Origin of the sequence: Streptomyces sp. NPDC088730, from assembly GCF_044751215.1 — a bacterium.
In the GTDB taxonomy this organism is placed as follows: Bacteria; Actinomycetota; Actinomycetes; order Streptomycetales; family Streptomycetaceae; genus Streptomyces.
This window is the reverse complement of record NZ_JBIVLK010000012.1, coordinates 164770-222101: the sequence shown is the minus strand read 5'-3', so window position 1 is coordinate 222101 and position 57332 is coordinate 164770. Positions and strand designations below refer to the sequence as shown.

Annotated in this window: 51 protein-coding genes (2 of these 51 only partly in view); 20 read left to right on the top strand and 31 right to left on the bottom strand. The window is 70.4% G+C overall.

Annotated features, from left to right (window positions below):
* The 8 genes from ACIP89_RS29495 to ACIP89_RS29460 all read right to left on the bottom strand — a co-directional run.
* A protein-coding gene (locus ACIP89_RS29495; RefSeq protein WP_402117585.1) for a type IV secretory system conjugative DNA transfer family protein crosses the window boundary here: on the bottom strand, positions 1-728 show its 5' end (the start). Its footprint begins 820 nt before the window's first position; 728 of the gene's 1548 nt are visible here — the first part of the coding sequence; the start codon lies at positions 726-728; its stop codon lies beyond the left edge, outside the window.
* A gap of 1 nt (position 729) precedes the next feature.
* On the bottom strand, positions 730-2148 hold the full coding sequence (locus ACIP89_RS29490) for an ATP-binding protein (protein WP_327338147.1): 1419 nt from the start codon (positions 2146-2148) through the stop codon (positions 730-732).
* A 98-nt stretch (positions 2149-2246) separates the two neighbouring features.
* Positions 2247-3797, bottom strand: coding sequence for an SCO6880 family protein (locus tag ACIP89_RS29485; RefSeq protein ID WP_401922393.1), 1551 nt, complete (start codon positions 3795-3797; stop codon positions 2247-2249).
* Positions 3794-5155 (bottom strand): hypothetical protein, encoded by a 1362-nt coding sequence (locus tag ACIP89_RS29480; RefSeq protein ID WP_402117600.1) that lies wholly within the window; start codon positions 5153-5155, stop codon positions 3794-3796. Before ACIP89_RS29480 ends, ACIP89_RS29485 begins: the two co-directional genes overlap by 4 nt.
* Positions 5145-6017, bottom strand: a complete 873-nt coding sequence (locus tag ACIP89_RS29475; protein WP_402117584.1) for a hypothetical protein — start codon at positions 6015-6017, stop codon at positions 5145-5147. Before ACIP89_RS29475 ends, ACIP89_RS29480 begins: the two co-directional genes overlap by 11 nt.
* Positions 6018-6199: 182 nt before the next feature.
* Entirely contained in the window at positions 6200-6508 is a 309-nt protein-coding gene (locus ACIP89_RS29470) for a hypothetical protein (RefSeq protein ID WP_024493027.1), read from the bottom strand.
* A 315-nt stretch (positions 6509-6823) separates the two neighbouring features.
* Complete coding sequence (locus ACIP89_RS29465) at positions 6824-7429, bottom strand: DUF402 domain-containing protein (protein ID WP_401923761.1); 606 nt, start codon at positions 7427-7429, stop codon at positions 6824-6826.
* A 289-nt stretch (positions 7430-7718) separates the two neighbouring features.
* Positions 7719-8114, bottom strand: a complete 396-nt coding sequence (locus tag ACIP89_RS29460; protein ID WP_402117583.1) for a hypothetical protein — start codon at positions 8112-8114, stop codon at positions 7719-7721.
* Positions 8115-8664: 550 nt separating this feature from the next.
* Between ACIP89_RS29460 and ACIP89_RS29455 the strand changes: the two genes are divergently transcribed.
* Positions 8665-11829 (top strand): glycoside hydrolase family 2 TIM barrel-domain containing protein, encoded by a 3165-nt coding sequence (locus tag ACIP89_RS29455; protein WP_402117581.1) that lies wholly within the window; start codon positions 8665-8667, stop codon positions 11827-11829.
* A 204-nt stretch (positions 11830-12033) separates the two neighbouring features.
* On the top strand, positions 12034-13206 hold the full coding sequence (locus ACIP89_RS29450) for a hypothetical protein (RefSeq protein ID WP_402117579.1): 1173 nt from the start codon (positions 12034-12036) through the stop codon (positions 13204-13206).
* Between the two features lie 57 nt (positions 13207-13263).
* Here ACIP89_RS29450 and ACIP89_RS29445 read toward each other — a convergent pair whose 3' ends face one another.
* Entirely contained in the window at positions 13264-14451 is a 1188-nt protein-coding gene (locus ACIP89_RS29445; protein WP_402117577.1) for a low temperature requirement protein A, read from the bottom strand.
* A 545-nt stretch (positions 14452-14996) separates the two neighbouring features.
* Here ACIP89_RS29445 and ACIP89_RS29440 point away from each other — a divergent pair.
* From ACIP89_RS29440 to ACIP89_RS29425, 4 genes are all read left to right on the top strand, one after another.
* The gene (locus ACIP89_RS29440; protein WP_401934252.1) at positions 14997-15260 is read left to right on the top strand and encodes a hypothetical protein; all 264 of its coding nucleotides are present in this window, start codon (positions 14997-14999) and stop codon (positions 15258-15260) included.
* On the top strand, positions 15257-17146 hold the full coding sequence (locus tag ACIP89_RS29435; protein WP_402117575.1) for an alpha/beta hydrolase: 1890 nt from the start codon (positions 15257-15259) through the stop codon (positions 17144-17146). Before ACIP89_RS29440 ends, ACIP89_RS29435 begins: the two co-directional genes overlap by 4 nt.
* 626 nt (positions 17147-17772) lie before the next feature.
* On the top strand, positions 17773-18780 hold the full coding sequence (locus ACIP89_RS29430; protein ID WP_401934256.1) for an NlpC/P60 family protein: 1008 nt from the start codon (positions 17773-17775) through the stop codon (positions 18778-18780).
* 269 nt (positions 18781-19049) lie between these two features.
* On the top strand, positions 19050-19781 hold the full coding sequence (locus tag ACIP89_RS29425) for a phosphatase PAP2 family protein (protein ID WP_402117573.1): 732 nt from the start codon (positions 19050-19052) through the stop codon (positions 19779-19781).
* A 295-nt stretch (positions 19782-20076) separates the two neighbouring features.
* Here ACIP89_RS29425 and ACIP89_RS29420 read toward each other — a convergent pair whose 3' ends face one another.
* Both ACIP89_RS29420 and ACIP89_RS29415 read right to left on the bottom strand, forming a co-directional pair.
* A complete protein-coding gene (locus ACIP89_RS29420) occupies positions 20077-21681 on the bottom strand; it encodes an FAD-binding protein (protein WP_402117571.1) in 1605 nt (534 codons plus the stop codon).
* A 55-nt stretch (positions 21682-21736) separates the two neighbouring features.
* Complete coding sequence (locus ACIP89_RS29415; protein WP_401922419.1) at positions 21737-21922, bottom strand: hypothetical protein; 186 nt, start codon at positions 21920-21922, stop codon at positions 21737-21739.
* A gap of 133 nt (positions 21923-22055) precedes the next feature.
* On the opposite strand from ACIP89_RS29415, the gene ACIP89_RS29410 reads away from it, so the two are divergent.
* Together ACIP89_RS29410 and ACIP89_RS29405 are read left to right on the top strand one after the other, a co-directional pair.
* A complete protein-coding gene (locus ACIP89_RS29410) occupies positions 22056-23036 on the top strand; it encodes a hypothetical protein (protein ID WP_402117569.1) in 981 nt (326 codons plus the stop codon).
* A 183-nt stretch (positions 23037-23219) separates the two neighbouring features.
* Positions 23220-23414: a hypothetical protein gene (locus ACIP89_RS29405; protein WP_401922424.1), complete on the top strand. Its 195-nt coding sequence runs from the start codon at positions 23220-23222 to the stop codon at positions 23412-23414.
* Positions 23415-23500: 86 nt separating this feature from the next.
* Here the strand turns inward: ACIP89_RS29405 and ACIP89_RS29400 are convergent, their stop codons facing one another.
* Positions 23501-23896: a metal-sensitive transcriptional regulator gene (locus ACIP89_RS29400; protein WP_123524638.1), complete on the bottom strand. Its 396-nt coding sequence runs from the start codon at positions 23894-23896 to the stop codon at positions 23501-23503.
* 200 nt (positions 23897-24096) lie between these two features.
* Here ACIP89_RS29400 and ACIP89_RS29395 point away from each other — a divergent pair, with 200 nt between their 5' ends.
* Together ACIP89_RS29395 and ACIP89_RS29390 are read left to right on the top strand one after the other, a co-directional pair.
* Entirely contained in the window at positions 24097-24717 is a 621-nt protein-coding gene (locus tag ACIP89_RS29395; protein WP_024493297.1) for a DUF47 domain-containing protein, read from the top strand.
* 5 nt (positions 24718-24722) lie between these two features.
* Entirely contained in the window at positions 24723-25721 is a 999-nt protein-coding gene (locus ACIP89_RS29390; RefSeq protein WP_389208149.1) for an anion permease, read from the top strand.
* A gap of 189 nt (positions 25722-25910) precedes the next feature.
* Here ACIP89_RS29390 and pstB read toward each other — a convergent pair whose 3' ends face one another.
* From pstB to mshD, 11 genes are all read right to left on the bottom strand, one after another.
* Positions 25911-26687 carry a phosphate ABC transporter ATP-binding protein PstB gene (gene pstB / locus ACIP89_RS29385; RefSeq protein ID WP_401922427.1) on the bottom strand — a complete coding sequence of 259 codons (777 nt, stop codon included), beginning with the start codon at positions 26685-26687 and terminating at the stop codon, positions 25911-25913.
* A 24-nt stretch (positions 26688-26711) separates the two neighbouring features.
* Entirely contained in the window at positions 26712-27794 is a 1083-nt protein-coding gene (gene pstA, locus ACIP89_RS29380; RefSeq protein ID WP_401922430.1) for a phosphate ABC transporter permease PstA, read from the bottom strand.
* Positions 27791-28783 carry a phosphate ABC transporter permease subunit PstC gene (gene pstC / locus ACIP89_RS29375; protein ID WP_401922431.1) on the bottom strand — a complete coding sequence of 331 codons (993 nt, stop codon included), beginning with the start codon at positions 28781-28783 and terminating at the stop codon, positions 27791-27793. The genes pstA and pstC overlap by 4 nt, the downstream gene beginning before the upstream one ends.
* Before the next feature lie 148 nt (positions 28784-28931).
* A complete protein-coding gene (pstS, locus tag ACIP89_RS29370) occupies positions 28932-30068 on the bottom strand; it encodes a phosphate ABC transporter substrate-binding protein PstS (protein WP_401922433.1) in 1137 nt (378 codons plus the stop codon).
* Between the two features lie 291 nt (positions 30069-30359).
* On the bottom strand, positions 30360-30794 hold the full coding sequence (locus ACIP89_RS29365; RefSeq protein WP_401922436.1) for an NUDIX hydrolase: 435 nt from the start codon (positions 30792-30794) through the stop codon (positions 30360-30362).
* The gene (locus ACIP89_RS29360; RefSeq protein WP_401922438.1) at positions 30791-31777 is read right to left on the bottom strand and encodes a CHAD domain-containing protein; all 987 of its coding nucleotides are present in this window, start codon (positions 31775-31777) and stop codon (positions 30791-30793) included. The genes ACIP89_RS29365 and ACIP89_RS29360 overlap by 4 nt, the downstream gene beginning before the upstream one ends.
* A complete protein-coding gene (locus ACIP89_RS29355; RefSeq protein ID WP_401922440.1) occupies positions 31764-34007 on the bottom strand; it encodes an RNA degradosome polyphosphate kinase in 2244 nt (747 codons plus the stop codon). The genes ACIP89_RS29360 and ACIP89_RS29355 overlap by 14 nt, the downstream gene beginning before the upstream one ends.
* Before the next feature lie 247 nt (positions 34008-34254).
* Positions 34255-35226 carry a hypothetical protein gene (locus tag ACIP89_RS29350; RefSeq protein ID WP_402117567.1) on the bottom strand — a complete coding sequence of 324 codons (972 nt, stop codon included), beginning with the start codon at positions 35224-35226 and terminating at the stop codon, positions 34255-34257.
* Positions 35223-36125, bottom strand: coding sequence for an ABC transporter ATP-binding protein (locus ACIP89_RS29345; RefSeq protein ID WP_402117565.1), 903 nt, complete (start codon positions 36123-36125; stop codon positions 35223-35225). Before ACIP89_RS29345 ends, ACIP89_RS29350 begins: the two co-directional genes overlap by 4 nt.
* Complete coding sequence (locus ACIP89_RS29340) at positions 36122-36532, bottom strand: GntR family transcriptional regulator (protein WP_401922447.1); 411 nt, start codon at positions 36530-36532, stop codon at positions 36122-36124. The genes ACIP89_RS29345 and ACIP89_RS29340 overlap by 4 nt, the downstream gene beginning before the upstream one ends.
* A gap of 90 nt (positions 36533-36622) precedes the next feature.
* Positions 36623-37561 (bottom strand): mycothiol synthase, encoded by a 939-nt coding sequence (gene mshD / locus ACIP89_RS29335; RefSeq protein WP_402117563.1) that lies wholly within the window; start codon positions 37559-37561, stop codon positions 36623-36625.
* A gap of 246 nt (positions 37562-37807) precedes the next feature.
* Between mshD and ACIP89_RS29330 the strand changes: the two genes are divergently transcribed.
* From ACIP89_RS29330 to ACIP89_RS29310, 5 genes are all read left to right on the top strand, one after another.
* A complete protein-coding gene (locus ACIP89_RS29330; RefSeq protein ID WP_401922452.1) occupies positions 37808-38182 on the top strand; it encodes a hypothetical protein in 375 nt (124 codons plus the stop codon).
* Positions 38183-38275: 93 nt separating this feature from the next.
* Positions 38276-39022 carry an ATP-binding cassette domain-containing protein gene (locus tag ACIP89_RS29325; RefSeq protein ID WP_402117562.1) on the top strand — a complete coding sequence of 249 codons (747 nt, stop codon included), beginning with the start codon at positions 38276-38278 and terminating at the stop codon, positions 39020-39022.
* The gene (locus ACIP89_RS29320) at positions 39019-40275 is read left to right on the top strand and encodes a hypothetical protein (RefSeq protein ID WP_402117560.1); all 1257 of its coding nucleotides are present in this window, start codon (positions 39019-39021) and stop codon (positions 40273-40275) included. Before ACIP89_RS29325 ends, ACIP89_RS29320 begins: the two co-directional genes overlap by 4 nt.
* The gene (locus tag ACIP89_RS29315) at positions 40272-40841 is read left to right on the top strand and encodes a hypothetical protein (RefSeq protein WP_401922458.1); all 570 of its coding nucleotides are present in this window, start codon (positions 40272-40274) and stop codon (positions 40839-40841) included. The genes ACIP89_RS29320 and ACIP89_RS29315 overlap by 4 nt, the downstream gene beginning before the upstream one ends.
* A 212-nt stretch (positions 40842-41053) precedes the next feature.
* Positions 41054-42928 (top strand): bifunctional metallophosphatase/5'-nucleotidase, encoded by a 1875-nt coding sequence (locus tag ACIP89_RS29310; protein ID WP_401934277.1) that lies wholly within the window; start codon positions 41054-41056, stop codon positions 42926-42928.
* 438 nt (positions 42929-43366) lie between these two features.
* Here ACIP89_RS29310 and ACIP89_RS29305 read toward each other — a convergent pair whose 3' ends face one another.
* Positions 43367-44227, bottom strand: coding sequence for a TIGR03620 family F420-dependent LLM class oxidoreductase (locus ACIP89_RS29305; RefSeq protein WP_401922468.1), 861 nt, complete (start codon positions 44225-44227; stop codon positions 43367-43369).
* Positions 44228-44439: 212 nt separating this feature from the next.
* On the opposite strand from ACIP89_RS29305, the gene ACIP89_RS29300 reads away from it, so the two are divergent.
* Positions 44440-45333, top strand: coding sequence for a phosphatidylinositol-specific phospholipase C (locus ACIP89_RS29300; protein WP_402117558.1), 894 nt, complete (start codon positions 44440-44442; stop codon positions 45331-45333).
* 247 nt (positions 45334-45580) lie between these two features.
* On the opposite strand, the gene ACIP89_RS29295 is transcribed toward ACIP89_RS29300, so the two are convergent.
* The 7 genes from ACIP89_RS29295 to ACIP89_RS29265 all read right to left on the bottom strand — a co-directional run bounded on the left by ACIP89_RS29295 (position 45581) and on the right by ACIP89_RS29265 (position 53417).
* A complete protein-coding gene (locus ACIP89_RS29295) occupies positions 45581-46894 on the bottom strand; it encodes a peptidase (protein ID WP_402117557.1) in 1314 nt (437 codons plus the stop codon).
* 285 nt (positions 46895-47179) lie between these two features.
* Positions 47180-48622, bottom strand: a complete 1443-nt coding sequence (locus ACIP89_RS29290) for a sensor histidine kinase (protein WP_401922473.1) — start codon at positions 48620-48622, stop codon at positions 47180-47182.
* On the bottom strand, positions 48619-49350 hold the full coding sequence (locus ACIP89_RS29285) for a response regulator transcription factor (RefSeq protein WP_073733078.1): 732 nt from the start codon (positions 49348-49350) through the stop codon (positions 48619-48621). The genes ACIP89_RS29290 and ACIP89_RS29285 overlap by 4 nt, the downstream gene beginning before the upstream one ends.
* A gap of 89 nt (positions 49351-49439) precedes the next feature.
* Positions 49440-50519 carry a S1C family serine protease gene (locus ACIP89_RS29280; protein ID WP_401922477.1) on the bottom strand — a complete coding sequence of 360 codons (1080 nt, stop codon included), beginning with the start codon at positions 50517-50519 and terminating at the stop codon, positions 49440-49442.
* A 97-nt stretch (positions 50520-50616) separates the two neighbouring features.
* On the bottom strand, positions 50617-51351 hold the full coding sequence (locus tag ACIP89_RS29275; RefSeq protein WP_402117555.1) for a DUF4232 domain-containing protein: 735 nt from the start codon (positions 51349-51351) through the stop codon (positions 50617-50619).
* Positions 51352-51545: 194 nt separating this feature from the next.
* Positions 51546-52592, bottom strand: coding sequence for a LacI family DNA-binding transcriptional regulator (locus ACIP89_RS29270; protein WP_393335772.1), 1047 nt, complete (start codon positions 52590-52592; stop codon positions 51546-51548).
* 24 nt (positions 52593-52616) lie between these two features.
* Positions 52617-53417 carry a response regulator transcription factor gene (locus ACIP89_RS29265; protein WP_401922481.1) on the bottom strand — a complete coding sequence of 267 codons (801 nt, stop codon included), beginning with the start codon at positions 53415-53417 and terminating at the stop codon, positions 52617-52619.
* Between the two features lie 302 nt (positions 53418-53719).
* Between ACIP89_RS29265 and ACIP89_RS29260 the strand changes: the two genes are divergently transcribed.
* From ACIP89_RS29260 to ACIP89_RS29245, 4 genes are all read left to right on the top strand, one after another.
* Positions 53720-54616 carry an alpha/beta hydrolase family protein gene (locus tag ACIP89_RS29260; RefSeq protein ID WP_401934287.1) on the top strand — a complete coding sequence of 299 codons (897 nt, stop codon included), beginning with the start codon at positions 53720-53722 and terminating at the stop codon, positions 54614-54616.
* Positions 54617-54677: 61 nt separating this feature from the next.
* Positions 54678-54932 (top strand): MoaD/ThiS family protein, encoded by a 255-nt coding sequence (locus tag ACIP89_RS29255; protein WP_401922486.1) that lies wholly within the window; start codon positions 54678-54680, stop codon positions 54930-54932.
* A gap of 10 nt (positions 54933-54942) precedes the next feature.
* The gene (locus ACIP89_RS29250; protein WP_402117553.1) at positions 54943-56457 is read left to right on the top strand and encodes a hypothetical protein; all 1515 of its coding nucleotides are present in this window, start codon (positions 54943-54945) and stop codon (positions 56455-56457) included.
* Between the two features lie 184 nt (positions 56458-56641).
* Positions 56642-57332 carry the 5' portion of a DUF2993 domain-containing protein gene (locus ACIP89_RS29245; RefSeq protein ID WP_401922492.1) on the top strand. The gene runs 5 nt beyond the window's last position, so only the first 691 of its 696 coding nucleotides appear in the window; the start codon lies at positions 56642-56644; the stop codon falls past the right edge of the window.

The following is a 57332-nucleotide window of genomic DNA, read 5'->3' as shown; positions in this document are numbered from 1 at the left end:
GCCCAGACGCTGGGGTCCGAGGTGACGACGAGTACGGGCCCGTCGGCTTCGCTGATGGCCTGGACGACGGTGGGCCGGCGGGTGGCGGCGGGGCCGTAGACGACGAGGGGGGCGCGGGGGGAGGGCACGGTGAGCGGGGCGGCGGTTTCGAGGAGCTCGGTGGTGGTGGTCGTGGTGGCCGTGGCCTGTTGCTGTGTTTCGGGGAGGCGTTCCGTGGCGGCCGGTGCCGGGGATGGAGAGGGGGACTGATGTCCGTACTCCTGGCCCTTCTCCAGGTCGGTGACCTGCCGGGCGGCTCGTTCCGGCTGGTGCTCCTCCAGCCGTTCCAGTCGGTCCAGGCGCTGGGTGCGCTGCCGGGACCGTACGCCGCGCCAGCGTGCGACCACGCCCATGGCGAAGATGGTCAGGACGACGAGCACCATCAGCTCACCGATGAACAGGCCCCAGAACAGCCCGTATCCGGAGAGCGCCGCTGCCGGGGTGGCCGGCCAGGCGGCCGGCAGGTCGTGCGGGGCCTCCACCAGGCGCCGCATGGCCAGCGGGGTCTCGGCGAGGGTGACGCCGTGCGGCCAGGCACCGTGCGCGAGGAGCCCGGACAGGCCGGTGGCCGTCCAGGCCAGCAGCGTCAGCCCGAGCAGGAAGGCCAGCAGGCCGATCAGCAGTCCGTCGGGAATGCCGCCGCTGCCGTCCCCGTTGCCGCCGGACCGTGCCCCGCCGCGCCCTGCCATGTCATGCCACCGTTGACTCGGACGACTCGTTGAGCCGCTGTTGGTTCTCGATCCGGGCCGCGCGCTGTTCCGCCTCCAGTTCGGCGGCGCGTACGTCCTCCGGGAGCAGGTCGATGGCGGAGGACTCGGTCATCGCGCGGTCGGTGAAGACGAGGGGGCGTTCGGCCTCGGTGATCAGGTGTTTGACGACCTGTACGTTCCCGTTGACGTCCCAGACGGCGATGCCCGGGGTGAGCGTGGGGATGATCTCGACCGCCCATCGGGGCAGCCCGAGCACCCGGCCGGTGGCTCTGGCCTCGTCGGCCTTCTGGGCGTAGATCGTGCGGGTCGAGGCCATCTTGAGGATGGCCGCCGCTTCCCGCGCCGCGGCTCCGTCGACGACATCGCTGAGGTGGTGGACGACGGCGACGAAGGACAGCCCGAGTCGCCGGCCGAACTTCAGCAGGCGCTGGAAGAGCTGCGCGACGAAGGGGGAGTTGATGATGTGCCAGGCCTCCTCGACCAGGAAGATGCGTTTCTTCCGGTCGGGCCTGATCCAGGTGTGCTCCAGCCAGACGCCGACGATCGCCATCAGGATCGGCATGGCGATCGAGTTGCGGTCGATGTGGGAGAGGTCGAAGACGATCAGTGGGGCGTCCAGGTCGATGTCGGCGGACGTCGGCCCGTCGAACATGCCGCGCAGGTCGCCGTCGACGAGCCGGTCCAGGACGAGGGCGACGTCCAGGCCCCAGGCCCGTACGTCGTCTATGTCGACGTTCATCGCCTGGGCAGACTCGGGTTCCGGGTGGCGCAGTTGGTCGACGATGTCCATCAGGACGGGCTGGCGGTCGTTCTTCGTCTCGTTCACGAAGGCGTGCGCGACCTTGAGCGCGAAGCCGGACCGTTCGTCGAGGCCGTGGCCCATGGCGACTTCGATGATCGTGCGGAGCAGGGCGAGCTGCCCGGTCGTGGTGATTGCGGGGTCGAGCGGGTTGAGCCGGATGCCGCCGTTGAGCGCGGAGGTGGGGTCGAGGCGGATGGGGGTCAGGCCCAGTTCCTGGGCGATGAGGTTCCATTCGCCGACCCCGTCCTCGCCCTGGGCGTCCAGGACGACGACCTGGCGGTCGCGGAAGCGGAGCTGGCGGAGCACGTACGTCTTCTCCAGCGCGGACTTGCCGTTGCCGGACTCACCGAGCACCAGCCAGTGCGGGGCGGGGAGCTGCTGCCCGTACAGCTGGAAGGGGTCGTAGATGTAGCCCTTGCCGGAGTACACCTCGCGGCCGATGATCACGCCGGAGTCGCCGAGACCGGGGGCGGCGGTGGGCAGGTAGACCGCCTGCGCCTGTCCGGTCGAGGTGCGGACGGGCAGCCGGGTCGTCTCCACCTTCCCGAAGAGGAAGGCGGTAAAGGCGTCCGACAACGCGGACAGCGGATCTCGCATGGCGTGACCGACCTCCCTCTCGTCTCTCTCGGTGCTCTCGGCGATGCGGTGGTGAAGCGGTGCTCTCGGGTAGTGCGGTGCGATCGTGAGGTCGGCGGTCAGCGGCGGATGCCGGTGGCGAACGGCAGGGTGTTCACGAACGCGCGGTGGTGCTCGCGGTCGCACCACTCCAGCTTCAGGTACGACTTGCCGGCCGAGGCCCGGATCGTCCGCTTGTCGCGGGCGAGGGACTCGGGCGAACGCGACGACACGGTGATGTACCCCACCAGGTTCACCCCGGCCGCGCCGCTCGCGAGATCTTCACCCCGCTGGTCGAGCCGGCCGTGGGCGGCGATGTCGCGGGGGTCGACGGTGCGGTTCATCTTGGCCTGGCGGCTGGCCTCGGCGTCGTCGTTGGTCTTCTCGGTGAGCATCCGCTCGATGGCGATCTCGGTGGGTTCGAGGTCCATGCAGACCGCGACCGTACGGATCACATCGGGCGTGTGGACGAGGAGCGGGGCCAGGAAGTTGACGCCGACGGGTGTCATCGGCCACTCCTTCACCCAGGCCGTGGAGTGGCACCAGGGGGCGCGGGTGGACGATTCGCGGGTCTTGGCCTGGAGGAACGTCGGCTCGACCGCGTCCAGTTCGGCCGGCCAGGCGTTGCGCTTCGTCATCGCCTGGATGTGGTCGATGGGGTGGTCGGGGTCGTACATCGAGTGGACGAGGGAGGCCAGGCGGCTCTGGCCGAGCGGCTGGCGTACCCGGATGTCGGCCTCGGCGAGGCGGGCGCAGATGTCGGTGAGCTCGCGCGCCATGACGACCGCGAGTCCGGCGTCCCGGTCGAGCTTGCGGCCGCCGTGGGGGCGGGCGGCGCGGGCCATGGCGTTGGCCTCTGCGGCGAGTTCGCGGTCGAACTCCATGCAGGCGACGAGGTAGGCGCGGTGCTGCTCGCTGGAGGTGGAGACCATCGACTGGAGCTGCTCGTAGGACTCCTGGAGCCAGCCGGGGGAGGCCTTGTCGCCGCGCTGGGCGACGTCCTTCGCGTGGGCGTCGGGGTCGGCGGGCAGGGTGCGGGCGAGCATCTGGATGCGGGTCACGAAGCCGTCGCCGTTGGCGACGTGCTTGAGCAGGGTGCCGAACCGGTCGACGAGTGCTTCCTGGTCCTCGCTGTCGCGCAGCCCGACGCCGGGCCCCTCGATCTCGATCGCGGCGGTGACGGTGCGGCGGTCGGCGTGCAGGAGTACGGCGATCTCGTCGGGGCCGAAGGGTGCGGCCAGCCAGTTGATCCGGCCGATGCCGGGGGGCGGCCCGATCTCCACCTCGCGGCCGTCGGCGCTGGTGCCCGCTTCCATGGCAGCGGACTGGTAGGTGGCGCCTCGGCGCAGGGAGCGCTTGTAGCTGCGGTTGATCTCGAACCACTTGTAGAACGTCCGGTGCCTGTACGGGACGTAGACGATCGCCAGGGCGAGCAGCGGGAAGCCGGTGAGCAGCACGATCCGCATGGACAGGACCGGTACGAGCAGCCCGCTCATCATGCCGAGGAACGCCCCGCCGATGATCAGGGCGATCTCGCCGGTCTCGCGGTTCTTGCCGACCATGGCGTTGGGCCTGGCCCGGCCGATGAGATACGTACGGCGGGGCGCGATCGGATGGGACTGCGTGCTCAACGCCCGCCACCTCCTGTGCTGCTGTTACCTGGACTTCCTGATCCGCGGCGCGGGCCGCGGCTGCTGTGCGGGGTACCGGAGGTGGGGCCGGAGCCGCTGCGGGGCGGAGGTGCGGCGGAGGGGGCGGATCCGCCGCCGGCCCCGCCCCCGGAGTTGCGGGAGCTGTGGGCGGCGACTCCGCCGCTGACCGGATTGGCGGGGCGTCCGCCGCCGCTGTTGCCGCCGCCGTTGTCCTGGCCGCCGCCGCGGCTGCTGTGGGTCTTGATGCCCTGGGAGACGAGAGCGGCGGGCGAGCTGATCATCGCGGCGGCCTGGGAGCCGTCGGTGGCCTGCTTGCGGTTGGTACGGGCGCCCTGGATCTCGTCGCCGAAGCCGGGGACGAAGCGGTAGATCATGCCGGAGGCGAAGATCGCGAGCAGGATGATCGCCAGTCCGGAGACGACGGCGGAGAACGCGTTCGGGCCACCGTCGGAGGACAGTGCGCCGGCCAGACCGAGCACGACGACGATGACGGGTTTCACCATGATCACGGCGATCATGATGCCTGCCCAGCGGCGTACGTGCCCCCACATGTTCTTGTCGACGAGCCCCGCGTACACGGCGGTTCCGAGCAGGGCGCCGACGTAGAGGAGGGCGGCCCGGATCACGAGTTCCAGCCAGAGGATGCCTGCGGCGAGGATCGACACCAGGGACACGACGATCAGCATGATCGGTCCGCCGCCGATGTCGGAGTCCTTCTTGAGCGCCTCCGCGAACGACCCGAAGAAGACGTCGGTCTGCCCGCCGGAGGACGAGGCGATGACCTCGGTGACGGCGTCGGTGGCGGAGACGATCGTGTACAGGATCAGCGGGGTGAACGCGGAAGCCAGGACCGTCAGCCACAGGAACCCGATGGCCTCCGAGATGGCGGTGGTGAGCGGCACTCCGCGGATGGCGCGCTTGGCGACGGCGAGCAGCCACAGGACGAGCGTCAGCACGGTGGAGGCGGCGAAGACGATCGCGTACTGCTGGAGGAAGCGGGTGTTCGTGAAGTCGACGTTGGCGGTGCTCTTGACGGCGTCGCTGAGCTTGCCGACGATCCACGCGGCGGCGTCGGCGCAGCCGCGGCCCAGGGACGTCAGGGGGTCCAGGGCGGGGTCGACGCTTTTGGGGGCGTTGGACTTGGAGGAGCCTGCGTTGCCTTCGCAGTAGTCCTTGGCGGGGCCGCGGATCAGATCACAGGCATTGCTGCCCCTGCTGGGCGCTGGGCTCGGCGAGGGTGCCGCGAACGCCCGAGTGGGCAACAGGACGAGAAAAACCTGCACAATGCCCAAAAGGGCTGACAACGATAGAACACGATTCTGTCGTTTACCGGGCATACGTGAAACCTCCGAACTGTTCCACGGCATCGGCCATCTCTCCTGCAGGGGAGGCGGCCTGGTCACGACCGACCGGGGCGGGGCCGTCCTTCTGCGTGAAGTCGGTGACCTTCCAGTCGCCGTTGATCCACGTAAGGTCGAAGGTATTGGTGAACCAGCTCTCGGAGACCGGGTTCTTCGAGCCTTCACCGGCCAAGCCGAACAACGCTGAGTACCAGACAGAGACAGTCGCTGTGTCGCCGTTGAACTTCTCCACCTTGGTTCCCACAGGGTTGGAACGTGAGATGAAGATCTGACCGGCAGGGGCTGTGCCGTCCGCGCTCAGACCGATGTTCGCCAGGAAGGCTTCACCGGAGTACACCTTGTCGAGGTCGCCCTGGCGTGCGGACGCCACCGCCGGCGCGTATACCGCAGTGGCGATCGCACGTCTGCGGCCCTTGTCGAACATGTCCGCCGACCCGAGTGCCACGGAATAGTTTGCCGCCGCGCTCTGCGCCCCCTGCTCGTCATGCGCGTACCCCGAGGGAATCGAGCCGTTCTTCCCCGTCACCGGCTTCGTCCCCGTGGCCGCGGTCGGTGCCGAGCCGGCCTTCTTGGCGTCGCTTCCCCGCGCACCGTCGCCGCCGTTGTCCCCGTCGCCTCCGCCCATGTTCGCGAAGGCGATGGCGGCCAGGAGCAGGACCACCACGCCGAGGACGGTGAAGAGCGAGCGGGAGCCGCGGGCCGGGCGGCGGGGGCCGTAGCCGTCGCCGCCCTGGGCGTCGGGGAGGCGGGTACGGGTCTGGCGCGTGCCGCCGAGGGTGCTGTAGCCGTCGTTCGGACGGCCGGAGTCGTTGCCGTAGCCGTCGTCGTCGGGACTCATGCCGCGTACGCCCCCTCAACCGTTGCCTGGACCGCGTCGTAGTACGACGGTAGCCGTGCTGGTTCCCGCGCGGGCGCGGTGTGGTGACTCGACATCAGGGAGACGCAACCTCTGCCGGTGGGCACGACGGGCGGATGGTGGGGACGGGGCGGGAGTGCCCCCGGACGCGGGCTGACGGTCGGTTAGACAGCCATCCCGTAGACGATGGTGAACAGGGTTCCCAGCGATCCGATGATGAACACACCGGTGAGACCGGCGACGATCAGCCCCTTGCCCTGCTCCGCGCTGAACGTGTCACGCAGAGCCGTCGCGCCGATCCGCTGTTTCGCCGCTCCCCAGATCGCGATGCCGAGGCAGAGCAGGATGGCGATCGCCATCACCACTTCGATCATGACGCGGGCCTCGTTGCCCAAGGTCCCGAACGGCCCCCAGTTCGGGGCGATTCCGCCGATGATGGTGGTGATGTCGCCCTTCTCAGCTGCCAGGATCATTTAAGTCACCGCCCTTGCTGGGTAGTTCGGTGCCCGCACCGCACGGCACGAGTCACCCTCTATCTTCGCTGATGAAACTGCGTTCGCACGACGACTTCACGGCTCTCTTTACCCGGGTCTCGCACATTTGACCGGTCTGACCGCCCTGACCTGCGGATCGAATCGGTGTGTGAGCGAATTACATATCGTTACTCTGTGTATCACGGAGCGTGACGCCGGGCAATGATCCCCATCGCGCCACCCTGGCCGAGACGGGCATCCATGCCCGAACCGCACCTATCGGCGCACGTGTGGCGAGGTGGCGGTGGGCGTCGTTCACAGGAGCGAGCGGCGGGGGTTCGGTGGGCGGGGTGGTGTCGTCCATGCCGAGGGTGGCCTGAAATCGCACCAGGAGCCGTCGAAGGGAAACGTTCCGGCCTCGGCGAGCCGTGCCACCGCGTCCCCCTCGGAGCGGATGGCGACCGCTTCCTCGGCGGTCCAGTACGCGGGATGGCCGGTCTTCTCCGCGAAGGACTGCTCGTCCTTCCATCGCCACGTGCGGTCCGGTGCCACGTTGAGGTCCAGCTCGTGGTCCGCGATGTCGATGTCGTCACCGTGGTGGAGCCGGCGTTCCAGATTGACGTACCAGCCGCGGAACTTCTGTCTGCGCCCGAACAGCCACAGGACGGAGTGGGCCGCGCCGGTCGGCTGGTAGAAGAGGGCGTTGCCCATCGGCCACCGGTCGGGGACCACGGGGTACCCCTCGGCGGGGCGTTCGTGCGGGGCTATGTCCCGCAGATGTGTGGTGCCACGCGGTAGGGCGGTCCGCCACATCGGCGTGCCGGTCTCCATCCACAGGAGCTGACCTGCGGTCGTACGCTCGACGAGGCGCACGGGAACGGAGGCGCTCAGGTGCCCGCCTATGAAGAAGTTCCATTGCAGGACCTGCCCCGGCTGCCCCGGCCTAGTGCTTGCGCAGTTGTGTGTGCCGGTGCCGGTGCCGGTGCCGGTGCCGGTGCCGGTACCAGTGCTAGTGCTAGTGCTAGTGCCGGTCCGAACCCCCGCACCGGTGTTCGTGTCGAGCCTCTTGCCGTTGGTCGCGACGTCCCTCTTGCCCGCTTTCATGCGATTGATCATGCCCGCGCCGAGGTCTTCGGACACGTGTCCGGACCTGTCAGGCGCTCGCACCCGCGGAGGAGGCCCGAATCCACAGGGCGCTCGCGGACGGCGGTCACTTGGTGAGGTGCCCGCGGACGAACGGTGCTGTTCCCAGTACGAGCACGGCGAACGCGGTGAGCCGTTGCAGACCGGGCTGCTCCGTGAAGTGGCTGTGCTGGATGCCGTAAATCGCGTACCAGTTGGCGACGAGGTCGGTCGCCGTGACGGCGCAGGCGAGGTCTACCCCCGCACGCTTTCCCCGGAGCAGGAGAAGAGCCGCGAGCGTGTCCAGAGGTGCCAGCGAGGTCCAGTACAGGTTCAGCCAGCCCGGGGCCCAGGCGTAGGGGTGAAGGCCGTGTTGAAGGAGGCCGGTGATGTGCGCGACGGACCCCACGAGGAGGAGGCCGGTCACGTACGCGCAGACCAGCGCTACCGCGTGGCGCGGGGTCCGGGACATCCATCCGGTCATGACGTGGATCGTCGCATCCGAGGGCGGTGTCCGGGTGGCCCGGCCCGGTCGGGGTTCCGCCCCGGTCAGGCCGACCCGGCGCGGGCCCCGAGCCGTCGGCGGGTTCGGCGATGTGGTCGAACTCCCCGGCCCGAACGCCCTTGGCGGCACTCCTCGGGGTCGTACTCCCCGTGTGTGCGCGACGCAGGGCGCGGGGCGCAGCCGGGTCCGGCTGGGGGTGGACGCCGACCCGCGCGTCCCGGCGCCGTCCCGAGCGTCCCGGCACCGATCCGCGCATCCCGGCACCGTCCCCGTGGAGTGAGCAGGCGCCTGCGGAGCTCGCCGAGCGAGGGCGGGGGCCGTGTCTGCGAGCGGTCCGGGCGGTTCCCGGTCGGGCCGGGCCGACTTCCGGCCACCTTGGGCCGTGCCGTTACGCCCTTTGAGGTGGTCGGGCCCCTGATGTGGGGGCGGCGTCGGCCGCGACACGCGGCGATCCCGCGCGGAGTCTTGCGTGTTGAGTGATTCCGTCTGATGGTGGTGGTTCTTGTTGCCTTCCGTTCGGAGCCGCTTCATGAGCGCACACCGTCCGAGCCGTCGTTCCGTCCTCTCGACCGGGGCAGCCCTCGCGGGCTGGGCCGTCTTCTCCGCGCAGAGACAGGCCTTCGCCGCGGAGGGCCCCGAGTGGGACGCGGAGCCGAGAGTGTTCCAGGTGGGCCGAGAGGCTGCGCGGGCCCAGCTCGTGCCGTACGCGAACGGCTCCGAGGCGCTGCGCGGGGACAGGGAGAAGTCGCCGTACTTCCGTTCCCTGAACGGGACCTGGCGCTTCAAGTGGTCCAAGAACCCCGACGCCCGGCCCACCGGCTTCGAGGCGCCCGGCTACGACGACGGCGGCTGGGACCGGATCCCCGTACCGTCGAACTGGGAGATCGAGGGCTACCCGGAGCCGATCTACCTCAACATCCGCTACCCGTGGATCGGCTACGAGACCCCGGACCCGCCCGCCGTTCCGCACGACTTCAACCCGGTCGGCTCCTACCGCCGCACCTTCACCGTGCCGCGCGACTGGTCGGGCCGGCGCACCCTGATCTCGTTCCAGGGCGTGAAGTCGGCGTTCTTCCTCTGGGTCAACGGCAAGCGGGTCGGCTACAGCGAGGACAGCTACACCCCCGCCGAGTTCGACATCACAGACCATGTCCGGCCGGGCGGCAACACCCTGGCCGTCGAGGTCTACCGCTGGTCCGACGGCAGCTGGCTTGAGGACCAGGACATGATCGACCTGTCCGGGATCTTCCGGGACGTCTATCTGTACGCGGTCGCGCCGGTCCATGTGCAGGACCTCTTCGTGCGGACCGCGCTGGACGACGCGTACCGCGACGCGGTCCTCACGGTCACCGCGACGGTGCGCGACCGGGGCGGCGCCGGCGCGGCCGGCCACCGCATCGAGGCGGTGCTGTACGACGGCCGGGGGCGCCGGGTCGGCCGTCCGCTCACCGGCGACGTCGACCCGAAGGGTTCGGGCGGGGACGCCGAGGTGACGCTGAAGGCGGACGTCTCCGCGCCCGCGCTCTGGTCGGCCGAGGACCCGAACCTGTACACCGTCGTCGTCACGCTCACCGACGGCTCCGGCCGGACGGTCGACGTCCAGCGCACCCGTACCGGCTTCCGCGAGGTCGAGTACGGGCCCGGGAAGTTCACCGTGAACGGCAAGCCCGTGATGTTCCGCGGCACCAACCGTCACGAGTCCGACCCCGACGACGGTCAGGCGATCCGCGAGCCGCGGATGCTCCAGGACATCCTGCTGATGAAGCAGCACAACATCAACGCGGTGCGCACCTCGCACTACCCCAACAGCCCGCACTGGCTGGAGCTGTGCGACGAGTACGGCCTGTACGTCATCGGCGAGACGAACCTGGAGACCCACGGCGTCCGCGACACCGTGCCGGCGTCCCTGCCGGAGTGGACCGACGCCTGTGTCGACCGGATCCGCTCCATGGTCGAGCGCGACAAGAACCATCCGAGTATCGTCGTCTGGTCGCTGGGCAACGAGGCCGGCGGAGGCTCCAACTTCCGGGCCATGGCCGACTGGGTGCACGCCAGGGACGCCTCCAGGCCCGTGCACTACGAAGGCATGAACGAGGTCGCCGACCTGCACAGCGAGATGTACACCAAGCCGGCGGACGTGGAGGCGTACGGCAGATCGGGCAAGGAGACGCCCTTCATGCTGTGCGAGTACGCGCACGCCATGGGCAACAGCAGCGGCAACCTCAAGGAGTACTGGGACATCTTCGAGCGCTACCCGAATCTGCACGGTGCCTTCGTGTGGGACTGGGTGGACCAGGCGATCCGGCTCCCGGTGCCGGGCGACCCCAAGCACACCTACCTGTCGTACGGCGGGGACTGGCACGACGGCTATCCCACCGACGCCAACTTCTGCTGCAACGGGCTGGTCGCGGCCGACCGTACGCCGCACCCCGGTCTGCTGGAGCTCAAGAAGGTCTACCAGCCGGTCGCCGTCGCCGCGGCGGACCTCGCGGCCGGGACGGTCACCGTACGGAACAAGCACCTGTTCAGCGGCCTGGACGCGTACGAGCTGCGCTGGGACGTCACCTGCGACGGCCGGAGCGTGCAGCACGGCAGGCTCGCGGCGCCGAAGGTGGCGCCCGGTGACGAGGGCTCCGTACGCATCCCGTACCGGAAGCCGGCGAAGCCCGAGCCGGGCGCCGAGTACTGGCTGAACGTCTCCTTCGTCCTGAAGGCCGAGGCCGCGTGGGCGGAGGCCGGGCACACCGTGGCCGCCGAACAGCTCGCGCTCGGCTGGCACACCCCGGCCCCCGCGGACCGGGCCCCGGACACGCTGCCCGCCCTCACCCTCGACGAGACCGGCGCACGGGTACGGATCAGCGGGCGCGACACGGAGGTGGTCCTGGACAAGTCCACCGGAACGCTGGCCTCGTACCGGGTGAAGGGCCGGCTGCTGCTGGCCGGCGGCCCGGTGCCGAACTTCTGGCGCGGGCCCACCGACAACGACATCGGCCGGGGCGCCCAGAACTCCCTGCGGACGTGGCGGGACGCCGGTACCGACCGCGAGGTGACCTCCGTCAAGACCGGGCAGCCGTCGCCCGGCGTCGTCACTGTCGAGGTGGCGTGCACCCTGCCCACCGCCCCGGCCACGTCCACCTGGACCACCGTGTTCACCGTCCGCGGGGACGGCGAGATCCGGGTCAGGCACACCCTGGAGGCCGCCGCCGGGCTGCCCGATCTGCCCATGGTGGGCGCGCTGCTGACGGTTCCGAAGGGCTTCGAGCAGATCGACTGGTACGGGCGCGGCCCGCAGGAGAACTACTGGGACCGGCACACCGGCGCGTTCGTGGGCCGCTACCGCTCCACCGTCGACGACCAGGTCGCGCCCTACGTCCGGCCCGAGCAGACCGGCAACATGACCGACGTGCGCACGCTGTCGGTGACCGACCGCTCCGGCACCGGACTGCTGGTACGGGCCGACCCCGGCGAGGGCGAACCCATGCTGGAGACGAGCGTCCTGCACTACTCGCCGTTCGACCTGGAGGGGCCGAAGCACCCCTACGAGCTGAAGCGGCGCGACGAGACGGTCCTGGGCGTCAACCACCGGCAGATGGGGGTCGGCGGCAACGACTCCTGGGGCGCCCCGCCGCTCGCGGAGTACCTGCTGCACGCCGGGCGGACGTACACCTACGCCTACCGCTTGCGGTCCGCGTAGCAGAGCCGGACAGCCGCCGGCCCGGGGACTTGGCGATGCCCCGGGCCGGCGGCTGTCCGGCCGCCGCCTTCGCGGCAGCCCGCGGGCGGATACCGTTCTCTCCTGGTCCCGGATGCCGGTGGTGCGGCGCGGCCGGCGTGATGTGTCGCGACGTCGCGAGGCCGGTGCCCGTGTCCTGGACGGCTGCCCCGCGTTAGGAGAGATGTGCCCAAGACTGTCATCTCGCAAGAGATCGCCGCCGCGTCGTCCGTCGAACCCGCGCTGCCGCCCTTTCTGCTGACGAACCGGCAGGGAGAGGCCGCACGCGCGCTCCTGTCGTACGTGGCCGAGCTGCCGCTCGCGTCCGTCGACGCGCAGTTCCTCGCCGTCGTGGTGGCCATCCGGGCGGCACGGGGTGGTGTCGGCAACGTCACCGGGACCGACGTGCGCTCGTTGCGGCTGGAGGACCCGCGCCGGGCCGTGGCCGATCTGGAGGCCGCCGGATGGGAGGTGCCCGGTCCGCTGGTCGACGGGGACCAGGACGTTCCGGTGGGGATCAGGGTGCCGGACATGAGCCGGGAGGCGGACCACCCGCTGCCCCTGGGCAAGGGCACACGGTCGAGGGTTTCGGGATGGGCCCTGCGCGTGCGGATCGCGAAGCCGGTCAAGAAGGCGTCGCCGGCGATCCGGCTGGCGGCCCTGTTCCTGGCGGCCCACAGCACCTCCGAGCTGCACGGCCGGATCCCCGGCCACCTGCCGGAGGCCTGCCGCGCCGCCGTGCCGGAACTCGCCGTCAAGGGGTTCCTCGGTGACCTCTCCGGCGACGCGTACCGCCTCGACCCGGTGGTACGCCACCTCGCGGGCAGGTTCCGTACCCCTCAGGAGATCGAGGAGGAGGCGCGCGTCGAGGCGAGCCGCCCGCCTGCCGTCCCGGAGCCGGAGCAGATCACCCCGGCCGCGTGGGACGCCTGGAAGTCCGGTACGAGTCCGGCTCTGCGGCGGCACGTGGAGGCGGTCGAGCACTGCTCCCTGTGCCGGTTCTCCAGGGGCCGGGTGGCCAAGGCGTTCATGTACCCGCCGGCCGACGTCCCCGCCCCCCGGTCCGTACTCACCGCCTACGACGCCTGGGAGGACGGCCACCCCGACCGTGGCCCGCAGGCAGCCGGATTCGCCGCCGCCTTCCGCGCGGAACACGGACACGGCCCCTCGTACGGCCAGCTGTGCAAGGGCCTCGGCTGGAAGCTGTCGCGCTCGCTGCGGGGCTTCGTCGTGCACCGGATCGTCGCGGAGGACTGGCTGACCGACACCTCACCGGTGCCGTGGACGCTGCGTCCGGGGCGGGTCGCCCAGGCCCACGGGATCGCCCTGCCGGGGCAGGCGGCCCGCACCACTCGCTGAACGTGGTGCGGGCGCGGGCACCGTTGTTGTTGCTGTTGTTGCTGCTGCTAGTGCTGTTCAGGGTGACGCCTTCGTGGCGCCGCGTGGGGAGAGGGCCAGCTTCGCCGCGATGAGGAGTGCGGCGATGATGCCCGTGACGAGGACGGGCGAGGGAGCGAACGTCGCGGCGAGAACGGCGGCGACCGCGACCGGATGTACGAGGTCGGCGGCGTCGAACCGCACCGGAGTGGGGTGGTGCAGCAGCCACACGAGGGTGACGAAGAGCGCGACCGGAACGGTGTAGACCGAGGCCGCCGCGTGGTCGGAGAGGTGGCCGTGGCCCGTGGCGTGGGTGACGTTGAGCGCGAGGGCGGCGCCGACGGCGGCGGCCGAGGCGAAGACGAAGTAGTGCCCGTAGCCCCAGAGGAGCGCGACGCGGAGGGTGGTGAGCCGCTGGGGCGCGCTCTGTGCGAAGTACAGCCACCACAGGGCGAACACGGTCAGGATCCCGCCGACGACGAGTGCGGCGAGGTCGCCGAGCGCCGCGTGGGTGTCGAGGGACACGCGCACGGCACCGGTGGCGGCGGTGATCGACTCACCGAGCACGATCAGCGTGAACAGTCCGTACCGTTCCGCGATGTGGTGCGGGTGCCACGTGGTGGTGGCCGCCCGCTCGGCCCACACGGGGACGGCGATCTCCGCGACCACGAGGACCGCGAACGTCGCGAGTCCGCTGCCTTCGGGCAGGGCGAGGCGTACGATCCAGCCGGCCTGCACCACGAGGATCCCCACGGCGTAGCGCAGGCAGCTGCGGCGCCGTTCGGGATCGGCGTGGGCGGCGCGCAGCCACTGGGCCACCATGGCCAGCCGCATGATGACGTAACCCCAGGTGATGACGGTGAAGTCCTCGCGCTGGACCGCCTCGGTCGCGCCGGCGGCCAGGACGAGTGCGCCGGTGATCTGCAGGAGGGTGAGCAGCCGGTACGGCACGTCGTCGGTGTCGTACGCGGAGGCGAACCACGTGAAGTTCATCCAGGCCCACCAGATCGCGAAGAACACCATCGCGTAGCCGAGCACGCCGTGGCCGATGCGCCCCTCCGCCAGTTCGTGCTCGAACGCCGTCGCCGCCTGGGCGACGGCGGTGACGAAGCAGAGGTCGAAGAAGAGCTCCAGCATGGTCGCGGTGCGGTGCTGCTCGTCGGCCGGGCGGGCGACCATCGGGCGGAGCCACGCGAACTGGCGGTGGGCGGGGTGCGATTGGCTCATGGGGGCGCATTCTTCCCGCTGGGGGTGGCCGGGACGTACCGCCACGCCCCGGCCGCGGGACGCGCGCCCGGCTGGAGGCGCAGCGATGGTGAGGGGCCGTCAACGACCCTGGCGTGTGGTCGAACTGCCGCGACGTCTCCCCGGCCGGCCCCACGAGCGGCCCCGTGCAGGCACCGCGTGGGGTGTGAACCGGTCCACCGTTCGGGTGATCCCCGCGTGGCGGGACCGGCCGGAGAGGCCCCGGGGGAGCAGGGGATTTCCTGCTCCCCCGGGGCCTCCGTGCACAGGCCGGTCCGGCGTGTCGCGGTCGCCCGTTTTGGCACAGTGCCGCTCCACGATCAAGGAACGGGGTGAGCGGGGTGAGCGGCATGGCCGTGGTGGGGCAGCCCGGTGGGCGGCAGAGGCTGAGCGACCTGGTGGGCGAGTCTGGTGGGGCAGGTGGGGCTGGCAGGTCTGGCGGGCCTGGTGCGGCGGGTGGGTCTGCTGGGGATCAGCTGCGGCACAGCGGAGGGGTGTGGGTCCGGGCCGCCGGGGGCGCGGAGGGGATGGCCGCGCACCTCGGGCCGGTGAAGGCGGAGCTCGCGGCGGCGCACGAGGGCCTGCTCGCCGGTACGGCCGGGCTGAGCGCCCTCGCGGAGCTGGGGAGCGTACGGGAGTCGTGGGAGCGGCGCTTCGAGTCGGCGCGCCGGGAGTGCGGGTCCCTGGCGGGGAACCTGCGGGGCGTCGCACGGGCCCAGGGCGAGACGAACGAGACCGTGAGGTCGTCCTTCACACCCGTGGCGAGGCCGGAGTGGGGAGTCGTACGTTGACGCCGCCGCCGACTTCCACGCTGACCTGGGCACAGTTACGGGACCTGAGGTGCGCCGAGCTGGAGAGTGCGGCCGACGGATGGGGAAAGGCGAGCAACCGCGCCGACGCCGGACGGGACCGGATCGAGAAGCAACTGCTGAACGGCCTGCGCGAGACCCAGCGGGGCGCGGCGGCGGACGCGGCGGTCGGCAGGCTGCGGCAGCTGGGCCGGAACCTGCAGTACGTGTACACGGAGTGCGGCCTGGTCCGTACGGCGCTGAACAGCCTCGCCCACGAGATGAGGGCCCAGCAACGGGCGTTGCGGGACGCGCTGGACGATGCGGAGGCGCTGAGGTTCACCGTCCACGCGGACGGCTCGGTGACGTACCCGGAGGCGGGCGAGGGCCTGATCGACGGTAAGCCGTTGCCGGGCGGCACGGCCTCGGTGACGGCGGCGCCGGGACTGCTGCCGCCGTCGGGGCTGGTGGCGCCGAACCCGAACGCGGCCAAGGCGCAGGACATCGCGGACCGGGTGACCAAAGCCGTACGGACGGCGGCCGAGATCGACTGGCGGTTCGCCCGAATCCTGCGGGACCTGAAGGCCGAGGAGGGCCTGAAGGTCCCGGACCGGACATGGACGGACGCGGCGGGCGACGCAGCAGCGGTACGGGACGCGGCGCGCGGCTACCTGAAGTCGGGCATCCCCCTCGATGCGAGCCCGGCGGCGCGCAAGACGTGGTGGGCGGGCCTGACGGACGAACAGCGCGAGGAGTACCTCGCGGTGTACCCGGACCAGATCGGCAACCTGGACGGCATCCCGGCCCTGGTCCGCGACACGGCCAACCGCGACAACCTCCAACTGCTGATCGGCAAGCTGGAGGGCCAGGACGACGCGGACGCGGAGACGAAGCTGGCGGGGCTGCGGGAGATCGACCGGCAATTGAAGGAGGGCCGGCAACCGCCGATGTACCTGCTCGGCATCGGGGACGAGGGGAACGGCCGCGCGATTGTCTCGTACGGGAACCCGGATACGGCGCGAAATGTTTCGGCATACGTGCCCGGGTTGAATACGTCGTTGGACGAGGATTTCGCGCGGAATGACCTCAAGCGGGCTCGGGATACTGCTATTGGAGCGAAAGAGATGGATCCCAGCTCCCCGACGGCTTCAATCGTATGGCTTGGTTATGATGCGCCACAGACATCGACTGATGATCTCATGGGAAACCTAGATGTCATGGGTGAGTCGAATGCCAGGGATGGGGCTGCTGCCTATAACCGTTTCATGGATGGGATTTCTGCAACGAATCAGGAGGGGGATCCGCATGTGACGGCGATTGGGCATTCTTACGGATCGTTGACCGTTGGTCTTGCTGCTCAGCAGGGCGGCGGAATCCCGGGAGCGGACGATGTGGTCTTGGTGGGAAGCCCTGGTACAGGTGCACACTCCGCAGAAGAGTTAGGTGTCGGGAAGGAGCACGTATTCGTTGGAGCGGCAGAGAATGATCCCGTGACCAAGTTGCCCAACAGCTACGAGGCGAGCGGACTTGGAACTGGGGTGGCAGGTGGTGCATCTACGGGATTCGCACTGGGGATGGGTGCAGGCCCTCTGGGGGCCATGATCGGAGGAGCTGCTGGGGGAATTGCTGGCGGCGCTGCAGGCTATGCAGCTCAGGATGCCCAAACCGAGGAGAGTGACGTCTGGTTTGGCACAGACCCCGCGCATCGGGATTTCGGAGCCAACCGTTTTGCAGTCAGCGATGGCCCTCGGCTACTGGAGCGAGGCCATAGTCCAACTGAGGCACACTCGAACTATTTCGATCCAGCCAAGGATCAGAGGTCTGCAGATAACATCGCAAGAATTGTGGCAGGAAAGTCGGGGCAGATCGAAAGGGACCGTCTCAGGTGAGGGCTCGTACTGCTGTTGTATTGGTCGCCCTACTCCTGCTTTCAGCGTGCGCTGAGACGATCAGGCCACAGAGTCGAGGGGATCGAGGAAAGATGAATATGCAGGAAGCTGCGGATCGAGCGGATGAAATCCTTGACGATACTTTCTCCCGTATCAAGCCACCAGTTCGGTGGGTGCACGGTGAGTCGACAGAGGGGAGCTGTGATGTTTCTCGACGGCGTGCGGTAGTCACCGTTATTTCCGAGGAGCGGAAAGGTAGCTTCCTGGGGGTTGTGGAACGCGAGTGGATGGATGCTGGCTATCACCAGATCGGCGTTAATGCAAATTCGGTAAGTCCGGCAACTTATTTTGAGACGTCGGACGGATTTCGGGTAAGGCTCCTTATCGGAGGGGGTGGGCAGGCATTCTTCGAAGTTGCCACGCCGTGTGTGGAAAGGTCCGAGGTGTCGATGCCTGCACCGCCACCCGGTGGATCGGAGCACGTGGGTGAGCCCGTTCCAGCCCCCCACGTCCGCTCCGACTTCTGGTCCGCCGGAGCACCCTGATGCTCCGTCAGTGACCCCGATGACTCGCACACACCGTCGAAAACACCCATGAACCCGTCCCCGATGGGGGAAGGTTGAGGGGTGCGGAAATTCTGGTTGGTGGGTGGGATCGGCGTCGGGGCCGCCATGTGCTTCGTGGCGTTGCTCGTCGTCGGTACGTACTCCGCCGCAGCCGGCCTCGGAGGCGGCGGTGGCGGGGCTGTCGGGCTGGCCAAGGGGGCGGTGCCGGCCAAGTACCAGCCTCTCGTCGAGAAGTGGGGCAACCTCTGTCCCGCCATCAACCCCGCCCTCCTCGCCGCCCAGCTGTACCAGGAGAGCGGCTGGGACCCGGGCGCCGAGAGTCCGGCCGCCGCGCAGGGCATCGCGCAGTTCATCCCCGGGACCTGGGCCGGACACGGCATCGACGGGGACAAGGACGGTGACCGCGACGTCTGGGATCCCGCCGACGCTATTCCGTCCGCCGCGTCGTACGACTGCGAGCTTGCCGGGTACGTGAAGAAGGTTCCGGGGGACGCGACCGACAACATGCTGGCCGCCTACAACGCGGGCGCGTACCGGGTGATCAAGGCGGGCGGGGTCCCGGGCATCTCGGAGACCGAGAACTACGTCAAGATCATCCGGTCCCTGGAGAAGAGCTTCGCCAAGCCCGTGGGCCGGGTGCAGCCATCCCAGCAGGCCGCGGGCGCCATCTACTTCGCGCAGAAGAAGCTCGGGACGAAATACCTGTGGGGCGGCAACGGCACGGCGGAGCAGGGCGGGCGGTTCGACTGTTCGGGGCTGACACAGGCCGCGTACCGGACGGTGGACATCGAGCTGCCGCGGGTGGCGAACGACCAGTACAACGCCGGACCGCACCCCTCGCGCGACGAGTTGCTCCCCGGTGACCTGGTGTTCTTCTCCGACGACCTGGCCAACTCGCGCGCCATCCACCACGTGGGCCTGTACGTTGGCGGCGGGTACATGATCAACGCGCCGTACACCGGTGCCGTGATCCGGTTCGACAAGATCGACTCGCCCGACTACTTCGGTGCGACACGCGTCACCAAGGACGGTGCCGCAGCCCTTCCGACCGCGCGGCCGGCCGCCTGACCGGGGGGCGGCGGTGGCCGGAACTCTCTGTGAAGCCTGGGCCCTGAGCTGCGACGATGAGTCACTCTTCGATAACGTCATGGTGATCATTCGGTGGAGAGTGGAACGTACGCACGGAACGCGTCGTTCTCTGGTTGGACCGGGGCAGCGGCCACTGACCGAGCGTCGTCCCACGTACGTGATCGAAGCGAACACGGGGGTTCGTCAAAGCGGTGCACATGGGCGTGCACCGCGGTATCAGCAGCAGACAAGGCAAGGGGCCGCGGCAGATGGCTGGACTCGCACTGGATGGGTCAAACCCCGACGTCAGCCTGCTCTACGACATCAACGGGCTCGCCAAGTCCGCTCCCACCTGGTTCGACAAGGTCATGGAGTTCATCGGCGAGTACGGGATCATGCTCGGCATGGTCCTGGTGGTCCTGTGGTGCTGGTGGAGCGCCCGTCGGCGCGGGACCCCCGAGGATTCGGTGACGGCTGTCTCCGGAATCGTGTGGGCGCCGCTCGCCGCGGGCATCGCCCTGCTGATCAACATCCCGATCCGCGGATTCGTCGAACGTCCGAGGCCGTTCAAGGACCACCAGGGGCTCGAAGTCCTGGTGGACGGGAAGAACGACTTCTCCTTCGTGAGCGACCACGCCACGATGGCGATGGCCCTCGGGGTCGGGCTCTTCGTGGCGAACCGCAGGTTCGGCATCGCGGCGATCGGGCTCGCGTTGCTGGAGGGTTTCTGCCGGATCTACATGGGCGTTCACTACCCGACCGACGTCATCGGCGGATTCGCTCTCGGCACGGCTGCGGCCCTGCTGCTCGCCCCGCTCGCGATGATGCTGCTGGCCCCCCTGGTGGGTGCCGTCTCCCGGTCTCCCCGGGCAGGCAGGCTCGTACGGTCGCGCCGGGCGCTGTCCGCGGCGGGAACCGGGAGCCGGGACGACGCGCTCGGGATTCCCGAGCCGAGGCCGGGCTCCGGCGGCGGTGACGGCGAGAAAGGGCTCGCGGCGTAGAAACGCGCAGTCGTGTCGCGCAGTCGGGAACGGGAGTTGTGAGGCCCAGTCGTGACGCGCAGTCGGGGACGGGAGTTGTGAGCCCCCGTCGTGACGCGCAGTCGGGGACGGGAGTCGCGAGCCCCCGTCGCGACGCACCGCCGTGACTGAAGTCGTGCGGCCCAGTCGTGACCGAAGTCGTGACGCCCAATTGGGACGTGCAGTCGTGACGCGCAGTCCTGACGGGCCGCCCGGTGGGGCCTTCCGCCCGGGCCCGCGGGGGAGGGACCCGGCCGCCGCTCCCCCCGCAGGCCCCTCAGAGCGCCTGCGGGAACGTGAAGGCGCCGTCCGGGTCGTACCGCTTCTTCACCTCGGCCAGACGGGCGGCGGCCGTGCCGTAGTAGGCGTCCCGCCAGTCCGTCAGCGCCGGGTCCGCGTAGTTCTGGTAGGCCGCTCCGGATGCGTGCCGGCGCAGCGCGGAATGGGTGTCTTTCAGCCAGTTCTGTTGTGGGCGGCCCGAGGTGCCGGGGCGCCAGGCGCCGATGTACTGGGCGAGCATCCGTGAGTGCCGGTGGACGAACGCCGTGGCCTTCGGGTCCACCCGGTTGATGGCCCCGCCCAGCGCGGTGAGCGCGATCGATCCGCCGCCGCCCTCGGCCGTGTCGAGCCGGGTGAAGGCCTCCGTCCGGTCGAGGAGGGCCTGGATACCGGCCGGGGGCAGCGCGTGGTCGTAGAAGTCGGACGCGGCCGCGTACGTCTCGCGCTGGAGCGTGCCCTGCGAGGTGCGGCCGGGCGTGGTGCCCGGCAGATGGCACTGGGCGTCGGTGATGCCCGAGCAGCCCGCGTACACGAGCATCGCCTCCTGGTAGCTGCGGCGGCGCAGCGAGACGGAGGAGGCCGGGGAGCCGATCCGGTCGGCGAGGCGGTCGACGGCGTTCTGCAGATCGCTGTACGTGCCGAGGCTGAAGGCCGAGACCGTCACCGTCGGGTTTCCGCCGCCGGGGCCCGCCGCGAGGTGTGCGGAGGACCAGATCTCGTCCGGCTGGTCCGGCCCCCACTTCTGCCAGGCGGTGATGACGGAGCGGGCGCGTGACCAGGGCCAGGACATGTACGCGGTGACGGTCTGCGGGGCCGGGCGGGTGCGGAAGCGGAGTTCGGTGACGACGCCGAAGTTGCCGTTGCCCGCGCCGCGCAGCGCCCAGAAGAGGTCCGGGTGGTGTTTGGCGTCGGCGGTGAGGGTCTTGCCGTCGGCGGTGACGATGGTCGCGGCGGTGAGGCTGTCGCAGGTCAGGCCGTATGCGCGGGCCGCGACCCCGTGGCCGCCGCCGAGGGTGAGGCCGGAGATCGCGACCGTGGGGCAGGAGCCGCCGGGGATGGTCACGCCGTGCGCGGCGAGGCCCTGGTAGACGCCGAGGAGCCGGGCGCCCGCGCCGATCGTGCCGTCCCCGCCCACGCGGGAGAGTGACGAGACGTCAATGACGAGCCTGCCGTCGCCGCTCGACCAGCCGCCGTAGGAGTGGCCGCCGCTGCGGATGGCGACGGGGGTGGAGCTGCGCCGGGCGAAGGCCAGGCACTCGCGGATGTCGTCCTCGTGCCGCACGTAGGCGACCGCGGCCGGTTTCTGCTTGTCGTAGCGGGTGTTGTAGAGCTGACGGGCTGTTGGATAGGCCGCGTCGTCGGGGCGTACGAGGGAGCCGTCGAGGCTCTTGGCCAGCGCGGGCCAGTCGGCCGGGCCGGTGGGCGCGGTCGTCGACGGGGACGCGGAGGCGCCGGTGGGCGTGGGCCCGCCCGTCCTCGTGGCCGGGGTCGAGCCGCCGGTGGGTGTGGAGGAGCCGGTGTCGTCGCAGGCGGTGGCGGTGACGCCGGTGAGTACGGCCGCGGCGCCCGCGGTCAGGACGGTGCGCCGGTTCGGCAGGGTCATCGGACCTCCGGGGTGGGGGGAAACGGGTCCTCGTGGGGTGCGGCCGGTGGTCCGGTCAGGGGGCGGTGCGGTGCGCGTCGGCGTCGGCGCGGGCCCGGTCGCGGGATCTGCGGGCCGGTCCGGACCAGCCGCAGCCGCATCGTGCGGTGCAGAACGAGCCGCGTTCGACGGTGGTGGGTTCGTGGGCGGACCGGGCCGGTGGCACGGCCGGTGGAACCTCTGCGGTGTGTTGGTCATACACGCGTCCACGGTACTGGGCGGGGCCGTCCGGCGGTGAGGGGTGGGCGGTCGGCGTTACGGGGGACAGGGGCAGTCGTTATCCGGAACGGGTGGGGGGCTCGGGCAAGCGGTACGGCGTTGGGGGTTGGCAGGCGATGGTGGTGCAGCAGCACAGATCCGGAGGCGGGGCGCGCGCTGTGTGCGCCCTCGCCGCGATGGGCGTGATGGCGGCGGCCGCCGGTTGCTCCGGCGGTGGCGGCGATCCGGCCGCGGCCGACGACCGGACCGGGCCCCGAGCCGTCGAGGCGGTGCGGCAGGCGGCCGCGGTGCTCACCGGCGCGGCGGACGCGTCCGCCGCCCGTACAGCGGGGAGACCCGGCGGCGGGGCCGAGGACACGACAGCCGGTGCGGGCACGTCCGGTGACGCGGGCACCTCCGCCCACGCGGACACGAAGGCCGGCGCGGGCACCACCGCCAAGGTGAACACGTCGATGGAGACGGCGGCGGGCGGTACCCGGGTGACCATCAGGGGCCGGGGGACGTACGACTTCCGCAGCCGGTCCGGGCGGCTCAAGGTGGTGCTGCCGCAGGACGCCGTGGGCAAGGAGGAGCACCTGCCCATCACGGAACTGCTGGCCCCGGGCGCGCTCTACATGATGAACCGCGGCGCCGGGGTGCCCGAGGACAAGTGGGTCCGGATCGACACGACGGCCCTGGCCGACGGCAACCTGGTGACCGGCGGGGCGACCGATCCGATGGCCGCGGCCGAGCTGCTGCTCGGGGCGCGTGCGGTGACGTACCTGGGCGAGAGCGATCTGGCCGGGGTGACGGTGCGGCACTACCGGGGGACCACCGACATCGGGCGGGCCGCGCGGCAGGCGCCGGCCGCCTCCCGGGGCGCGCTGACGGCGGCGGCGAAGGGGTTCCGTACGGACACCGTGCCGTTCGACGCGTATCTGGACGAGCAGGGGCGGCTGCGCAAGGTGCGGCACCGGTTCAGCTTCGCCAACGAGGGGCCCGCGGTGGAGGTGGTGTCGACGACGCTGCTGTACGGGTTCGGGGTTCCGGTGTCCGTGAGGATCCCGGCCGGGCGGGACATCTACACCGGTGAGATCCGGCAGGGGCAGCAGCCGTGACCGCCACGGACGGGATCACCGGGGGCGGGACCGCGCCCGATGCGCCGGAGCCGCCGGACGGGGGTGGCCAGGAGCTGTGCCGTAGGCATCTCGCTGAGGCGAAATGGTCCGTCCGTGCCATGCGCGGTGTGTGGTGCGCTCCCTACCCTAGGAAGTCGGAGACGGCAGTGAGAGGTGAGTGACGTGGTGACGCTCGGCGCACGGACCGTATCGGACCATGTGGCACTCGCCGAGATCGAGCTGTGCGGGGAGCTGATGATCGCGGCGTCGGCGGCGATCGGGGAACGCCTCAGTGCGGACCGTATCGACGAGGTGCTCGATGTGAAGGTGATCACTGAACGCACCACCGTCCCCCGGCAGGGAGAGCACCGGGGCTGACGGCGGGCGGGCAGGGCGGGGGCACGGGGGAGGGGCCCCGCGCGGGGCAAGCAGCAGGTGCTCAGGTACTCAGAATGTGCAGCGGCTCAGGTGCGCAGCAGCCGGGCGATGGCCTTGGTGGCCTCCTCGACCTTCGCGTCGATCTCCTCGCCGCCCTTGACGGCCGCGTCCGCGACGCAGTGCCGCAGGTGCTCCTCCAGCAGCTGGAGCGCGAAGGACTGGAGCGCCTTCGTGGACGCGGAGACCTGGGTGAGTATGTCGATGCAGTAGACGTCCTCGTCGACCATGCGTTGCAGGCCGCGGATCTGGCCCTCGATGCGGCGCAGGCGCTTGAGGTGCTCCGCCTTCTGGTGGTGGTAGCCGTGTATGCCCCGGTCGTGATCGGTGACGATCTCGACCGCCGGAACGGCGGTGTCCGCCGGGGTCGTGGCGTCCGCGGTGTCCGGTGACCGGTCCGCCCCGGTGGCCTCGGTGGTGGTCATTGCTGCCTCCCGTTTTCCCTTTACCCTGCCGTTTATATACCCCTGGTGGGTATATCCTAACGAATTCAGCTGAAACGTGACCGGGGTCCCGTGCTGATCACTGTGCCTGATGCGCGACACTGAAGAATGCCGGTTAGCCGTGGCCGGATGATGCGCCTAGCATCAGCCTGACCGAATCCAAAGCATCCCGAGGACCCCACGTGCGCTTTCGTCTGACCCCCAGGGAGACGAGCTTCTACGACATGTTCTCCGCATCCGCGGACAACATCGTCACGGGCTCGAAACTCCTGATGGAACTGCTCGGGGCGGATTCTGCCTCCCGAGTCGAGATCGCGGAGCGTATGCGGGCAGCGGAGCACGCGGGGGATGACGCCACCCACGCGATCTTCCACCAGCTGAACTCCTCCTTCATTACGCCCTTCGACCGCGAGGACATTTACAACCTCGCGTCGTCGCTCGACGACATCATGGACTTCATGGAGGAGGCAGTCGACCTGGTCGTGCTGTACCAGGTCGATGAGCTCCCCAAGGGTGTCGAGCAGCAGGTCGAGGTGCTGGCACGGGCGGCGGAACTGACCGCCGCGGCCATGCCGAACCTGCGGACCATGGACAACCTCACCGAGTACTGGATCGAGGTCAACCGCCTGGAGAACCAGGCCGACCAGATCCACCGCAAGCTGCTCGCCCAGCTCTTCAACGGCAAGTACGACGCCATGGAGGTGCTGAAGCTGAAGCAGATCGTGGACGTGCTGGAAGAGGCTGCCGACGCATTCGAGCACGTCGCGAACACGGTGGAGACCATCGCGGTCAAGGAGTCCTGAACCACGTGGACACCTTTGTACTGGTCGTGACCATCGGCGTCGCGCTCGGCTTCACGTATACGAACGGCTTCCACGACTCCGCGAACGCCATCGCCACCTCGGTCTCCACCCGGGCGCTCACCCCGCGTGCGGCGCTGGCCATGGCGGCGGTGATGAACCTCGCCGGCGCGTTCCTCGGCAGCGGGGTCGCCAAGACCGTCAGCGAGGGCCTGATCGCGACGCCCGAGGGCGACAAGGGGATGGGGATCCTCTTCGCCGCGCTGGTCGGCGCGATCATCTGGAACCTGGTCACCTGGTACTTCGGCCTGCCGTCGTCGTCCTCCCATGCCCTGTTCGGCGGCATGGTCGGCGCGGCGCTGGCGGGCGGGACGCTGGTGCACTGGATGGGCGTGCTCGACAAGGTCGTCATCCCGATGTTCATTTCGCCGGTGATCGGCCTGGTGGTCGGCTATCTGGTGATGGTCGCCATCATGTGGATGTTCCGGAAGTCCAACCCGCACAAGGCCAAGCGCGGTTTCCGGATCGCGCAGACGGTCTCGGCCGCGGGCATGGCGCTCGGTCACGGTCTGCAGGACGCGCAGAAGACGATGGGCATCGTGGTGATGGCCCTGGTCATCTCCGGCCACGAGACGTACAGCGACCCGATCCCGGTCTGGGTCAAGCTCGTCTGCGCGCTGATGCTGTCGCTGGGTACGTACGCGGGCGGCTGGCGCATCATGCGCACGCTCGGCCGCAAGATCATCGAGCTGGATCCGCCGCAGGGCTTCGCCGCGGAGACGACGGGGGCGTCGATCATGTTCGGCTCCGCCTTCCTGTTCCACGCGCCGATCTCGACGACGCATGTCATCACCTCGGCGATCATGGGTGTGGGCGCCACGAAGCGGGTGAACGCGGTGCGGTGGGGTGTCGCGAAGAACATCATCCTGGGGTGGTTCATCACGATGCCGGCCGCGGCGCTTGTCGCCGGAGCCAGCTACGGGGTTGTGTTCCTGCTCTTCGGATGACGGCCCCTCGACCCGCTCGGTCGGTCTCGGCAGAGCTTGATCGGTCCAGATGCGGCTTGATCGGTTTGATGTGGCTTGATGTGGGTCCGCCCCGCTCTCTTGTGGAGAGCGGGGCGGACCCTTTCGCCTTGTGGTGGCACCGCCATGCAGCACCCCAAGGCCGTCTGTGGGAGAGGTTCCGGGCCCGGCTCAGCCGAAGCGGCCGGAGATGTAGTCCTCCGTGGCCTGGACCGACGGGTTGGAGAAGATCCGCGCGGTCTCGTCTATCTCGATCAGCTTGCCGGGCATGCCGACCGCCGCGAGGTTGAAGAACGCGGTGCGGTCCGAGACCCGGGCCGCCTGCTGCATGTTGTGCGTCACGATGACGATCGTGAAGCGCTCCTTCAGCTCACCGATCAGGTCCTCGATGGCGAGGGTGGAGATCGGGTCGAGGGCGGAGCACGGCTCGTCCATCAGCAGCACGTCCGGTTCGACCGCGATCGCGCGGGCGATGCACAGCCGCTGCTGCTGGCCGCCGGAGAGACCGGAGCCGGGCTTGTTGAGCCGGTCCTTGACCTCGTTCCAGAGGTTCGCGCCGCGCAGCGACTTCTCCACGATGTCGTTCAGCGCGCTCTTGCGGTAGTTGCCGTTCAGCCGCAGGCCCGCCGCGACGTTGTCGAAGATCGACATGGTGGGGAACGGGTTGGGGCGCTGGAAGACCATGCCGACCGTGCGGCGCACGGTGACCGGGTCGACGTTCGTCCCGTACAGGTTCTCGTCGTCCAGCAGCACCTTGCCCTCGACGCGGCCGCCGGGGGTGACCTCGTGCATCCGGTTCAGGGTGCGCAGGAAGGTGGACTTGCCGCAGCCGGACGGGCCGATGAAGGCGGTCACGGAGCGGGGTTCCACGGTCATCGAGATGTCGTCGATCGCCTTGTGGGCGCCGTAGTAGGCCGACAGGCCACTGATGTCTATGCGCTTGGCCATCTGAATCACTGCTTTCCGTCGGCCTCAGCGGCCGGTCTTCGGGGCCTTCCAGCGGGCGATGCCGCGGGCCACCAGATTGAGGATCATGACGAAGGCGATCAGGACCAGGGCGGCGGCCCAGGCGCGGTCGTACGACGCGGTCTCGCCGATCTTGTACTGCTCGTAGATGTAGAACGGCAGTGAGGACTGGGCGCCTTCGAAGGGGTTCGGGTTGATCAGCTGACTGCCGAAGACCAGCAGGATGATCGGGGCGGTCTCGCCGGCGATCCGGGCGATGGCGAGCATGACGCCGGTGGCGATGCCGCCGATCGCGGTCGGCAGGACCACCTTCAGGATGGTGCGCCACTTCGGGATGCCGAGGGCGAGGGAGGCCTCGCGGAGCTCGTTCGGTACGAGCTTCAGCATCTCCTCCGTGGAGCGGACCACGACCGGGATCATCAGGATCGTCAGGGCCAGCGCGCCCATCAGGCCGGAGGGCTCCAGCCCCGCGATCAGCATGATCGAGAGGATGAACAGGCCGGCCACGATGGACGGGATGCCGGTCATCACGTCGACGAAGAAGGTGACGGCCCTGGCGAGCGGCCCCTTGCCGTACTCCACCAGGTAGACGGCGGTGAGCAGGCCTAGCGGGGCGGAGATCACCGTGGCGATACCGACCTGTTCCAGCGTGCCGATCAGCGCGTGGTAGACACCGCCGCTGTCCTCGGAGCCGAGCACACCGGCCATCGAGTGGGTCAGGAAGTAGATGTCGAGGCGTCCGGAGCCCCGGCTGACGGTCGTCCAGAGCAGCGAGGCCAGCGGGACGATCGCGATCAGGAAGCAGACCCACACCAGGCTGGTGGCGAGGCGGTCCTTGGCCTGCCGCCGGTTCTCCACGACGCTGGTCGCGACGTACGAGATCACCAGGAAGAACAGCGCGGAGAGCAGGCCCCACTGGACGCGGCTGTGCCAGCCGGCGGCCGCGCCGATGCCGACGCCCAGGGCGATCGAGACGGCGGCGAAGCCGAGCGGTGCCGTCCGGGGCAGCGTACGGCTGCTGAGGCTGTTGCGCCGTGCGGGCGGTATCGGCGCCGGGCGGTCCTGGACGCTGGTGGATGCGTGGCTCATGCGTTGGCCCCCGAGTACTCCTTGCGGCGGGCGATGATGAGCCGCGCGGCGCCGTTGACCAGCAGGGTGAGGACGAAGAGGACCAGGCCGGAGGCGATCAGGGCGTCCCGCCCGAACGCGTCGGCCTCGCCGAACTTCGCGGCGATGTTCTGGGCGAACGTCCCGCCGCCCGGATTGAGCACGTGCAGCGAGATGAGGAAGTTCGGGGACAGCACCGTGGCGACGGCCATCGTCTCGCCGAGCGCGCGGCCCAGGCCCAGCATCGACGCGGAGATCACGCCGGAGCGGCCGAAGGGCAGCACCGAGAGGCGGATGACCTCCCAGCGGGTGGCGCCGAGCGCGAGCGCGGCCTCCTCGTTCATCTTCGGGACCTGGAGGAAGACCTCGCGGCTGACGCTGGTCACGATCGGCAGGATCATGATCGCGAGCAGGATGCCGACGGTGAAGAGCGAGCGGGCGACGCCGACCTCGGTCTTCTCGAAGATGTACGTCCAGCCGAAGAACTGGTCGAGCCAGAGGTTCAGGCCTTCGAGGTACGGCACCAGGACGAGCGCGCCCCAGATGCCGTAGACGATGCTGGGCACCGCGGCGAGCAGATCGACGACGTACGCGATCGGTCCGGCCAGCTTGCGCGGCGCGTAGTGCGAGATGAAGAGGGCGATGCCGACAGCGATCGGAACCGCGATGAGCATCGCGATGATCGAGCTGACGACGGTCCCGAAGAGCAGGACCGCGATGCCGAAGACGGGGGGGCTGCCTGCCGGGTTCCAGTCGAAGGTGGTGAAGAAGTTGCCTTCGTCCTTGGAGATGGCGATGGCGGCGCGGTAGCTGAGGAACACGGCGATCGACGCCATGAGCACGAGCAGCAGGATGCCGGAGCCCTGTGACAGGCCCAGGAATATCCGGTCGCCGAGGCGCCCGGCCGACCGGGGGCGGGTTCGCCCGCCCGGCCGGGCCGGTGGTGTCTCTGTCTGTGTGGTGGAAGCCATGGTCTTTCCGGTCTGTGTGGAGGAGCGGAGGCTCCCCTGGCGGCGGTGCACCGGATGGGGGTGGTGGTGGCCGCCGGTCCGGAGGGGTGTGCCGGACCGGCGGCCTGTTGCTTCTGCGTGTCGCGTGCTGCGTGTCGTGCGGGCCGGGTTACGAGAGGCCGGCGACCGTCTCGCGGACCTTGGTGTTGATCGCCTCGGGGATCGGGGCGTAGCCGGCCTCGGTGAGGAGCTGCTGGCCCTCGGTGGAGGCGGTGTAGGTCAGGAAGGACTTGACGGTGCCGAGGGTGTCGGCCTTGTTGCCGGTGTCGCAGACGACCTCGTACGTCACCAGGACCAGGGGGTAGGCGCCCTCGGCCTTGGTGGTGTAGTCGAGGTCGAGCGCCAGGTCCTTGCCGGTGCCCGTGACCTTGGCGGCGGCGATGGCCTTGGAGGCGTTCTCCGAGGAGGCCTTGACCGGGGCGGCGCCGCCGGTGTTGATGTCGACCGTGGTGATCTTCTGCGAGGCGGCGTAGGAGAGCTCGAAGTAACCGATCGCCCCGTCGACCGCCTTCACCTGGGTGGCGACGCCGGAGGAGCCGGACGCGGCCTGGCCACCGGGGGCCGGCCACTTCTTCTCGGCCTCGTACTTCCAGTCGCTCGGGGCGGTGGCGGCGAGGTACTTGCCCAGGTTCTGGGTGGTGCCGGAGTCCTCGGAGCGGTGGAAGGGCTGGATGGCCTTGTCCGGGAGCTTGGCGCCGGGGTTGAGCTTGGCGATCGCCTTGTCGTTCCACTTCTTGATCTTCGTGTCGAAGATCTTGGCGAGGGTGGGGGCGTCCAGCGTCAGGCTGTCGACACCTTCGAGGTGGAAGCCGACCGCGATCGGGCCGCCGACCATCGGGAGGTTGATGCCCTGGCCGGTCTTGCAGACCTTCTTCGAGTCGGCGACCTCTTCGGGCTTCAGCGCCGAGTCGGAGCCGGCGAAGCCGACGGTGCCCTGGTTGAAGGCGACGATGCCCTCACCGGACGAGGAGGAGTTGTAGTTGATCTCCACGCCGGAACAGGCGGCCATGTAGTCCTTGACCCACAGGTCCATGGCGTTCTTCTGGGCGCTGGAGCCGGAGGCGCGCAGCTGGCCCTTGGCGCCGTCGCACTTGACGTTCGAGGCGGCCTTCGTCTTGCCGCCGTTCCCGCCGGTGTCGCCGCCGCTGTTGTTGTCCGAACCGCACGCCGTGAGGACCAGGGCGCCGGAGACGGCGAGGGCACCGAGCGCGGTGGCACGAAGCCGGTTCTTGCGCTGAAGCTTCACTTTCGGGTGTTCCTTCCAGGAGCCGCCGCGATTGATGTCTGTCTACGACGGCGTGCGAGGTGATGGGTCGTGCGAAGTCATTGCCGGTGCGGTCTGTGCCTCGCACCGTGTACTGCCGAAATTAGGCAGAACAGGTGAAGCGGTCTGCGGGGGTGAGTGAACGGGAGGTGAACCGTGTCGGGCGGCCTGGTTCCGCCGCTGGGACGGGCCGGATCGGCCGGATCGCGCGTTCGGCCGGGTCACGCGTTCCCGAGGGGTTACGCGTTCGGCCGGGTCACGCGTTGGAAGGGGTTACGCGTTCGGCAGGGCGCGCAGGGACTGGGCCGTGTCCAGCAGGGCGCGGTCGCGCGGCTGGGTCAGCCGGGCGCGGGCGGCCTCCGGCGGGAGCCACAGCACGGCGTCCACCTCACGGTTCGGCACGAAGGAGCCCGCGGTCGCCTCGGCGGACCAGTAGGTGACCTCCTTCGGGCGGCCGTTCGCGACGTACCGGACCGGGGGCAGCACGGCGCCCGGCACGCAGTGGTGGCCCGTCTCCTCCAGGACCTCGCGCAGAGCCGCGTCCCGCGGGGACTCGCCGCGTTTCAGCTTGCCCTTGGGGAAGGACCAGTCGTCGTAACGGGGCCTGTGCACGAGGCAGAGCTCGACCCCGGCAGCGGGCGCACCGGCGGCGGCCGAGGCCGGGCGGCGCCAGAGCACGCACCCCGCCGCCCGGACCGTGCCGTTCATCGTGCGGTCACGGCCGCCGCGTACGGCCAGGTCTCCCGGAACACGGCGCGCGCCGCCTCCACCTCGTGGCGCTGGTCGGCGTGCAGCACGCCCAGGGCGTACGCGGTCGCCGGTGCGATCCGTGGCGTGCGGGCGGCAGAGGCCGCCGCGGCGGCCGCCTCCGCCGCGTCCCGGTGCAGGTCGAGGGCGTGCCCCGGGCCCGCCAGGACCGGGTCTGGGGCGCCGCGCACCACCTCGTGGGCGTACCGGTGCAGCCGCAGCAGCAGCCGGGTCCGGTGCCAGGGCGCGTCCTGCGCCTCGTTGTACGGCTCGGCCGCGGTCTCGGCGGCGAGGGCGGCCACCGCGCCGAGGAGCCGCTGTTCGGCCCGGTCCGCGGGCTCGGCCAGCAGTTCGGCGGCGGGTGCGGTGGCGGTGGGGGAGAGCGGGACCTCGGAGGCGAGCAGCGCGACCGCGTCGGCCACCGCGTGGAAGCGGGAGGAGCCGAGGGCCTGGAGCGCGGCGGAGTGCGCGCGGGTCCGGGCGAGGGTCAGCTGGCGTTCCAGGAGTGCGCCGGCGCGCGCCGCACCGACGCCGAGGCCGGCGCGCTCCTTCGTGGCGCCGTTGCCGGAGGAGGTGCGGGCCGCAGGCAGGGGCGTCCCGGACAGCCCGTGCAGCGCGTCGAGGAGCCGGTTCAGCCGGTCCGCGTACGCGTGCTCGCGGGCGAGCGTGCCGGACAGCCAGGCCAGTTCGGTGCGCAGCTGCTCGGCCCAGAGCGGGTCGAGCGCGGCGCGGAAGGTGTGCAGGGTGCCGCCGATCCGGCGGGACGAGCGGCGGAGCGCCGCGGCGGCCTGTTCGGCGGCCTGCGGACCGGCGTCCGTGGGGGCACTGTTCTCGCGGTGCAGGCGCAGACTCCGCAGGAAGTCCGCTGCCTGCGCCCGGAGATACGGTGCGAGCACCGCCCCCGCGGTCACGTCCGTCTGGGTCTGGTGGTCAGGGCGTCGCACGCCGGCGCCTCCGGGCGTCAATGAGCATTTCCTGTACGTGCCGCAGCGGCCGGCCCTCCGCGTCCGTGGCGTGCCGGGTCCAGTTCCCGTCGGGGCCCAGGTGCCAGGAGGAGGTGGTGTCGGCCATGCCCGTCTCCAGGAGCCGGCTGAGCGCGGCCCGGTGGGCGGGGTCGGTGACCCTGACCAGGGCCTCGATGCGGCGGTCGAGGTTGCGGTGCATCATGTCGGCGCTGCCGAACCAGACCTCGGGCTCGCCGCCGTTGCCGAAGGAGAACACCCGGGAGTGTTCGAGGAAGCGGCCCAGTATCGAGCGGACCCGGATGTTCTCCGAGAGGCCGGTGACGCCGGGGCGGATCGCGCAGATGCCGCGTACCCAGATGTCGACCGGGACGCCCGCCTGCGCGGCCCGGTAGCAGGCGTCGATGATCGCTTCGTCGACCATCGAGTTGACCTTGATGCGTACGTAGGCGGGGCGGCCGGCCCGCTGGTGCGTGATCTCCTTGTTGATCCGGGCGATCAGTCCGTCGCGCAGCGACTTGGGGGCGACCAGCAGCCGGCGGTAGGTCTCGCGGCGTGAGTAGCCGGAGAGCCGGTTGAAGAGGTCGGAGAGGTCCGCGCCGACCTGCGGGTCGGCGGTGAGCAGGCCGAGGTCCTCGTAGAGCCGGGCCGTCTTGGGGTGGTAGTTGCCGGTGCCGACGTGCGAGTAGCGGCGCAGTGTGTCGCTCTCCTGGCGGACGACGAGCGAGAGCTTGCAGTGCGTCTTGAGGCCGACGAGTCCGTAGACGACGTGGCAGCCCGCCTCCTCCAGCTTGCGCGCCCACTTGATGTTGGCCTGCTCGTCGAAGCGGGCCTTGATCTCGACGAGTACGAGGACCTGCTTGCCGGACTCGGCGGCGTCGATGAGGGCGTCCACTATCGGGGAGTCGCCCGAGGTCCGGTACAGGGTCTGCTTGATCGCGAGGACGTCCGGGTCGCCCGCCGCCTGCTCCAGGAAGGCCTGGACGGAGGTGGAGAAGGAGTCGTACGGGTGGTGCAGCAGGACGTCGCGTTCGCGCAGGGCGGCGAAGATGTCGGGCGCGGAGGCGGATTCGACCTCGGCCAGGTCGCGGTGGGTGCCGGCGATGAACTTGGGGAACTTCAGCTCGGGCCGGTCCAGCGAAGCTATGCCGAACAGCCCGGTGAGGTCGAGCGGTCCGGGCAGCGGGTAGACCTCCGCGTCGGACACCTTCAGCTCGCGGACCAGCAGGTCCAGCACGTACGGGTCGATGGACTCCTCGACCTCCAGCCGGACCGGCGGGCCGAAGCGGCGGCGCATCAGCTCCTTCTCCAGGGCCTGGAGGAGGTTCTCCGCGTCGTCCTCCTCCACCTCCAGGTCCTCGTTCCTGGTGACCCGGAACATGTGGTGCGCGAGCACCTCCATGCCCGGGAAGAGCTCCTCCAGGTGGGCGGCGATGACGTCCTCGATGGGGACGTAGCGCTGCGGGGAGGCCTCCAGGAAGCGGGTCAGCAGCGGCGGGACCTTGACCCGGGCGAAGTGGCGGTGGCCGCTGACCGGGTTGCGTACGACGACGGCGAGGTTGAGCGAGAGGCCGGAGATGTACGGGAAGGGGTGCGCCGGGTCGACCGCCAGCGGGGTGAGCACCGGGAAGACGCGCTGCCGGAAGAAGGTGAACAGGCGGGCCTGCTCCTTCTCGGTCAGCTCCGGCCAGCGGATCAGCTGGATGCCCTCGTCGGACAGGGCGGGGGCGACGTCCTGCTGGTAGCAGGCGGCGTGCCGGGCCATGAGTTCGCGCGAGCGGGTCCAGATCAGGTCGAGGACCTCGCGGGGCTGGAGGCCGGACGCGGAACGGGTGGCGACACCCGTGGCGATCCGGCGTTTCAGGCCCGCCACCCGGACCATGAAGAACTCGTCCAGGTTCGAGGCGAAGATGGCGAGGAAATTAGCCCGTTCGAGGAGGGGGGTCGAGGGGTCCTCGGCCATTTCCAGAACACGTTCGTTGAACGCGAGCCAGCTGCGTTCGCGGTCCAGGAACCGGCCCTGCGGCAGCTCGTCCCCGTCGACATCGGGCTCGTACGCGTCGGCGTCGGCGTCGATGTCGGGGTCCAGATCGGCCGCTGTGGACAGGGTGGAGCCGGCGGCGACGGCGTGCGGCCGGTGTGCGGCGAGGGAGCCGACGGACGGCTGGGCGGCGGGCTGGACCGGGACCTCGGAGCTGGGCTGCTGGCTCATGGGCCCATTCTTCCGCGCCGAGTGCTCCTGGGGCGCGTCGGAGGGGGGTGAGATCGCGGAGATCGCACGGTCGGCGCGTTCTCTGCCGGGAATTCTCCCGTTGCGGGGGGACGGCACAGCTGGCTGCATCCTGAGAGGGTCGCAAGGGCGTCTGAATGCCCGGTAACGGCGACATGACATGCAGGAAGCGGTGTGGCCGTGTCCGGGGGCGGGGAGGGCCCCCGGACACGGCCGCACCGCGGCGGGCTCAGCCGTGGCTGCGGCGCAGTACCCGGAACGCGAGGGCGACGGCGACGGCCGCGAGGACCAGCACGATGCCGGTCTCGATCAGCTGGAGCGGCCAGAAGTGCGCGGCCGGGTGGTAGTCGACGTAGTTCGAGACCGCGCCGTGCCGGGCCATGCAGGCGTCGACGTCATCCGCGCTCACGCAGGTGGTGCCGCCCAGCCGGGTGCCGTCGCCGGTCATCCAGCCGACGGAGACGTCGGAGGCCGCCGAGGGATACCGGATCTCCCGTCCGAGGGCCGTGGTGTCCGTCCGCATCGGCCACAGGCCGCCGCGTACGGCGTTCATGACCACGACCACCGCGGCGTAGGCGGCCGCGGTGACGGCCATCGCGGGCAGCGTGCGCCGGACCAGTACCGCGGCCAGGGCGCCGAGGGCCAGGCAGAGCAGGGCGTAGCCCACCGGGGCGGGGCCCATCGCCCCGTACACCTGCGGCTCGAACCACTGGACCGGGTAGTTCGTGCCGCGCGCCCGGGACCAGGCCCAGCCGTACACGGCGGACAGTACGGAGACGCCGGCCACGGTGAGGACGGCGGGCACGGCGAGCTTCGCGGTCAGCCAGCGGGCGGGGCTGACGGACTGGCTCCAGGAGAGCCGGTAGGTGCCGTCCTCCAGCTCCCGGCCGATCATCGGCCCGGCGACGAACATGCCGAACGCCGCGGGCAGCACCATCATGGCGACGCCCGCGTACCCGAGCAGGTGGTTGAAGTACAGCTCGACGCCGAGGAAGTGGCGGACGGCGATGCCGCAGCCGTGGACCGTGTGCCGTACCGAGCAGCCGGTGCCGTCGAAGGTGGTGGCGGCGGCCGACGTCACCCACCAGGCCACGCCCATCAGGACGATCCCGAGGAGCGCGAGCGCCCCGGTGATCCACAGGGCGCGGCGGTGCTGGAGCACGACGACGCGGGCCGGGCCGCGCAGGGCGAGGGCGCTCATGCCGCGCTCACCGCCGCCCGGGTTCCGGCCGCCGCGCTCGGCGTGAGCAGCGGGGGCGCCTCCGGGGAGCGGAGGTGTGCCAGCAGCAGTTCCTCCAGTGACGGTTCCGCGGTCTCCCAGGTGCCGGTGTCCACCGGGCCCTCCTTCCGGACGAGTGCGGTCTGCCGCCGTCCCGTGGTGCGGGACTCGACGACGGTGTGCGGGGCGAGGTCCCGTACCGGGCCGGTGAGCAGGGTGTGCGCGGTGAGCAGGTCGTCGGTCTCGCCGCCGAGGCGGACGCGGCCGCCGTCGACGAGCAGCAGGTAGTCGCAGGCGCCCTCCAGCTCGGCGAGGATGTGCGAGGACATCACGATGGTGGTGGAGCGCTCGGCGGCCTCGGCCATCAGGGCGCCCATCAGCTGGTGCCGGCCGAGCGGGTCGAGGTCGGCCATGGGCTCGTCCAGGAGCAGCAGTTCCGGCCGCTTGCCGAGGGCCAGGGCCAGGGCGAGCCGGGTGTGCTGGCCGCCGGACAGGGTGCGGACCCTGGCGTCGCCGGGCAGCGGCTCCGTGATGCGCTCCGCGGCGTCCTGGTCCCAGGTGTCCGGGTTCAGCTCGGCGCCCGCCCAGAGCGTCTCGGTGACCGTCAACTGCGGGTACAACGGCTTGTCCTGGGCCACGAACGCCATCCGGGCACGGGCCTCCCCGGGGGTCGTGCCCAGCACGCGTACGGTGCCCTCGGCCGGCCGCAGGAACCCCGCCGCCAGGCTCAACAGCGTCGACTTCCCGGCGCCGTTGGGGCCGACGAGCGCGCATATGCGTCCGGCGGGCAGCCGGAACGAGCAGTCGCGCAGCGCCCAGCCCCCGCCCCTGCCCCGGTACTTCATGCCGAGGCCCTCGGCCTCGATCGCAGCGGCTGTCATCCGGCCTGTTCTCCCTCGAAGGTCTTGTTCAGTACGGCGGTGAAGAGCGCGTTCACGTCGTCCTTGTCCAGTCCGGCCGTGCGGGCGCGGCGGGCCCAGTCGGCGAGTTCGGCGCGCAGCGGGGCGTCGTCGGCCGCCGCCGCGCCGCCGAGGGTTCGGGTGACGAAGGTGCCGAGTCCGCGCCGCGCCTCGACCAGCCCTTCGCGTTCCAGCTCGCGGTAGGCCTTGAGGACGGTGTTCGGGTTGATGGCGGTGGCCTCGACGACCTCGCGTGCGGTGGGCAGCCGGTCGCCGGGCTTCAGCAGATTCAGGCGCAGGGCCTGTTTGGTCTGCTGGACGATCTGGAGGTACGTGGCGATGCCGCTGCGCCGGTCGATGCGGTACTCGACTGCTGCGGACTGTGCCATGTTCACCCCTTTCACTAATTGAGTAGTGAAAGGGTGGCATAAAACTGGGGCGACGTCAAACGACGCCGCCCCAGGAGTGGTTGTGGCCGCTCAGGACTCCGTGCGGTACATCAGGTCCACCTCGTGGGTGGTGAAGCCCATCCGCTCGTAGACCGTCACGGCCGCGGTGTTGTCCGCGTCGACATAGAGCATCGCGGTGGGCAGCCCCTCGGCGGCGAGGTGGCGCAGCCCGATCGCGGTGAGCGCCTTGCCCAGGCCGCCGCCCTGCGCGTCGGGCCGGATGCCGACGACGTACACCTCGCCGAGCTGGTCCTCGGCGTGCACCTTCGTCCAGTGGAAGCCGATCAGCTCGGCGCCGCCGTCATCGGTGGCGCGCTCCGCGAGGAAGAAGCCCTTCGGGTCGAACCAGGGCTCGGCCTTGCGGTCGTCGAGGTCGCGCTGGGTCAGCGAGCCCTGCTCGGGGTGGTGGGCGAAGGCGGCGCGGTTCACGGCCAGCCAGGCGGCGTCGTCCTGGCCGGGGACGAACGTGCGGACGGTGACGCCCGGCGGCAGCACCGGCTCCGCGATGTTCAGCGGGCTCAACGGGCGGCGCAGCTGGCGCAGTTCGCGGAAGAGCGAGAGGCCGAGGACCTGCGCGAGGTGGCGCGCGGCGGACCGGCCGCCGTGCGCCCACACCCGCAGCCGCTTCCCGGTGGCGGCCAGCAGCGCCGCCCCGAGCGCCCGCCCGTGCCCGTGCCCGCGGTGCGAGGGGTGCACGACCAGCTCGGCGGCCGGAGCCTCCACGGGGTCGGTGTCCTCCAGCTGCGCGTACCCGACGAGCACGCCCCCGGCGGTCAGCAGGAAGTGCCGCACGCCTTCCCGGTGCCCGCCGCGCAACTGCAGCCGCCCCTGCTCGGACACGGCCTGCCTGCCATCGGAACTGGCCGCCTCCGCGAGCATCCCGGATACGGCCTCCGCCTGCTCGGGGTCGAGGGCGTCGAGCGTCCGGATCTCGCGGCCGGGGGCGGGGAGGGGTACGTCAGTCGTCATGTGTACGAGCGTACGGCGGGTGGGAAGTCCATCTCATCGAGGCGGGACGACGGGGCCGGGCACTGGGCCGAATGAAGGTTCAGGCCAATGTCTGTCCGGAAATGTCAATCCTGTTGTTCACTCATCTTTCATGTGTGGATCATGTGTGCGAATGCTCGCCATTGTGGCACGTTCCAACTACGGAGGTCACACATGAGATCCAGGCGTCTGGCTGCTTCCCGCGAATCCGCCCGTCGCATAGCTGCGGTGGCATTGGGTACCACCGCAGTCCTGGGCTTCATCGCCGCTCCCGCCCAGGCGTCCAGCTGGACCGGTCACTTGACGGGGGCTGGCCCAGGCTATGAGTCCCGTCGCTGGGACGACGACGGCGGCAGGACGAACATCAAGTTCTCCGGTTGCAAGGATGACTACACCAACAAGAGTGTGGCAGTCACCCTCTTCAAGAATAGGAAACTCGCACCGGACGCGTTTTACTCGACTCAGGCCTTCTCGAAGTGCTTCAGCGGCGGGACATCTTCCGGGTGGTGGGAGGATCACGGTTCTGGCTCCTACTACTTCAATGTCAACGGCGCCCTTGTGGGTGTGCACGTCTGGGTCGCGTCGATCACGACCGTCTACTGAGCGATTTTCCTCGCCTCCCCCGGAGCGCGCGCGCAAAGCGTGGCGACGTCTGCGGGGGAGGTTCTCCCTTTCCTGGTCCCAAGGTGCCTCCTCATGCCTCTGCGCTATCAGTCCTGCAGCTTTCGCTACGGCCGCAGGTCACGTTCTGTCCTGGACAGGCTCGACTTGGATTTCGCTCCGGGGCACACTGTCCTCCTCGGCCCGAACGGTGCGGGCAAGAGCACGCTCCTCGCGCTGGGTGCCGGGGCTGTCAAGGCCGAGGCCGGGCGCGTCCGCTATCAGGAGCTCGATCCGGCGATCCGCAGGGACGTGCGGGCCTACCGAAGCAAAGTGTCCTGGCTACCGCAGCGCCCCGGGTTTCTTCCCGGGATGACGTGCAGGGAGCACGTGGCCTATGTGGGGTGGCTCAAGGGCATGCGAGAGCGTGAGGCATGGCACGCGGCGGCCGCGGCAATCGAACGTGTCGGTCTCACCGAGAAGAGCCAGAGCAAGATCGCATCCCTGTCCGGCGGTCAGCAGCAGCGCATCGCGATCGCGCAGGCGCTCGTTCACGACGCCGAGTTGCTGCTCCTTGACGAGCCGACCGTCGGCCTCGACCCGAGCCAGCGTCGACGCTTCCTCGATCTGCTGGTCTCCCTGCGCGGCACCGTGCATGTGATCGTCTCGACCCATGACATAGGCGACCTCGACGAGTCCTTCGACGAGGTCGTGGTCCTCGAAGCGGGGAAGACGAGGTTCAGGGGAACTGTCGACGCGTTCGCGCGCCACGCCGCCCCGGACTGCGCCCCCGGCCGACGTCTGGAGAGCGCCTACGCGTCGCTTCTGGAGGCGACCGAATGAGGGTCACCTGGGCCAATCTCCGGGCCTCTTCCGCGCTCTGGCTTGTGCTTCCCGCGCTGATCTTCACAGGCGTGTACATCGACGGCGCCACATACACCGTCCCGTCGGGCTACGGCGTTCAAGCTGGAGAACTCGCCGCACAGGGCGTTGTGGCCATAGCGACGGCTGTAGCGGCGGCCGGTGCGTGGGAGGCAGGGCGCCACCGTCTGCTGGGCGCCCTGGGGAGGACGGGGCGACGTGGCGCGGTTCGGCAGTTCATACGAGCCGCCGTCCCCGTGGTGTTCCTGATGATTGTCCTGGTCAGCGGTGCGGTTGTCGTGGCCGAGCGGGAGGCCGGCGCGCTGCCCAGCGGAATCGGGTGGCTCGCGGTGGCGCACTTGCTCGTGATTTCCTGCGGTTGGTTGCTCATCGGCTGGTCGTTGGGGGTGCTCCTGCCCAGGAGCGTCGCGGCGCCCCTCGCCGCAGTCGGCTGCTGGGCGTGGCTGACCATGCCGCACGCGATGTCCGCTCCCTGGATACGACACCTGGGAGGGTTCATAGATGGTGAGTCGACCGTCACTGACGTGCTCACTCCAGCCGTGTACCTGGTGCCATGGAGTGTTGTGGCAGGCTCGGCCTTGGCCTTCTGGCTGCTGGCGCGAATGCGCCCGCGCGGCGCGGCAGTGATCATCGCCCTTGTCGTACTCACCGCCACAGTCGTCGCAGGCCGCGCTGCTGTGATCGGCTGGGGATACAGCAACCCCATGGAGCCGCGCGACGTCAGCCTGTCGTGTGTCGGACGTGCGCCAACGGTGTGCGTACCGCCGGAGTACGAGCCTTACGCCGCGCAGTTGCGACGGGACGCCCTACACCCCCTCGAACGGCTTGAGGCCGCAGGGGTAGCAGCGCCGCGAGAGTTGCGCGTCACTTCCGAGAAGAAGCCACTCAAGCCAGGTATGTGGCCTTTGACCTGGTCGCTTCCACTGCGTGGCAGCGAACGAGACTCCACCGATTACGTGATCCGCCTTGCGGAGTCCGCTGTGTCGGGTACCGCCGAACTCGCCGGCGTACATGACTGCCGGCAGCAGGGCTCCCTCGCGGCAGCATGGGCCACTCTGGTCGCCGGTGTGGACGAACAGACCGTACGGGCAGCGATGCTGCCGCCCGACTGGGCTGTGATTGAAAAGGTGCGCAATCTGCCTATCGAAGAGCAGACCGAGTGGTTCACCAGGGAAGTGGTGGGCCAGAAGCACTGCGTCAAGGGCGTCTCATGATCCTGTACGCGGTGGGGGTCCGTCGATGGTGGGTCGTCCTGTCATCCCTGGCTCTGTTGGTAGTCATGTGCTGGTCGGTGGGGACGAGCGAAGTGCCCGTCCCCACCTTGGCGAGCGGCTTGGGCAGTTCTCAACTCGCCTACTTCACACCTCTTCTGGTCGTGGTGTCTGTTATGTACTGCCTGGAACGGCAGTTGCACGCATGCGAAAGCACGGCGGTTCTACCCGTCCGTCGGCTCGACCAGGGGGCGATCGTCGTCACGGCAGTCCTGGTCCACGCGGCTGGACTGACTGCCGGGATGGATGTTGCTCGCAACACGGTTCTTCTCCTTGCCCTGGCACTCCTGGTCCGCAGTGTTGCGAACGAGGCCGCGGCGGCCGGCGCGTGCCTGGGCTTCCTGATCGTCAACGTCCTCCTGGGCCGTGTACAGAGCCCCGACGGTCTGGAATCCCACAGTTGGTGGGCTGTTGCCCTGTACTCCTCAAGCAGTGTGGCAGCGTGGCTGGCGGCGGTGCTTTTCTTCGTGGCCGTACTTCCCCTGGTGTCCGTACGTCATTCCCGCTGACACGTCTTCGAGCCTTGTACGGCATATGCAGGCAGTGATGCTTCTGCTTGCATATGCGCGCCATATGGGTGAATGGCCCCGTTCCGATCGCACGGCAACCAGTTCGTAACCCCGAACACCTGTCGCGCTACGCGCGTTGACTCTAGGCTGCGGCACGCAGTCTCCAGACTCGTCACCACTCTCAGACCTCCGCTGAACTCACAAGGGGACCGATGTCAGCGACACCGCAGAAGAACCGCGCGTCCCGGCGGGTGCTCGCCGCCGCTGCCGGCCTTGCCACCGTCGGAGCGCTCGTCGCGGCCATGCCGGCCGGCGCACAGGAGCGCGGACACGGGCACGGCAAGGGCCACGGCCACCACGCGCCGGACCGGACCGTGGACGTACAACTGCTGTCCTTCAACGACCTGCACGGCAACCTGGAGCCGCCGGCCGGCTCGGCCGGTACGGTCAACGAGACGCAGGCCGACGGCACGGTGAAGGCCGTACCGGCCGGAGGCGTGGAGTACCTCGCCTCCTCGCTGCGCACCGCGCGCAAGGGCCACCCGTACTCGATCACGGCGGCCGGCGGCGACATGGTGGGCGCGAGCCCGCTGCTGTCGGGGCTCTTCCACGACGAGCCGACCATCGAGGCACTCAACAAGATCGACCTCGACGTGACGAGCGTCGGCAACCACGAGTTCGACGAGGGCGCCACGGAGCTGGCCCGCCTCCAGAACGGCGGCTGCCACCCGGTCGAGGGGTGCTACGAGAAGGGCAAGAAGTTCCAGGGTGCCGACTTCCCCTACCTCGCCGCCAACGTGACGAGCGAGAAGACCGGCAAGCCGATCCTCAAGCCGTACACGGTGTGGAAGAAGAACGGCGTCAAGATCGGCTTCATCGGGGTGACCCTGGAGGGCACGCCGAACATCGTGACGGCCAACGGCGTCAAGGGCCTGAAGTTCCACGACGAGATCGAGACGGTCAACAAGTACGCCAAGGAGCTGGACCGGCAGGGCGTCAAGTCCATCGTCGCGCTGATCCACGAGGGCGGCGCCCCCGCCTCGTCGTCGTACAACTACGACTGCGACAGCCCGGGTGCCGGTGACGGCATCTCCGGGCCGATCACCGACATCGCCAAGGGCATCTCGCCGAAGGTCGACGCGCTGGTGACGGGCCACACCCACCAGGCGTACGTGTGCACCGTCCCGGACCCGGCGGGCAACCCGCGCCTGGTCACCTCGGCCTCGTCGTTCGGCAAGCTGTACACGGACACGACGCTCACCTACGACCGCCGCACCAACGACATCGTGCGCACGGCGGTGAAGGCGCCGAAGGGATCGAAGCACCACCCGCACCCCGAGCCCGCGAACCCGGTCTCCGCGAACCACGTCGTGAACAGGGACCAGGCCCCGGCGAACGACATGACGGCCCTCATCGCGCGCTGGAACACCCTCGCGGCGCCGATCGCGAACCGGCCCCAGGGCTACATCTCGGCCGACATCAACGGCCGGGGTTCCACGGCCCCGGAGAAGCCGCTCGGCAACCTGATCGCGGACGCGCAGCTGGAGGGCCTGGCCCCGGCGGACAAGGGCGGGGCGGTCGTCGCCTTCATGAACCCGGGCGGCATCCGCGCGGACCTGGTGTACAAGGCGTCGGGCAGTGAGGGCGACGGCGTGGTGACGTACGGCGAGTCGTTCACCGTGCAGCCGTTCACCAACATGATGAACGTCCTCGACCTGACCGGTGCGCAGCTCGTCAGCGCGCTCCAGCAGCAGGTCAGCGGTTCGAACGCGGCCAGCCCGAAGATCCTCCAGGTGTCGAAGGGCCTCACGTACACGCTGGACATGACGAAGTCGGGTGCGGACCGCGTGGTCACCGGCACGATCAAGCTCAACGGCGAGGCGATCGACCCCGCCAAGACCTACCGCGTCGCGATGAACGAGTTCCTGGCGGGCGGCGGCGACGGCTTCGCGGCGCTCGGTGAGGGCACCAACAAGCTGGTCGGCGCCTCCGACCTGGACCTGTTCAACGCCTACCTGGCCGCGCACTCCACGGCCGCCGCGCCGCTGGCCCCGCCGGCGACGGACCGGATCACGGTCGTTCAGTAGCTCTGGCACCTGGGCGTTGCCCATGCGTCCGAGCGCTCGGGGCTCGGACCGAGTTCGAAGACCGACGGCCCGCCACGAAAGTGGCGGGCCGTCGGCTTATCAGGCCGTTCCGGGGACGAAGATCTCGTGTCCCCCGACTCGGCGCCACAGGACATGCGTCTCACCTGGACGGATCTCATCTCCGTACTGCCAGGTGGCACGCGTCGGGCGCCCATGCCATCTCCATGACGGGGCGTGCGCCCTGCGGTACGGAGATGCCCTGAACCGGCTTGACCCGGAGCCCGGGTCGCAAGTCAAAGTGATGACCTCCTACCTCTGTCGCCATCCCTGTCAATCTATGACGCAGAATCAAAAATTCGCACTCTGTGAAATGAGCTCTTCTAAATTCTTGGAGTGGCCCATGGGGTCGGACCACGGTCGTTCACCAGGACGCACGTGTCAGCACAGCGCCGCGGCGAGTTCGCGCCAGGCGGCGCGGGCGAAGAGGCTCCGGTCGGCGGTGACGACCTGGAGTGCGATGTGGTCGGCACCGGCCTCGGTGTGCTTGGTGATCCGGGCGGCGATCTCCTCGGGCGTCCCGTGGGCGAACAGGGCGTCGACCAGCCGGTCGCTGCCACCGTGGGCCAGGTCGTGGGAGCCGAAGCCGATGCGCAGCCAGGCCTCGCGGTAGTTGGCGAGCTCCAGGTAGGGGGCGAGCATCGTCCGGGCCTGGTTCCGGGCGGCCTCTGGATCGGTACTCAGGACGACTGTCTGTTCCGTGGCCAGCAGGGATGTGGTGTCCAGCTCCGACCGGGCCCGGACGGTGTGGCTGACATCGACGAGATACGGGTGCACTCCGACAGCCCTGGCCGCGCCGAGGCGGGTCATCCGGGGCCCGTGGGCGCCTACGATCCGTGCGGAGGCGGGCAGCGGCGGCGAGGCCGCGTCCAGTTCGTCCAGGTAGCCGGCGAGCGCCGTGCGGGGGCGCTGGTAGCGGTCGATGCACTCGGCGTGGCTGACGCCGAGCCCGACGAGCAGCCGGGCCCGCTGGTGCGCGGGCAGTGCGTGGTAAGCGGCGGCGAGCCGCGCGGCGGGCTGTTCCCAGATGGACACGCATCCGGTCGCGACCGTGACCCGGTCGGTCGCGTCCAGCACATCGGCGGCGGTGGCCAGGTCCCCACTGGGGTTGCCGCCCGGGTGGCCGCCGAGCCAGAGCGTGCCGTACCCCAGCTCCTCCAGCTCGGCCGCGGCCTCCCTGGCCTCCCCGCGGTCCCCGTGGGTGAACGCCAGGCTCCAGATGCCGATCGTTCCGAGGTTCATCAGCGGCTCCTCCTGTGTGGGAGCTCTTTTCTAACTCCGCGTCGGCGGCCCGCTCGCGGTGCTCGCGTCACTCTGTCCGGAACCGGCCCACCGGTGTCCGGTTGCCCCGGGACGGCCTCTTCCTGCCGTGACGTGCACCCGCCATAATCCATGGGCCCGCCCCGAACACTCTTCTCACGCTGACCCCACACGGCACCCGGAGGCGTCCCCGCATGAGCCCGTACACAGCCAACCGCCGGAACTTCCTGGCCGGCGCACTGGCCGTTTCCGCCACCGCGGTCCTGGGCACGGCCCCCGCCCGCGCCTCGGCCCGCAGGGCCCTCACCAACCAGGACTGGATGAGCGGCATCGCGGACGGCACGGAGCTGCGACGGCTCACCATCCCCGGCTCGCACGACTCCGGCGCCCGCTACGGCGGGCCCTGGACCGAGTGCCAGAACACGACGATCGCGGAACAGCTGAACAGCGGGCTGCGCTTCCTCGACGTGCGGTGCCGGATCACCGGCGGCTCCTTCGCGATCCACCACGGGGCCTCGTACCAGAACCTGATGTTCGGTGATGTCCTGGGCGCCTGCTGGGACTTCCTGGCCCAGCGGCCGACCGAGACGGTGCTGATGCGGGTCAAGCAGGAGTACTCGGAGGAGAGCGACGCGGCGTTCCGGGCGGTCTTCGACGACTACCTGGACGTGCGGGGCTGGCGGCCGCTGTTCCGCATCAGTTCCGCGCTGCCCGTGCTGGGGGAGGCGCGCGGCAAGGTCGTGCTGCTGGCCGACAACGGAGGCCTGCCGGGCGTGCGTTACGCCGATCCGGCGCTCTTCGACATCCAGGACGACTACATGGCGGAGCCGTTCGCCAAGTACCCCAAGATCGAGGCCCAGTTCCGCAGGGCGGCCCAGCAGCCGGGCAAGTTCTTCATGAACTACGTCTCGACCGCCGCCCTGCTGCCGCCCCGCGGGAACGCGGACCGGCTCAACCCGCAGGTCCAGTCGTTCCTGGACGGCTCGGAGGCGTCCGGCTGGACGGGCCTCGGCATCGTCCCGCTGGACTTCCCGGCGACCCGGTCCGGGCTGGTGGAGTCCCTGATCCGGCACAACCCGACAGCCTGAGCCGGGTGTCGCGTTTTCCGGCCGGGACGCAGTACGTGCCCACGGACGGATCCGACGTCCGCAGCTGCTCGGCCCGGTCGTTGCCCGCTTCGCCGGGACGCGCCCACGTCCCGTCGCCCTCGATGATCTCCATGGCGCGAGCCCAGTACCGCGTCCGTCGGCAGCGCGTGGCGGACATCGGGCCAGGAGCGCGGTCAGGGGTGGTGGGCCGGCCGTCCCACCACCCCCTCTCCGTGCTGCCTGCGGATCAGACCTGGGAACCCGTCCGACGGCGGCGGGCGGTGAACATCGCCGCCGCGCCGAGCGCCACGGCCGCGCCGCTCGCGAGGGCGAGCTGCGGGGTGGTGGAGGACGAGCCCGTCGAGGCGAGGCTGCCGCCGGTGGTCACCGGGTTGCTCGACGCCGTGCCCTGGGCGGACGGGCCGGAGCCGCCCGGGGTGCCGGTGCCGGTCGTGCCCGTGCCGGTCGTGCCGGTCTTGCCGGGGTCCGTGCCGTCGGTCTTGCCGGGCTTCGGCTTCGCGGCCTTGGCGACACCGAAGTCGTACATGGCGATGTCCGGGTTGCCCCCGCAGGAGCCGTTCTCGTTGGTGTAGTCGGCCGACACGAAGGCGGCACCGTTGCCGGCCGGGGCCGACGCGTCGATGGTGAGGCGCAGCTTGATGTCGGCGTGGGCGCCGGCCTTCAGCGGGCCGATGCCGTTGATCAGGTGGTCGCCGCCGATGGTGTGCCACTTCGGGGAGGAGGCCGTGGACCACTGCAGGCGCAGGAGTCTGTCGGTTTCCTTGAGGCCGCTCGTGTCGGTGGCGTGCGTGAAGGCGTAGGCGGCGACGTCGTCCATCGCCTTGTCCGTGCCGTTGCTCACCCGGAGCGAGAGAGCGGTGATCGTACCGGCGGTGATCGAGTCCGGAACGCCGGTCAGGACGGTGGTGAGACCGGGCTCGGCCACGCAGTCCTGGTTCTCGTTCGCCTCCTCGCGGGCCTCGGCCAGTGCGTCGTCGGCGGCGGTCTTCGCGTCGAGGGCGTCCGTCAGGTCCTTCTCCGCCAGGGAGTAGGCGCGGAGCGCGGCGACCCTCGCGTCGTCGGCGGCGTCGGCGGCCTCCTCGGCCTTCGTGTCGGCGGCCGTCTTGGCGTCGGCGGCGGTCGCGGCGGTGGCCTCGGCCCCGGTGACAGCGGCCTCCGCCGCGGTCCGCTCCTCCTCCGTCGCCGTCTCGGGCAGCGCGTCGAGGGCGGCCTTCGCGTCGGTGACGGCCTGGTCGGCGGCGGTCTTGGCGGCGCCCGACTCGTCCGCGGCCTTCCTGGCGGCTTCGGCGGCCACGGTGAGGGGTGCGGTGTCGGACATCGCGTCCTCCACCACCTGGTAGGCGGCGGTCTTCGCGGCGAGGGCCTTGTCGTAGGCCGTCTGCGCCTCGGCCGCGGCCTTTTCGAGCTCTTCCAGGGTCGGCTTGGCCTGCGTCTGTGCCGTCGGCGCGGCGTCCGCGAACGCGGGGGTGACGGAGAGCAGTGCGGCGGGTGTGGTCACGGCGACGGCCACGGCAGTGGCGAGAATGCGGCGAATCTTCACATGAGCCCTTGGGTCCGGATCCGAAAAGTAAAGAAATAGGGGTGAACGGCTGCCACGGCGGCTGGATCACGCGGGCGGCTGTGAAGATGCTATGGCTGTCGCCGGCGGCGGTGGCGGGTATTTTCCGGCGCTGCGGACCGGGCCGGGACCCTGGTCGCGGACAGACGTCACGAAAGGGCGCAGTTGCTCTCAGCTGGGTGCCTTTCGTTGTGACGAAAGGCACACCGCGTTGTCCCGGACCCCAGCTGAGCTGGGCGTTGTCTATTCGGCGGTTTTCCCGGCCGCTCAGCTCCGCGGCGTCTCCGGCGGCGGCTGCGGGGCCCCCGGCAGCCGGATCGTGGCCACCGTGCCGTCGCCGTTGTCCGCCGGGCGCAGACCGATCTCGCCGCCCGCCTGCTGGACCGTGCGCGCGACGATCGACAGGCCGAGGCCGGAGCCGGGGAGCTGGCGGGCGGACGGGGAGCGCCAGAAGCGCTCGAAGACGTGCGGGAGTTCGTCGGCGGGGATGCCGGGGCCCCGGTCCCGGACCGTCAGTTCGCCCCGGTGCAGGACCACGTCGATGGTGCCGCGCGGCGGGCTGAACTTCACCGCGTTGTCCAGGACGTTGACGACCGCCCGCTCCAGGGCCGCCGGTTCGGCCCGTACGTACCAGGGGGCCAGCTCCGCCGTGATGGTCAGCTCGGGGCCGCGCAGCCGGGCGCGTTCGAGGGCGGTGCGGGTGATGTCGTGCAGGGCGACCACCTGGAGCGGGCCGGGCTGGGCGGCGTCCGGGCGGGCCAGTTCCTGGAGGTCGCCGATGAGCGAGGCCAGCTCGGTCATCTGGGCCTTGACCGAGGACATCAGCGCCTTGCGGTCGTCCGGCGGGATCGCCCGGCCCGTCTCGTCGCTGCGGGCGAGCAGTTCCACGTTGGTGCGCAGGGAGGTGAGGGGGGTGCGCAGTTCGTGGCCCGCGTCCGCGATCAGCTGGGCCTGGCGGTCCCGGGAGGTGGCGAGGGAGGCGGTCATCGAGTTGAAGGAGCGGGAGAGCCGGGCGATCTCGTCCTCGCCCTCGACCGGGATGCGGACGGTGAGGTCCTCGGTGCGGGCCACGTGCTCGACGGCCTCGGTCAGTTCGTCGACCGGACGCAGCCCCGAGCGGGCGATCCAGAGACCGGCGGCGCCGGCGCCGACGACGCCGATACCGGAGACGAGGAGGAGGACCCAGGCGAGGGTGGAGAGGGGTTTGTCGATCTCGCTCAGCGGGCGGGCGACGGAGACGCCGAGGGTGAGGTCGGTGCGCGGCAGGCCGGGCCCGCGCGACACCGTCACCGTCACCGCGTAGGTGAAGACGCGCATCTTCACCCGGTCGGCATCGGTCTCGGAGTGCAGCACCCCGTCCCGCTCGCGGTTGACGACCGCGAGGTCGGCGGCGGTCACCGGGAGCGCGGACGAGTCCGGGGCGGTGCAGGCCGTCCCCTGGGCGTCGATGAGCTGGACGGTGAAGCCCGTGTAGGGCTGGGTCGGCTGCTTGTTGATGCCGGTGCAGTACTGGTAGAGCTCGGTCAGGTACTCGTTGTCGACCTTGGTGGCGCGCAGCGTCGTGTCCCGCTGCTGCTCCAGCTGCGCCTTCGTCACGAACCAGCACGCCGCCGCCACGGCCGCCACCGCCACGGCCACCGCCACCGCGACCAGCAGCGCGAGCCGGGAGCGGAGCGGCAGGGCGCGGAAGCGGTGCAGGGGCCCCGTCACCCCTCGCCCCCGCCCGCCCGCAGCGCGTATCCGACACCGCGCACCGTGTGGACCAGGCGCGGCTCGCCGCCCGCCTCGGTCTTGCGGCGCAGGTACATCACGTACACGTCCAGCGAGTTGGAGCTCGGTTCGAAGTCGAAGCCCCAGACCGCCTTGAGGATCTGTTCGCGGGTCAGCACCTGACGCGGGTGCGCGAGGAACATCTCCAGCAGGGTGAATTCGGTACGGGTCAGCTCGACGCGGCGGGTGCCCCGGCTGACCTCGCGGGTGGCGAGGTCCATCCGGAGGTCCGCGAAGGCCAGCACGTTGTTGTCGGGGAGGTCGGCCCCGGAGGCGGCCGCGTACGAGCTGCGCCGCAGCAGGGCCCGGATGCGGGCGAACAGCTCGTCCAGCTCGAACGGCTTGACCAGGTAGTCGTCGGCGCCCGCGTCGAGTCCGGTGACCCGGTCCCCGACGGTGTCGCGGGCGGTGAGCATCAGGATCGGCGTGGTGGTCCCGGTGGCCCGGATGCGACGGGCGGCGGTCAGCCCGTCCATCCGGGGCATCTGGACGTCGAGGACGATGAGGTCGGGGGCGTACGACTCGGCCTTGGTGAGGGCGTCGAGACCGTCGACGGCGACCTCGGTGCCGTATCCCTCGAACGCGAGGCTGCGCTGCAGGGCCTCGCGTACGGCGGGCTCGTCGTCGACGATCAGGATGCGCTGCGGATCGTCTTCGGCGGGGCTCATCGCTGCTTCGTCCTCTTCTCGGTCCGTACGGGGCTGGGCGCTGCCCTCCAGTTTCTCAGCCTCGCACGGCCTCGGTGCGGTGGCGCGGGTCAGGAGCTGTCGCCGGCCCGCAGGGTGTTCAGGTCGGCCTTCAGGGTGTTCACCGGGATGGCGAAGCCGAGGCCGACGCTGCCCGCGCCGGAGCTGCCCGAGCCTTCGGCCGAACTCGCGGAGTACATAGCGGAGTTGATGCCGATGATCTCGCCGTTCATGTTGATCAGCGCGCCGCCGGAGTTGCCCGGGTTGAGCGAGGCGTCGGTCTGGAGCGCCTTGTACGTGGTGGTGGAGTCGCCGGTGTCGCCGTTGAACTGCTGACCGCCGAACTCGAACGGCCACTGCTGTCCGCCGCCCTGCCCCTGTCCGCCGCCCTGGCTCTGGCCCTGGCCGCTGTCGCCCTCCTTGGCGACGGTGACGTCACGGTCGAGCGCGGAGACGATGCCGCTGGTGACGGTGCCGGTGAGGCCCTCGGGCGAGCCGATCGCGACGACCTGGTCGCCGACGGCCACCTTGGAGGAGTCGCCGAGCGTGGCGGTCTTCAGCCCGCTCGCGCCCCGGAGCTTGATCAGCGCGAGGTCCTTGTCGGGGTCGGTCCCGACGACGTCGGCGGTGTACGTCTTGCCGGTGCTGAGCGTGACCTTGACCGAGGAGGACCCCGCGACGACGTGGTTGTTGGTGACGATCTCGCCGTCGGACGTGATGATCACGCCGGAGCCGGTGGACTGGCCCGCGTTCGAGGTCGCGCTGATCTCCACGATCGTCGGCGACAGGGCGGCGGCCACGCCGGAGACGGTGCCCTTGCTGCTCTGCGAGACCGTGGTGCCCGGGATGACGCTGCTGCCGGTGCTGTCGGTGCCGTGGTCGGTGAGCTGCCCGATCACGGTGGCGGTGCCGCCGCCGATGACCGCCGCCGCGATGGCGACCGCCGCGAGGAGCGCGACCGGGCGGCGGGCCCGGCGCCGGGGCTCGGGCGCCGGCTGCGGCTGTCCGGGGGCGGGCCACACGGGGTCACCGCCGCCCGAGCCCTCCGGCTGCGCGGGCTGGTATGACGGCGGCGGCGGGTAGGCCGCGTCGCCGTTGCCGTACGAGGGGTACATCGGGTACTCGCCGCTCGGGCGCTGGCTCTCTGTCATGTCTAGAAGAGTGTCCAGCGAAGATGAGAGGAATGTGAGTACGCCCTGAGAAGCCCGGCAGAACCTCGTATGCCCGATATAAAGGCCGGTTCGCCGGTTACTTGCCGGAGCCGACGTGGTAGCCGATCGGGTCGACGAAGACGTCGGGGGACGTACCGCCGGAGGCGGGGACGGTGATCGTCACTCCGTCGAGATTCGCGATCGCCGAGATCTTCTCGTTGGGCGGGGTGACGGAGAGCCTGGTGAAGGTCTTGCCGGACCCGTCGGTGGCCGGGATGTAGCGCAGCAGGAAGCGGGTCTCCTCGCCGGGCCCGATGGTGACGGTGGATGCCTTGGAGTCGGTGCGGGCGGCGTCCGGACCGGTGTCGCCGAGGCCGTCGGGGCCCACGAGCTGGACGCCCGGGAAGCCGTGCATGCTGCACTTGGCGGAACCGGTGTTCTTCAGGTTGACGACCACCTGGTTCTCGACCCCCGCCGAGCCGGTGCTGAACGCGAGGTCGTCGGTCCTGCACATGGCGCCGGAGGCCGACGTGCCGCCCTTGGCGGTGAGGTCGCTGCCCTTGCCGGAGCCGGTGGCGGAGGAGCCGGACCCGGTGGCGGAGGAGCCGGACCCGGCGGAACCCGAGGCGGGGCTGTCGCTGTCGCCATCGGCCCCGGTGGAGCCGCTCGTGTCGGTGGAGCCGGTGTCCTGGCCGCCCGTGGAGCCGCTCGCCGAGCTGGACGCGCCCGTGTCGGCTGCGGCGGCGGGTCCGTCACTGCCGCCGCACGCGGTCAGCGAGAGGCCGGCGGCGACGGCGACGAGGGCGAGGGCGGACATCTTCTTGACGCGCATGGGGGACTCCTCGGAAGCGGTGTGGGGGGTACGCCCGTTCTGGCTGAGCAGGCGTGTCGCTTCCTAGGACATCTGTCGTCGGGCGGGCCGTTGCGGCGAGAGTTGGATCAAGACGCCGCTGTGACACACGGGTCGAAGCCCCGTTACGGAAAAGCGGAGGTAGGGGGACAGAGCCCCCTGCCACCTGGCCTTCTTCAGCCGCGCCGGGCCGCCGGGGGCTCGCCGCAGCCGCAGGAACGCCGGACCACCAGCGCCGAGGGGAACTGCTTCAGCCGCTCCCGCCGTGAGCCCGACACCCGGAGCGAGTCGTCGAGCACCAGGTCCACGGCCGCCCGTGCCATTGCCGGGCGGTCGGAGAAGACCGTGGTGAGCGGCGGATCGGTGAGCCCGGCCTCCTTCACGTCGTCGAAGCCCGCCACCGCCAGCTCGCCCGGCACGTCGATGCGCAGCTCCCGGGCGGCCCGCAGTACGCCGATGGCCTGGTCGTCCGTCGCGCAGAAGATCGCCGGGGGGCGGTCCGGGCCCGCGAGGAGCTCCAGCGCCACCAGGTAGGCGTCGTAACGGTTGTACGGGGCCTGGAAGAGCCGGCCCTCCGTCGTGCGGCCCGACTCGTGCATCGCCCGGCGCCAGCCCTCGACGTGGTCGGCCACCGGGTCGCCGACCGCCGGGGTCGACTCGACGCCGCCGAGGCAGGCCACGTACGCGTTGCCGTGCTCCAGCAGGTGACGGGTGGCGAGCTGGGCGCCGCCGACGTCGTCCGTGACGACCGCGACGTCGTCGATCGCCTCGGGCCGCTCGTGCAGCAGCACGACCCGGGCGTCCCACGCCTCTATCTCGGCCGCCGCGCGCTCGCTGGGGCCCTGGCTGACCAGGATCAGCCCGGAGACCCGCATGCCGAGGAAGGCCCGCAGGTAGTGGACCTCGCGCTCGTCCCGGTAGTCGGAGTTGCCGACGAGCACCATTTTTCCGCGCTCCGCCGCGGCCTGTTCGACCGCGTGCGCCATCTCCGCGAAGAACGGCTGCCGCGCGTCGGGCACGATCATCCCTATGAGATCGGTCCGCCGCGAGGCCATCGCCTGGGCCACCCGGTCGGGCCGGTAGCCCAGCTCCTTGATCGCGGCGAGTACCCGCTCGCGCGTGGCCGGGGCGACCGGCCTGGGTCCGTTGTTGATGACATAGCTGACGACCGCGGTGGACGTCCCCGCCAGTCTCGCCACATCGTCCCGCGTCACCTTGGCCACGCGCGGCAGTCTACGCGGATATAACTACCTCTTGGCAGGCTGGACCGGGCCTTCTTCCGTTACCTCGACAGCCTCCGGCTGCTCCGAACGGGTGAGGGTTTCGGAGGCCGCCTTCGAGGCCGCCGACTTGGCCTCTTCCGCGGCCCGTTCCACCTTCTCGGGTGCGACGAACCGGTAGCCCACGTTGCGGACGGTGCCGATGAGCGACTCGTGCTCGGGGCCGAGCTTGGCGCGCAGCCGCCGGACGTGTACGTCGACCGTCCGGGTGCCGCCGAAGTAGTCGTAGCCCCAGACCTCCTGGAGCAGCTGGGCGCGGGTGAAGACCCGGCCCGGGTGCTGCGCGAGGTACTTGATCAGTTCGAATTCCTTGAAGGTCAGGTCCAGGACCCGGCCCTTGAGCTTGGCGCTGTACGTCGCCTCGTCGATCGACAGATCGCCGTTGCGGATCTCCATCGGGGAGTCGTCGGAGGTGATCTGCTGCCGGCCGGTGGCCAGCCGCAGCCGGGCCTCGACCTCGGCGGGTCCCGCCGTGTCCAGCAGTACGTCATCGATTCCCCAGTCGGCGGTGACGGCCGCGAGGCCGCCCTCCGTGACGACGAGGATCAGCGGACAGCCGGGTCCGGTGGACCGCAGCAGCTGACAGAGGGAGCGGACCTGGGGCAGGTCGCGCCGTCCGTCGATGAGGATGACGTCGGCACCGGGGGTGTCGACGAGAGCGGGGCCTTCGGCGGGCGCCACCCGCACGCTGTGGAGCAGGAGGCCGAGAGCGGGAAGCACCTCCGTCGACGGTTGGAGGGCATTCGTCAGGAGCAGCAGTGAACTCATCGCCGCCCACCTGCCTGGGTCGTCGGTCGATGATCGTGCACGGTTGGCTCGCCCATTACGTCGGTCCTCCTCGTTCCCTGCGAGAGGGGCACTCCCGGGCCGGGCCCGGGGGAGTATGCGGCACTGCTTCGTACGCTTATTCGTGTTGTTCCGTACGACGTTTCGTCATACGGGTTTTACCGGTACGGCCCCGCGCCCAGGGCCGCTGAGCTTGTTGAAACGTCTCCGTAACAACGCGTGGAAAGCACAAAAGGACCCGGGGGCTGCTTTGCCCGGATCCTCTTCCCAGCAGAATAGCCCACATGAGTTCTGTGTCCGAGGGGCGATTTCGGAGTTCCTCTGTTCCCTTGATCACGCGCGGGCCGTCGCGGACCACGTTGCGCGCCGATGACGGCGTCCTGATCGAGGCGGTGTACGACCCGTGTACGGCGGATGACGGCGCACCCGCGGACGCGGACGGCACCGGTACGGCGATCGTCGTCGCGCACGGATTCACCGGTTCGGCGGACCGCCTTGCGGTGCGGCGCGCCGTGGAGGTGTTCTCCCAGCGTGCGGCCGTGATCACGTTCTCGTTCCGGGGGCACGGCGGCTCCGGCGGGCGGTCCACGGTGGGCGACCGCGAGGTGCTGGACCTGGCGGCCGCGGTGGCCTGGGCGCGGTCGCTCGGGCACCGGCGCGTCGTTACGGTCGGGTTCTCCATGGGCGGTTCCGTGGTGCTCCGGCACGGGGCGCTGTATACGGCTCCGGCGGTCGAGCGCGAGGGCGTCCGGTCCGTTCCGGTGCGCGGGGGGCGCACGGAAGCGCTTCTTGGGGCGTACGCCGATGCGGTGGTTTCCGTGAGCTCCCCGGCGCGCTGGTACTACCGGGGGACGGCTCCGATGCGTCGGCTGCACTGGATGGTCACCCGTCCCGCAGGCCGGCTGGTCGGGCAGTACGGCTTCCGGACCCGGATCGACCGGAACGACTGGGACCCGGTTCCGCTCTCCCCGGTCGCGGCGGTCCCGCTGATCGCCCCGGCCCCGTTGCTGATCGTGCACGGCGACCGGGACCCGTACTTCCCGCTCGACCACCCCCGGATGCTGGCAGAGGCGGCGGAAGGGGCCGCTGAGCTGTGGCTGGAGCGCGGGATGGGGCACGCGGAGAACGCGGCGGACGCGGCCCTCCTCGGCCGCATCGCCGACTGGGCGACGGGCCGATGACGCGGTGGACGATGATGGACAGCCGATGCGTGAGCCGAAGCGAGACGAGAGGAGCGCCGCCATGCCCGCGGGAACGATCCGTTACTGGGCCGCCGCCAAGGCAGCTGCCGGAACGGCGGAGGAGCCGTACACCGCTGCGACGCTTGAGGAGGCGCTCGACGCGGTGCGGGGCCGGCACCCCGGTGAGCTGACCCGGGTGCTCCAGAGGTGCTCGTTCCTCATCGACGGGGACCCCGTCGGGACCCGGAGCCATGAGACCGTACGCCTTGCCGAGGGCGGCACGGTCGAGGTGCTCCCGCCGTTCGCAGGAGGGTGAACCGCAGAACATGAGCAGCAGCGATCAGCAGCATCCGTACCCGGACCAGCCGTACGGCCAGGAGCCGCAGCAGCCGTACGGGAACCAGCCGTACGGCCAGGAGCCGCGGCCTCACGTGAATCAGCCGTACGCGGACCAGTCATACGGGGACCAGCCGTACGGGGACCAGTCGTACGGGGGCCAGGGCTACCCGGACCCCGCTTACGGCCAGCAGCAGCCCTACGGTGAACCGTCCTACGGTCAGCAGGCCCGCTACCCGGGCGAATCTGCCCCGGCCGCGTCACAGGCCCCGCAGGCCCCGTACGCGCCACAGGCGCCGTACACACCGCAGGCCCCGCAGACACCGCAGGCCCCGTACGCACCGCAGGGCACGTACGAGCCGCCGCAGGCTGCGCCACAGCCGTACCGGGCCGCGCACCCGACCCACCAGTCCGTGCAGCACCAGTACGAGCCCCAGCAGGCGCAGCAGCCCTACGAGCCGCAGCAGACGCCTCAGCCTCAGCAGCCCTACCGGGATCCGCAGGCCGGGGAGCCGGCGGTCGCGCAGACCTGGGAGGGCCAGACCTGGGACACCCAGTACCAGCCCACCCTCCGGCCGGCGCAGCAGCCCGCGCGGCCCGTGCAGGCCGCACAGGGCGCCTCGGGCGCCCACCCGCTGCCGCCCGAGGTCCCGGCGGCGACCGCGGCCCCCGCGCCGGTGGCCGCCTCCGTGGGCGCCGCACAGGCCGACGACGGGTACAGCGCGCCCACCACGCTGGGCAACAGCCGCATCACGGACGCCCAGCGCGCCCGTGCGGAGGGCCGCTCCCCGATCATCGCGCCCGGGATGCAGCCGGCCGCGATCACCGCCGGGCTCGGGCTGCTGCTCGCGCTCGGTGCGGCCATCGGCTCGTACGCCCTGGTCGTCCCGCTGGTGCTGCTCCAGGCGGTGACCGCGGCCGGGTGGTTCCGGCTCAACGGCATGTGGCCGGCCCGGCAGGGCATCGCGCTCGCGTTCGCCGGCGGCCTCGTCGCCGATGTGGCGCTGCTGGCCGCGGGCCGGGAGAACGGTCCGGCCGCGATCCTCGGCACGCTCGGCGTCTGGGTGCTGCTCACCGTCGTCCTCCAGCTGCGCAGCCGGGCGGGCGCCGACGAGCGGATGGAGGGCCTGATGGCCACCGTCGCCTCCGCCGCGCTCGCGGTCCTGGCCGCCGGGCACCTCGCGGCGGTTCCGGACGCGGTGACGGTCGGCGGTGTCGCCGTGGCCCTCGCGGTGGTCGCCCGGGCGCTTCCGCTGCCGGGGCCGGTCTCCGTGGTGGCGGCGCTGGTCGTCGCGGCGGCCGCGGGCGGGGCGGCGGGAGCCGTCACGGACCTGGGGGCGAAGGGCGCGCTGCTCGGCCTCGCCGCCGGTGGCTGCGCGCTGATCGGGCTGCGGGTGGCCAGCTACGACTACCCGTCGCGCTTCGTGCACATGACCGCCGGAGTCGCGCTGCCGCTCACCGCGGCCGCGCCCGCCGTGTACCTGATCGGCCGCGCGATCTCGTAGTGAGTCACCCCGCGACTGGTCACTCCTGACCGTCGCGCCTCACGCGTCACAGAGCTGCCGAAGCCCTCCACGGGGAACCGATGGGGGGCTTCCGCTCGTCGATCACCCGGAGCGTGACGTGCGGCCGCAGTAGGCTCACGGGCGCCGAGCGGTCCGAACGGACGCGGGCGGGGGAGGACAAGGCATGCGTGCACTGCGAATACTGCTGGTCATAGTGGTGGTTCTGGCCGGCGTGTTCATCGCCGTCGACCGCGCGGCGGTGTATTTCGCCGAGTCGCAGGTCGCGGAGCGGGTACGGGTGCCCGGCGCGGAGATCGGCTCGACGGACGTCTCGATCAAGGGCTTTCCGTTCCTGACGCAGCTCGCCGGATCGGAGCTCGACGAGGTCGACGTGAAGATCACCGGCCTGGAGACCAGCGCGAACGGCCGCACGCTCCGGATCAGCGAGATGAACGCCGACCTGCACCAGGTCCGGCTGACCGACGGTTTCTCCGGCGCGGTCGCCGCACGGGCGACCGGGACGGCCGTGGTGTCGTACGCGGACCTCACCAAGGCGGCCAGCGCGGACGTCGCCGTCGCGTACGGCGGCAACGGCAAGGTGAAGGTGACCGGCACGGTCCAGGTCCCCGGTCTGGGCCAGGAGATCTCGCGCAGCGTGCTGTCCAGCGTCACCCTGGTCGACGGCCACACGGTGCGGGTGCACGCCGACAAGGTGCCGGGCGAGGGCATTCCCGGGCTTGAGGGCCTGGTCAGGAGGAAGACCGACTTCGAGCGCGAGGTCGGCGGGCTGCCCAAGGGCCTGAAGCTGGAGAGGATCCAGCCGACCGCCGAGGGCCTGGAGATCTCGGTGACCGGCACGGAGGTCACGCTCGCCG

Excerpts from the sequence above, each read along its gene's own strand:
- ACIP89_RS29365 (WP_401922436.1), bottom strand. The coding sequence starts at position 30,794 with ATGAACGGCACGGTCCGGGCGGCGGGGTGCGTGCTCTGGCGCCGCCCG.
- ACIP89_RS29255 (WP_401922486.1), top strand. The coding sequence starts at position 54,678 with ATGCCCGCGGGAACGATCCGTTACTGGGCCGCCGCCAAGGCAGCTGCC.
- ACIP89_RS29455 (WP_402117581.1), top strand. The coding sequence starts at position 8,665 with ATGAGCGCACACCGTCCGAGCCGTCGTTCCGTCCTCTCGACCGGGGCA.
- ACIP89_RS29320 (WP_402117560.1), top strand. The coding sequence starts at position 39,019 with ATGAGGGTCACCTGGGCCAATCTCCGGGCCTCTTCCGCGCTCTGGCTT.
- ACIP89_RS29420 (WP_402117571.1), bottom strand. The coding sequence starts at position 21,681 with ATGACCCTGCCGAACCGGCGCACCGTCCTGACCGCGGGCGCCGCGGCC.
- ACIP89_RS29275 (WP_402117555.1), bottom strand. The coding sequence starts at position 51,351 with ATGCGCGTCAAGAAGATGTCCGCCCTCGCCCTCGTCGCCGTCGCCGCC.
- pstC (WP_401922431.1), bottom strand. The coding sequence starts at position 28,783 with ATGGCTTCCACCACACAGACAGAGACACCACCGGCCCGGCCGGGCGGG.
- ACIP89_RS29470 (WP_024493027.1), bottom strand. The coding sequence starts at position 6,508 with ATGATCCTGGCAGCTGAGAAGGGCGACATCACCACCATCATCGGCGGA.
- ACIP89_RS29310 (WP_401934277.1), top strand. The coding sequence starts at position 41,054 with ATGTCAGCGACACCGCAGAAGAACCGCGCGTCCCGGCGGGTGCTCGCC.
- ACIP89_RS29440 (WP_401934252.1), top strand. The coding sequence starts at position 14,997 with ATGGCCGCGCACCTCGGGCCGGTGAAGGCGGAGCTCGCGGCGGCGCAC.
- ACIP89_RS29265 (WP_401922481.1), bottom strand. The coding sequence starts at position 53,417 with ATGAGTTCACTGCTGCTCCTGACGAATGCCCTCCAACCGTCGACGGAG.
- ACIP89_RS29460 (WP_402117583.1), bottom strand. The coding sequence starts at position 8,114 with ATGACCGGATGGATGTCCCGGACCCCGCGCCACGCGGTAGCGCTGGTC.
- ACIP89_RS29490 (WP_327338147.1), bottom strand. The coding sequence starts at position 2,148 with ATGCGAGATCCGCTGTCCGCGTTGTCGGACGCCTTTACCGCCTTCCTC.
- ACIP89_RS29300 (WP_402117558.1), top strand. The coding sequence starts at position 44,440 with ATGAGCCCGTACACAGCCAACCGCCGGAACTTCCTGGCCGGCGCACTG.
- ACIP89_RS29350 (WP_402117567.1), bottom strand. The coding sequence starts at position 35,226 with ATGAGCGCCCTCGCCCTGCGCGGCCCGGCCCGCGTCGTCGTGCTCCAG.
- ACIP89_RS29480 (WP_402117600.1), bottom strand. The coding sequence starts at position 5,155 with ATGCCCGGTAAACGACAGAATCGTGTTCTATCGTTGTCAGCCCTTTTG.
- ACIP89_RS29400 (WP_123524638.1), bottom strand. The coding sequence starts at position 23,896 with ATGACCACCACCGAGGCCACCGGGGCGGACCGGTCACCGGACACCGCG.
- ACIP89_RS29475 (WP_402117584.1), bottom strand. The coding sequence starts at position 6,017 with ATGAGTCCCGACGACGACGGCTACGGCAACGACTCCGGCCGTCCGAAC.
- ACIP89_RS29355 (WP_401922440.1), bottom strand. The coding sequence starts at position 34,007 with ATGAGCCAGCAGCCCAGCTCCGAGGTCCCGGTCCAGCCCGCCGCCCAG.
- ACIP89_RS29410 (WP_402117569.1), top strand. The coding sequence starts at position 22,056 with ATGGTGGTGCAGCAGCACAGATCCGGAGGCGGGGCGCGCGCTGTGTGC.
- ACIP89_RS29345 (WP_402117565.1), bottom strand. The coding sequence starts at position 36,125 with ATGACAGCCGCTGCGATCGAGGCCGAGGGCCTCGGCATGAAGTACCGG.
- mshD (WP_402117563.1), bottom strand. The coding sequence starts at position 37,561 with ATGACGACTGACGTACCCCTCCCCGCCCCCGGCCGCGAGATCCGGACG.
- ACIP89_RS29250 (WP_402117553.1), top strand. The coding sequence starts at position 54,943 with ATGAGCAGCAGCGATCAGCAGCATCCGTACCCGGACCAGCCGTACGGC.
- ACIP89_RS29445 (WP_402117577.1), bottom strand. The coding sequence starts at position 14,451 with ATGAGCCAATCGCACCCCGCCCACCGCCAGTTCGCGTGGCTCCGCCCG.
- ACIP89_RS29340 (WP_401922447.1), bottom strand. The coding sequence starts at position 36,532 with ATGGCACAGTCCGCAGCAGTCGAGTACCGCATCGACCGGCGCAGCGGC.
- ACIP89_RS29280 (WP_401922477.1), bottom strand. The coding sequence starts at position 50,519 with ATGACAGAGAGCCAGCGCCCGAGCGGCGAGTACCCGATGTACCCCTCG.
- ACIP89_RS29285 (WP_073733078.1), bottom strand. The coding sequence starts at position 49,350 with ATGAGCCCCGCCGAAGACGATCCGCAGCGCATCCTGATCGTCGACGAC.
- ACIP89_RS29425 (WP_402117573.1), top strand. The coding sequence starts at position 19,050 with ATGGCTGGACTCGCACTGGATGGGTCAAACCCCGACGTCAGCCTGCTC.
- pstA (WP_401922430.1), bottom strand. The coding sequence starts at position 27,794 with ATGAGCCACGCATCCACCAGCGTCCAGGACCGCCCGGCGCCGATACCG.
- ACIP89_RS29325 (WP_402117562.1), top strand. The coding sequence starts at position 38,276 with ATGCCTCTGCGCTATCAGTCCTGCAGCTTTCGCTACGGCCGCAGGTCA.
- ACIP89_RS29260 (WP_401934287.1), top strand. The coding sequence starts at position 53,720 with ATGAGTTCTGTGTCCGAGGGGCGATTTCGGAGTTCCTCTGTTCCCTTG.
- ACIP89_RS29305 (WP_401922468.1), bottom strand. The coding sequence starts at position 44,227 with ATGAACCTCGGAACGATCGGCATCTGGAGCCTGGCGTTCACCCACGGG.
- pstB (WP_401922427.1), bottom strand. The coding sequence starts at position 26,687 with ATGGCCAAGCGCATAGACATCAGTGGCCTGTCGGCCTACTACGGCGCC.
- ACIP89_RS29315 (WP_401922458.1), top strand. The coding sequence starts at position 40,272 with ATGATCCTGTACGCGGTGGGGGTCCGTCGATGGTGGGTCGTCCTGTCA.